Consider the following 56,597-nt stretch of genomic DNA (forward strand, 5'->3'; position numbering starts at 1 on the left):
GCTGTTGCAGGTGGACTTCATCACATTTATCCATGATTTTGACCCAAAATTGACAGCTTTTCAGGTCACCGGACATATCCATCCCGGAATAGTTCTGCAGTCTGCCGTAAAGAGCATCAGACTCCCCTGCTTTGCTGTGAGTCCTAATCAGCTCCTGCTGCCTGCTTTCAGTGAATTTACGGGACTTGACACCAAGAATCTCCCTAAAAACAGCAAGTTTTTTGCGTTTACAGATGCTGAAATTTATGAAGTGTAAGGACGTCTGTTTTTGCGGATCTGTTTTTAGTGAAAGCAGATCAACAGCAGAAATCTTCTGCAGAAGCTATTACTACTATTAAAAAAAGTAACAAAAATTTTCAAAATCGAAACGAGGTACCACATTTTATTTCCTTTTGGTCAGGTATTTGAATGGTAAACAGGAAGATCTACAATAATTATTGCAGGGAATAATTTCTCTGTATACGATCAGCCAATCACCAAAAATATTATATTATGTCAACACAGAATTTAAGCCATTTAGAGGCGATCAAGAAAATCAAAGAATTGTCGGAAAGTGCCAGAATATGTATGTTCTGTACAGAACTGGAAATGATTCCGGTGAATTCAAGACCTATGACTCTCCAGGAAACAGATGACAGCGGAAATTTGTGGTTCATCAGCAGCGGAACCAGCAATAAGAATTTTGAAATAAAAGAAGACCGTCGAGTTCAGCTGTTTTTTATGAATAACAGTGACTCACAATACCTGTCAGTATATGGAGAAGCTTCTGTTTATAAGGATAAGGCCACGATAGAAGATAAATGGTCACCAATGGCTAAGGCATGGTTTGACGGAAAAGATGATCCGAATGTTACCATTATCCGGGTAGAACCAAAAGAATCCTATTATTGGGATACCAAAGCAGGTAAGCTTGTAAGCCTTTTAAGCTTTGTAACAGCCGCTATCACGGGTAATAAAACCAATAATGCCGATGGTGTAGAAGGAAATGCCACCATTTAATACCCCTGATTGAACCAGGAAAAGGGCAGCCAATATCTTACCCATACGCAATTGTTTTTGCCACGAGTATACAGATTTTTATCATGGATGTATTATTCGTGGCAATTATAATGTTGGTATGACCAATGATCATGATAAGGTAAAGACCACAAGCGATAACCCCCAGTATATACCTTTAAAAAAAAACGGCCTGATTTCTCAAGCCGTTTTCAAAAAGAATGATCAGTATTATTTCTTCAAATCATCCAGAGATGCACCGAAATTGATGTGCAGCACATTCCCATTGGGAGTAACCAGAGCCGGTACCGATTGTACACCGGCCTTTTCTGCTTCTGAAATTTTGCTTCTGTCATTTCCTAAATGCACAATATCTATATTTTCACGACCGATAAGCTCGATCATATCATGCTCTGCATTGACACATACCGGACATCCGGCATGATAAAAAACTGGTTTTTTCATAAGATTAAAGATTTTTTAAAATATTTTCAAGTTGTTGAGTTTCGGTATCCGTAAGCGGTTTCAGGGGGCTTCTCAGATTTCCGCCCTCTTGACCCAAAATGTTTAGACCGGCTTTTACAGCTCTTGGGAGACCTTTACCCACAATAAACTTCAAAAGTTCAAACTGCCTGTAGAACACCTTTCTCGCTTTTTCCAGATCTCCTTCTTCTATCGCAGTATACAATTCTAGGGAAAGTTCAGGAATTAGGTTGGGAGCAGCCGTACACCACCCTCTTGCTCCTGCCGAAAATGCTGCCAGAGCCAGAGGATTGGATCCGTTATAGAAAGCTACATCCTCACCCAATTCTTTCCGCAAAAAATGCATCCTCTGGATATCACCTGTACTTTCTTTGATCATGGTGACATTCGGAATTTCAAGGAGCCTTTTCAGAAGAGCGGGAGACATATCTACCCCGCTGGTGGCAGGATTATTATACGCCATAATGGGAATAGATATTTTGCCGGCTACGGCATCATAATGGGCTACAATTTCGTCATCAGTAAGCTTCCAGTAGCTCATCGGGATAATCATGACAGCGTCTGCACCTGCCTGTTCTGCAAATTTTGCATGGTGAACAGTTCTCTCAGTGGTAAGATTAGATACACCGACCAGTGTGGGAATTCTCCCGTTTACCTGCTGTATCGTTGCCTCTGTGACGGCTTCCTTTTCTTCATCAGACAAATAAGGCATTACGCCGGTACTTCCCAAAGGGGCAATCCCATGGCTACCGGAAACGATAAGCTTTTCCACCAGATTTCTGAAAAGAGGAATATCAATATTTTCGTGATCATCAAAAGGAGTAATGGGATAAGCAATAATTCCCTTAAACGGAACATTCTTCATAAGTTGTTGTATTTAAATTTAAAAGGATAAAAAACAGCGTTTATAAGTCGCGGCCCTCTTCTTCTCTCAATGCCACACCCAGGTTCTGCAGCTGTGGAGCATTTTCACAGGCAATGTATTTTGCAGGTTCCGTATCGCTTAGATTCTGATGTCTATGCCACGCCCATGATGGAATGTATACGGCATCACCAGCCTCCCAATGCACTCTTACATCTTCTATTTCTGTCCAGCCTTTTCCTTCGATGACGTACAATACCGTTTCATAGGTGTGGCGATGCTTGTTGGTTTGCTGGTCCGGTAGTAGCCCTCCTATGGTCATGCTTACATTTTTGCTGGGAAGATCCACAAAGAAAACGGGGTGTTTTCTCTCGTTTGAAAACTGATTGTGCTCGCCTGCATTTTCTACATTTTTATGAATGAAATGAGTTGGCTCTACATACTTTGGTCTTGCAAAAGTTTCGTGAAAGTCTTTTGAACTGAATTGTTTCTTGTCCATAATTTAAAAAATTAAATGTTTTGTGCTTTATTGCATGACAAAATTATTCTATATTTGGACTGTTTAAATGATTCAGTTTTTACATAAATAGGTAGTCCAGATGATACGTCCTTGGAAAATAGAATTTGAAATTGATAAAAAACTTGCCAAAGCGGTGTATTTGCAGATCGCAGATACTCTTATTGCTGATATCCGTTCAGGAAGGTTACAGCCGGGTGATGCACTTCCCGGAAGCCGAAACCTCGCGACTATGTTGAAAATCAACAGAAATACAGTGGTGGAAGCCTACCAGGTTCTCATTAATGAGGAATGGGTGACCTCAAAAGAAAGAACAGGGATTTTTGTTTCAGAGCAGCTGCCTGTCCTGCAGAAAGGAGTATCTCATACGCTCTTGCAAACTCTCCAGGAAAAAGAAGTTCAGAAAGGGCTTATGATCAATTTCGATGATGGTCATCCGGACAGTAAAATTGCGCCGGTAACCGAACTGGCAAGGGTGTACAGGCAAATCTTTAACAGGAAAGCAAAGTGGCAGATGATGGGCTATGGCAATGAGCACGGGGATACTGAATTCCGCAGGATGATTTCCCAGATGCTGAATCATCAGCGGGGAATGCAGGTGAATGAGACCGAGGTCTCCATAACCAGGGGAAGCCAGATGGGAATGTTTCTGACTGCCCAGTGCCTTTTGGGACCAGGAGACCATATTATTGTAGAAAATCCGGGATATCAGCCCGCATGGCAGGCTTTTGAATATGCTGGAGCTGGGCTTTTGCCCGTGCCGGTAGATGAGGACGGGATCTGTACCGACTGCATAGAAAAAATTTTAGCAGAAAATAAAAGCGTTAAAGCGATCTATATAACTCCCCACAGACAATACCCAACCACAGTAACCCTGAGCTTGGCAAGGAGATCCAAACTGATAGAGCTCTCTAATCGATATCAGATCACCGTGATCGAAGATGACTACGACAACGAATTCCATTTCGGATACCGCCCTATCCTTCCGCTCTCCAGCTTTCCGGAACTTAATAAATACGTGTATATAGGAACTCTAAGTAAAGTAGTGGCACCTGCATTAAGAATTGGTTATCTCGCAACGAAAAATCAGGATCTCCTGCAAAAAATAGGAAGCCTTCGCAAGATTATCGACGTGCATGGGGATGTAATCATGGAACAGGCGGTGCTTCAGCTCATCAAAGAAGGAGCCGTCAAAAAACATATTAAGAAAGCAACCCTTCATTACAAACATAAAAGAGACTTTGTCTATGAGCTACTGAAAAAATACATGCAGGACGTCGCTGTCTTTACATTGCCCGAAGGCGGCCTGGCTTTTTGGATTGTACCCAAATCAACATTGGATTGGGATAAGGTAGCTGCTGTTTTGCTAGAAAAAAATATTAAGATTATTCATCCCAAGCACTATGGTCAGAACCATGTCAACGGCATCAGACTGAGCTATGGATCTCTTTCGGAAGATCAGTTGGAACAAAGTATTCCCGTTATTGCTGAAGTTTTCACCAAGTTCTCTTAATTTTTTCAGCCACAGTTTATGTTCCAGAACCAGGAACTTTAAGAAAATTGGCCCTGAATCCGTTAAAAAACTTCCGGTATTAGGTAGGTCCATATTCTTGAACCGAAGAATAGAGATCTGATCCATATGAATTTGGAATTCGGGAATCAAGGCCAATTGTAAGCAAATGAGTCTTCGTTTGTACTTTTGTACCCTTTTTGTCTAACTTCATTTAGTCTTGCATTTCATGGAAAAAGTACAAAAGCGGGAAATTTGTGTGATTTTATAGCAAGGCGAAGACTAGTCTACTTCAAAAATTGCCTGGATCTCGACTGACGAATTAACAGGAACTGATGATGCTCCGAAGGTAGCTCTTGCATGCTTCCCCTTTTCTCCAAATACTTCAACAGCAAGATCTGAAGCAATATTCATGAGATCGGCATGCTTTGTATAGTCATCTTTCGTATTGAAAATTCCGGTTAGCTGTACACATTGCTTTACTCTGTTCAAATCTCCCCCCACAGCTTCTTTCAAAACGGATAAAACATTCAGCATCGTGATTTTTGTAGCTTCCTTTACCTGCTGTTCATTCACATCTACTCCCAATTTTCCTGCATTCAGTATTTTTCCATTCTGTAAGGCAACCTGGTTGATGAACACAAGATTTCCGGAACGCACAAAAGGCTGATAATTTCCGGCTGGTTTTGGGACCTGGGGAAGGACAATATTCTTCTGTTGCAATGTTTCATTAATACTCACGGTCTTTTCAACACTGCCAACACTACTTTTTTTCTGACGGGTCCCTCTCAATGCCAAAGCTATTTTGGCAAAGTTTTTCCCCTGAAGTTCCGCAATACTGCGTTCTCCTTTTGTAGGTCTTTCAACATCTTTCAAAGAAGCCATGCTGGTAATACCCAGAACCGTATTTCCCTGCGGAATTGCTTTATTCAGCTCTTCCGTTCCTCTGATTCCGTTGGAAACCAGAACCATCCCGTGCACGGCCAGACTGTTCCAGAAAGCCTGAAGGGCAAGTTCCTTTCCTGCCCCGCTGCCTGCAGACATGAAAACAGTTGCCGGCATTCCTTCCAGGGCATGATCAGTCCATAGCTGAACGGTTTTGGATAAAAATTCGCTCATTCCGGTACTGATATTTCCAAAATACACTGGTGAGCCAAAAGCGATCCCGTCATATGCGGACAGTTCATCTGTTGTAGCTACCGGGAGATCTTTCAATTTTGGGTTTTGTGAGGCTTTAACGAGTTTAATATAAGAAACTGCATTCTTATCACTTTCAATTCCCTTGGAAATTTCTTTAGCAAGTTCATACGTCCCTCCATTATCCGAATGGATGAGGACCAGGATTTTAGCTTTATCTTGTGCCATAATGTTGATGGTATTACTTAATAAAATTAAGATAAAAAAAGAACATAATTTTCTCATTTTGAATAAAATATAAGTTTGATTTATTACTTTGTGTCAACTTTTTCATGTATTGAATCCTGACGCAGTAAAACTTTACAAAATTAGTATTGGCGTTTTTATTAAATTTGCCAAAAGATATATACCAAACGACAAATGAAATGTGGCTTAACTGAAAAATCTGACAGTAAATTTGTAGATACTATTGAAAAAGAAGCGTATGTATGGTGTGAAAAAGACTGGAAACATGACTCTTATGAACACATGCACAACCGTTCTCAGCTTACTTTTGTGGAAGACGGCTACCAGTATTTTCATATCGACCGGAAAATTTATCTTGTTCCCCAGCATCACGTCATCTGGATTCCTTCGGGGAAAGCCCACAAGATTACTTCTGAAGCCACTACCGTAAACCTCATGGTATTTTTGTTCAAATCTGTTTTTGATGAAGATTTTTATCAGCAGGTTCAGGTATTCGCCGTTCCCCCTGTTTTAAAAGAAATGCTGCTGTATGCGTCAAAGTGGAATCAGTCGCTCACAGAAAATGAAGAACAGGAAATTTTCTTTAAAGCAATTTTAAAGAGTCTTCCCAACTTCTGCCGGGAAAGCAACAGGCTTGAGATTCCAGTCCCGGCTGATACCCGGCTGATCCCTGTATGTAACGAAATTAATTCGAGTTTTAAATACAGCCTGAACATTGATTCTCTCGCAGAGAAAGCACAAATGTCAGTAAGGAGCCTTCAGAGGATCTTTAAAAATGAAACCGGAATTACACTTCAAAAGTATCTCCAGCTGACGAGAATTTTAAAAAGCATTGAACTGATCGATACGAAACAGTACACGTTGAGTGAGGTTGCGTATAAAGTGGGCTATCAGAGTTTATCTGCCTTTACCACTTCCTATTTTGCTGTCATGAAAGCAAAACCTGGCCTGAACAGACATCAGGGCGTTTCATCATGAGGCATATCTACGGGTTTGGATTCCGGGGACCCTTTCTCACGGAGCCATATCGAAAGGAGAACCAGTGAGGCAACCGCCAGAAATTCGCTTTGCCAGTTCTGAAAGGATTCAAACCAGAATCTGGACTCCGCAATGTATTGAAGTGCAGTTAGGGTAGGTTCTTTTTTCATCAGCTGTTCAGTATTGAAATCTTTCATGCTTCCGTAGAAATGCAGGATAAAACTCGCAACGAATAAAACTGCGAAAGCCAGCGATAAAGAATGTTTGTATATTTTCAGCCAAAAACCTCCCTTTTTCACTGGCCATGGAGCTTTGAGATGTGGTACAGGCTCCCTGTCCACATCTTCTTTTCCCTCTATAGATTTGGATTCGCTGGAGCCTTTTTGTCTCAGGGAAACCGTTAATAAAACATACAACATCATCTGGAGAAATTCACTCTCCCAGTTTTCAAACGTAGCCTGGATAAAATGTCCGCTTTCGACATACTCGCTTAGCTTTAATGCTTTTTGCCCATTTTCAATCAGTTCTTTATTCTCTGTTTTCCAGCCGGAAAAAAACTGACCGGTAAGCGATAGAAGCATCAAGGCAATCAATATAATGCTTAAACTATTCCGGTAAAAGAAACTCTTACGTGACATAGGTTTTATCTTTAAATTTAATGCTTTTGATAAGGAAATATTTTCTGAAGGTGCTTTGTTGTAGGGCCGGTCAGTATTTTTCCATTGACGTTGAACCTGGAGCCATGGCACGGGCAGTCCCAGCTCAGTTCTGCACTGTTCCATCGTACTTCGCACAAAGCATGCGGGCAGGTACTCTTTAAAAGGTGTAATGTACCGTCACTCTCTTTGTACAGGGCATAAGAAGAACCTTCATACTGAATTACTTTTGCCTCTCCCGCTTTGATTTCGGAAAACGATTCTATTTTTTCTACAGAAATTTTATCTTTGATGAAATCAAATGCAGCGGTCATACCTTCTTTTACAAAATCTGAGAATCCCGCCATTGGCTTTATCCTTGACGGATTGAAAAGATTTTCATACCTGCTGTTTCCATGGACGATCAGATCATGCAGAATCTGTGAAGATAAAGTTCCGAATATCATCCCGTTTCCTCTGAAACCTGTTGCTGCCCATATTTTCCCTTTACTGCCCGGAAGTTTTCCTATGTATGGAAGACCATCTACTGGTTCGTAATACTGACTGGACCAGCTGTAATAAACCGTTTCTACATTAAAGTATTGCCTGACGTAATTTTCAAGCTTCGAAAAGCATTCACCGGTATCCTGAGCATGTCCTGTTTTGTGGTCCTCACCTCCCGCAATCAGAAGGTTTTCGCCATTGATTTCCTGGATACGGTAATAGTGGTAGGGTTCGCTAAGGTCATACCCCAATTCCCATGGATACTTGCTGTCTTTCAGGCTGAATGCCATCGCATAGCTGCGGTAGGGGGCATTGGTGAAATGAAGAATATTTAATCCTGGTGGGATATGCGTCGCATAGACTACATTTTTTGCCCTTATTTCTCCTTTGGAAGTTTTCAAAACCACGTCATCTTCGTGTTCGGTGTGCTCTTCACAAAAGCAGTTTTCCACTATAGATCCACCCAGTTGCAGAAAGGCATCACATAGGCCTTTCACGTATTGTATCGGATGAAACTGCCCCTGACCGGGGATTATCACGGCTACTCTAAAGGGGATAGGAAAGGGAATATCATTGGTGTATCTCATTTCAATTCCTACTTCAGTAGCTCCTTCTACAATATCCTTTAACTGTTTCTCCTGCTTTTCATCCAAGGCAAAAAGGTAAGCGGCTTTTCGTGTAAAGCTGCAGGGTATGTTGTATTTCTGAATGAAAGTTTCAATAATGTGAATGGCCTCTTTACCGGATTCTGCATAGAGCTTTGCACCGTCTGCTCCAAAATCTTTACTCACCTGACCAAAAGGGGTATCAAAAAAAGTATTCAGGTGTGCAGTGGTCCCGCCGGTCGTTCCGAACCCGATGTTAGCAGATTCCAGAAGAATACATTTTTTACCGGATTCCTGTAGTTTCAGAGCAGTTGAGACACCGGTTATTCCACCGCCAACTACCGCTACATCAAATAGCTGCTGAAAATCGGTTTCTGTAGAAAATTTTCTGATTTCTTCCTGCCAGATGCTTTTTCTTGCTCCATCTCTGTACATAACTTGATTTTTTACGGTTGAACTGATCTGATCGCTAACGTATCACTTTCAGGAGAATTCATTGCATTTTTGCCGGTTCCGGCTGATTTCGAAGCTTTTCTTTTTTCAGACTCATCTTCATCCAGGTTACATCTGCATGAAGCGAAAGTAAATAAGCCTAAAACACCTAAAATAAATGCGGAAGTTTTCATATTTTTAATTTTATAGTTTCAATTTTTATCCATTGATAATCAATCCCCCATTGGGATGCAGGACCTGACCAGTTATCTGCGCCGCATCATCGCTGGCTAAGAATAAAAAACTGGTGGCAATCTCCTCCGGGGTCGCATTTCTGTCTAGCGGAGGTTGGTTGGGATTTTCTTCTTCTTCATCAAATGTTTTTTTGGTAAGCGGGGTTGCCACAGGCCCAGGAGCAACGGCATTGATCCGGATTCCTTTAGGTTTTGCCTGCAATGCCAGAGATCGCGTGAAGGAGACAATCGCTCCCTTCGTGGCAGAATAGTCGAGCAATTCGGGATGTCCCTGGTAGGCTGCCGCAGATGTCGTATTGATCACGGAGCTTCCTTCTTTCAGATAAGGAAAAACGATTTTCGTTAATAATATCATTCCGATAATATTAGAATCAAATGTTTTTCTGATCTGTTTCTCTTCCAGGTCTTCGATGTTGTCTGCTGGAAACTGTACCCCCGCATTATTGACCAGAATATCAATCCCTCCAAAGGCCGATATTACCTGGGCGGCAGTTTCTTCACCAAACTGGTAATCATTGATATCCCCCTGGAAAAGCATACATTTTCTTCCCAGACTTTCGATCTCTTTTTTAGTTTTCTCAGCATCGTCTTTACTGGTGTGGTAAATAATGGCAATATCGGCACCTTCCTGTGCAAAAAGCAATGCTACCGCTTTACCTATACCACTGTCTGCACCGGTAATCAGTACAGATCTGTTGTGTAGTTTTCCCATGACAGCTCTTATTTTTCAGTGACAGGTTTCTGCATTTCGGCCATATTGCGGGCGGCCATGCTGTCTGTACTAAGATTAGACATGGCCACTGAAAGTTTGTTTTTCAATCCCGAAATAATTTTATCATCCCCGTTCATTAAGGCTTTATACCCATCAATGGCCACTTCTTCCGGAGAAGCCAGACTTTCCCTGTCTTCTAGGATTTTGCTTCTGTTCATATCTGCTTTATTGAAAAAATCAGTATTTGTAGGGCCAGGTAAAAGTGCTGTCACACTAATTCCTGAGTCTTTCAGTTCTTCACGGATGGCCTCGGACCAGGACAGTATAAACGCTTTGGTGGCATGATATACCGAATGCCACGGACCGGGAACCTTGCTGGCCACAGAAGCCAGGTTGAGTATTTTCCCGGATCCTTTAGGCAGCCGGTCTTTGACGAACAACTTTGTTAATATGATGACTGAAATAATATTTAAATTAACAATATCCACCTCCCGATGAATATCGGTATCCTGAAACTTCCCATAGCCCCCCTGACCGGCATCATTAACGAGAATTTCCGGGCTTATTGCATTCATTTTCAATTCAGAATATAATGAATAGGCTTCTTCCTGCAGAAACAGATTTTTAGAAATAGGAATGACATTCACCCCATAATTCTTTAACTCATCGGCTTTTGATTTCAATGTTTCGTGATCCCTGGCAACAATCACAAGATCGTAACCGTTTTGGGCAAACTGTCTGGCAAGCTCATATCCTATTCCGCTGCTTGCTCCCGTGATAAGGACATACTGATTCTTACGTTCCATACATCTTATTTTAAAATTAACAGCCTGTTAATCTCACTTTTAAAACATCCCAAAATAAACTCCGTATAATACATCTGGGCATTCAGAGCCTGCGTTTTCTGATGCAGTTCCAGTTTTTTGGTGAGGATGATCTCCCCTTTGTAAGAGAAGGCGAAATACGCAAATATTTTATACGATGAATTCCTGATGGGTGTGCAGTATCCTGTAGTGGCAATGGACCAGTCTGATTCGAAAAGCCTGGCAACATTCAGGGCCATTGTTTGTGCTATATTTTCCGAAACACAGTCGCATTCTTCAGCTTCATGCCGGTTTACCTTCAACAGCCTTACTTTTTCATCAATCGTATAGGTGGTGATGCCGCCTTTATAAAAAAGTGAAGCATTGGGCATCTGTGAGAAAGCCAGCTGCAGACACCCTGAAGTCACACTTTCAGCCATAGAAATGGTTTCATCAGTGGTCATAAGAGATTGGCTTATATAGTCGAGAAGATTGGTTTGAAATTCCATAATTCTTATATTTTAAAATGATTGACAAGGCTTTAAAGCCCTGAAAGTTTCCATGGGTCAAGGACCACTTTTACACATCCGTCTTCTTTTTTATCGAAGATCTGATATCCCTTATCTACAGCATCCAGAGGCAGCCGGTGAGTAATAATATCATCAAGGGTGATGCGGTCTGTTTCCACATAATTCATGAGACGGTCTATGATAGGATGTACATTACACTGTCCTGCTTTTATGGTAATTCCCTTATCGAAAATCTGACCAAGCCTGAAGTTATCATAATTGACGGGATAAACACCGAGTACGGAAACAATTCCGCCTCTTCTTACCGCACTCATACAGGCTTCAAGAACCTTAATGGACCCTTTTTCAAAATTGAGAACTGCTTTGGCTTTGTCTATAAAGCTTCTTTCAGGCTCAAAGCCCACTGCTTCGATGCAAAGATCTGTTCCTCTGCCGTCTGTCATATCTCTGATCTGTTCAATAGTGCTTTCGGCGTCCTCCCATAAAATGGTCTCACAGCCGGTCAGTTTTTTGATCTTATCCAGCCTGTACTGGAGGGTATCAATAACGATCACCTTGGACGCATTGTGAAGGACAGCACTTTTAGCTGCCATTGATCCTACAGGGCCGGCACCAAAAACAGCAACGGTTTCTCCTCCCTTTAGTTCACCCCACATCACGCCGCTATAGCCTGTCGGGAAAATATCGGTTAGAAATAAAACCTGCTCATCAGTCAAATTTTCGGGCACTTTTCTTGGCCCGAAATGGGCATAAGGTACCCGTACATATTGAGCCTGGCCACCGCTGTATCCGCCATACAAATCCGTATATCCGAATAAGGCACCGCCCTTCTCTTTAAAAATTCCTCCTTCAGGTCCATAGAAATCAGGATTACTGTGCTCACAGGCTGTGGGAAGATCGTGCTGGCAGAAGAAACAGCTTCCACAGGCTATTGGAAAGGGGACTACAACCCGGTCTCCAGCCTTTAGGTGAGTAATATTCTTCCCGGTTTCTTCCACAATTCCCATAAATTCGTGGCCCATAATCATAGGCTTTGCCTGGGGAATCCCTCCGGAGTAGATATGCAGATCGCTTCCACATATTGCGGTGGAGGTTACTTTCAGAATAATGTCATGATCGTCCAGGATCTTAGGATCTTCGACGGTGTCACAGGTGATGTTACCTGGTGAGTGAAAAACTGCTGCTTTCATAATGGTATATATTAAGTGTGATGGTGTGAAGGGAATTTTTGATTATGACTGCGTGTTTCTCTCCATTTCCAGGTCCCAAACCCTGTGTTGTGCAATAGCGTTGATAAAAAGTTCATCCGGAGTGTTATCTTCCCACGTGATAATTGCAGGATCTTTATGCTGTCTGGCGGCCACATTTGAGAGCTGGTAAAGTGGTTCTGTACCTTCTCCAAAACAGATGGCTTTGCAGTGCTTATACGCTTCATTAATAAAATTCAGCACCTTAGGTTTGTTTTCAGGGTCCATGAGCTCTTTGGCCGAATTTTCTCCTGAACAAATGAATAGTGCATCAAAACAAACGCTTGCAGTGCTGGTTAAAGAATGCTTAGGCGTAAGATTTTCTTCTCCTGTTGTTTTTACAGGTGCAAGGCTCGGTGCTATCATTTCAACGGTTGCCCCGTCTCTTTCAAGTTTTGTTTTAAAATCACTGACGGCCGCACCTTCAACTCCATTGGCTATGATAAATCCTATTTTCCTGCTTTTCACGGTATTTTTAACCGTATTTTTCATACTTAATGCCTCCGAGCTTTTTGTATGAGGCTCTCTCTCTTCGCTCTGCAATTCTTCGATATTACTATCTGCCGGCAAGCTTTGGTTTGGCTGCTCGAGCTTTTTAACCTGAACGCCCAGCTTTTTGGCCACTTTTTCGGCTAGAGACCTATCAATATAAGCCAGCTGACCTACCATTCTTTCTCTCACTTCGGGAATGGTCACTTTGGACAATTCAAAAATCAAGGCATTCTGAAGGTGCTTTGCTTCCGGTTCCGATTGGCTGTTATAAAATAGTTTTGCCTGAGAATAATGATCAACAAAACTTTTGCTTCTTTCTCTGACTTTAGCTCCGGAAACTCTTTCCTCCTGCGACGTAAAACCACCTTCAGACATCATCGCCTGAAACGGACAGCCTCCTCCAATAGAATTGGGTTCATAGCTGCTTTTTCCTTTGACGATCTGCTGTCTCATGTGTCCGTCACGCTGATTGTTGTGAACCGTATTGATGGATCTGTTGATTGGGATTTCATGAAAATTGGGAGATCCCAATCTCGAAAGCTGGGTGTCTGTATATGAGAATAATCTTCCCTGTAGCAGCGGATCATTGCTAAAGTCTATTCCCGGAATAATATGGCCGGGGTGAAAAGCAATCTGCTCGGTTTCTGCAAAGAAATTATCAGGATTTCTGTTTAAGGTCAATGTTCCGAAAATCTCCACGGGAACTTCTTCTTCCGGAACCAGTTTTGTAGGATCCAGAAGGTCAAAATCAAACTTATGTTCGTCTTCTTCAGGAATTAACTGTACTCCGAAGTCCCATTCCGGGTAACTTCCGCTTTCAATAGCCTCCCAAAGATCTCTTTTATGAAAATCAGAATCGACTCCTGAAATCCTTTGAGCTTCATCCCAAGATACAGAATGCACCCCAAGTTTTGGTTTAAAATGAAACTTTACAAAGTGTACTTTTCCTTCTTCATTGATGAACTTAAATGAATGTACTCCAAATCCTTCCATCATTCTCAGGCTTCTCGGAATCGCCCTGTCGCTCATTAGCCACATGATCATGTGCATACTTTCCGGCATCAGTGAAATAAAATCCCAGAATGTGTCATGAGCGGAAGCGGCCTGTGGTATTTCATTATCAGGTTCAGGCTTCACTGCATGTACAAGGTCGGGAAACTTTATGGCATCCTGAATAAAAAAAACAGGCATATTATTGGCAACCAGATCATAATTGCCCTCTTCAGTATAAAACTTTATGGCAAAACCCCGGACATCTCTGGCAAGATCGGTACTTCCTTTACTTCCGGCTACGGTAGAAAATCTTACAAAAACAGGAGTTTCTTTTCCTATTTCTCCTAAGAATTTAGCTTTGGTATATGCTGCGAGACTCTTGGTAAGTGTAAAAACTCCATGGGCCCCAGATCCCCGGGCATGCACTACTCTTTCCGGAATTCTTTCATGGTCGAAATGGGTGATCTTTTCCCTTAAAATAAAATCTTCCAGTAATGAAGGTCCCCGTTCTCCAGCTTTTAAAGAATCCTGATTATTATTAATTTTGAGCCCCTGGTCGGTTGTCAGTTTTTCATTTTCATTAGAAGTGCTGTGCTGCTCCAGTTGCTCTGTTTTTCTGTTGGTCTTGTTGGTGTCGTTCGTTTTCATATTCATAAATTTTGTTGTAATTGTAGTGTTTAAAGCAGCAGGAGATGTACGGTGCCAATGGCTAATCCGTATTCCCGTTCTCCAGGATATGCAGAATCCTGTTGATGTATTCTTCCTCTTTCAGTACTTTATAATAGGCTGTTTTAGCATATAAACTAAAAGAAGGGTTTTCTATTCTTATTTCAGAAGCCATGTGAGACGTACTCATTGTACTTTGGCTGTGAAATTCCCGGATGTGGAGAATATATTCTTCAATATAAGTATCTATGGTTTTTTTCAGAACCTCACATTTTGCATTCTTTTTAATCTTTTCCAGAGAATTGATCAGAAAAGCGGTCACTCCATAAGAATTCATAATACCCGGAAACAAAGATTCATTTTCCAGGGCGTTCGTCTTATCATTCAGTCCAGAATGCTGAAAAGTTTCATTTTCAAATATCATATGTAAAGAGGTTATTAGTTGTTGGATGCTTTTAAATACTGCTCAAAATAATGGAGATCATCCTTATCTTTGATCGAAAGATAAAACATGATTTGTTCAGGTTCTTTCAGTCCGATGCTGTTGAAGCAATCGAAGTGAGCAATGAGTGCCTGGATATTTTCAATGTCTATATCTTTGAGAATAATGAACAACAAAAATATATTGTCCTTTATTTCTTTAGCATAGACAGCAGCCCCATCTTCGAAGCACTTTCCATTATTGGAGACCTTTATAAAGTCTTTGTGTTTCAGTGTTTTTATTATTTTCTGACAGTCCATATATATTTGAGTTCATGGTTAAAATAAGCTGTAGGCTTATTGTTTATTAACTTAGTCTCTGGTATACCTTCTTTTCCCGCTGCTTCGCATTGACTTAAACATTGGCGTGGCTAGAATGTGAAGTGATATTTGAGTTAAAAAAATCACCTTATCAATCATAATCCCCGGTTGTTTTTTAGACGACAATGGTCTGAATGTGATCATTTCAAATGGATGAAATAAAAAGCCTTTTTATTGAGATTCGAAGGGTAATACCGGAATCTTACCTATCAAATCTACGTAAGAATAATTCACTTTTTTATGACCTGAGTCATGTTGGTAGAAATAAATATTTGGATAATGCGCAATTTTTGGAATGAGGTATCTGCTTGTGCAATAGAATGTTTGGAGATGAATGGAGCTCCGGAAAACTGACCATCTGAATTGCAAATATAAGGTATTGTATCCCATCCCACCCGATCTGCAGATGAATACAATAGGTCTTCTGTACCTCGCGGTACAGAAGACTTTTACCTTTCTGTTTTCTTTTAATAATTTGACGGATATACCGAAAAACGTAAAGTAAAACTGAAAATTTTCTTAATATAAAATTTTACGGTTTTCGATTCTGACAATCTTTTCGCGTTCCATATGCTTTATGGTTCGTATTGCCGTTTCTACGCAAAGTCCGGTAAGACTTGCCATCTGTTGCCTCGTGAGAGGAATCATGAAAGAATAGGGAGTAAGATCTTCCTGGAAGCTTTTCAGATAATCCATTAACCCTCTGATTCTTATAGAAGGATTCTGGGATGAAATGTTCAGCATCATGACAAACTTATTATAAAGGTTTTGCGAAAGAGCATTATTCACCTCCATGCATAAGTCTGAAGAATTTTTTATTAAAGAAAAAAAGATCGATTTTGGAAGCCGCATCACACTGCAGCGTGTAATGGCTTCGGCATTCATAGGATAGGGTTTGTCAATAAAAAGAACAGATTCTCCACAGCTCTGCCCGTCAGACAGAAAGTTTTGGATAAATTCCTTCCCTTCCTCATTGTAATTGTTAAGTTTTACATCTCCCTCTATAATCTGATAGTAATAGTTTGGAGTATCACCCTCACAGAAAATACTTTCTGAAGGTTCATAGCGCCTTATTTCCGCCCCCGCTGACCGTAAAATGTTCTCGTCAATAACCATAATAATTTGTTTTTTGGTGTTGTTTTCTTCTTGTAAATCTTAGTAAAAATATCATTGGGGAACTACCATTAAAGGTATGCAAATACCGAACCTAACCCATTATACATAACGTTAAATAAAGTTAAATTAGTTAAATTATTTATTTAATTTTTATTATATGTATGTAAAATATTTAAAAATAAACATTGTTTTAATTTACTTTAACATCAACCACTTCATCTGCAGACTATAAGAAAACCCGTTTCCATCTAGAAACGGGTTTTAAATCTATGACGGGAAAGTTGATTCTTTTAAACTGATTATTTTTTGGAAGGCGCGTTACCTGACGCATTCATGCTGTCCAGGTATTTGGTAGTTGCAGGGTCTGTACGCATGGTATCTGCAGGCATAGGGGAAGAGGTAACTGCTGTATCCACTTTTACGGAATCTGTAATAATACTATCCGTAGTTATGGACGTTTCCGATTTTGTTTCTTTCTTACAGCTTAGGACTACAAATCCGATAAGCATCAGTGACATGATAAATTTCATAATAGTATATTTTGTGTGTTATCAAAAGTAGATAATTCTCAATACACTATTTATGATCGAAGTCATAACGCTTTATAATTGATCATTTCGCAAACTTTTTTGTTCCCGCTACACATAAGATTACTCCCACGGTAACTCCTAACATTCCGATGCTTACCTGCTCATGAAGGATATACGCAGCCAGCGCAAGACCAAAGAACGGCTGTAGCAGCTGAAGCTGTCCTACAGAAGTGATTCCTCCCTGGGCCAGACCTTTGTACCAGAATATAAATCCGATAAACATACTGAATAAGGAAATATAACCTAATCCAAACCATCCTTTGAAACTGATGCTTTCCACATGATCCGGAAAATATATAAAAAATAAAGGGAGCATTACCGGTAAAGCAATGATAAGGGCCCATGAAATAACCTGCCATCCACCCAGTGTTTTGGAAAGTTTAGCCCCTTCAGCATAGCCGAGTCCACATAAAATAACAGCAAGAAGCATAAGAATATCACCAATCGGCGAGGCTGAAATTCCCTGAGAGAAAGCAAAGCCCATCACCAAGAGACTTCCAATGATCGAAAAGAACCAGAATATCGGATGGGGTCGTTCTCCACCACGCCATACTCCAAAAACAGCTGTAGCCAGAGGAAGCATTCCCAGAAATACAATAGAATGCGCCGAGGTCAGATACTGCAGAGCCAGAGAAGAAAGCAGGGGAAATCCTATCACACAACCCACAGCGACCAGAATCAATGAAAAGAGCTGATGCTTTTCAGGACGCTTTTCTTTATAGATGAGCACCACCGAAAGGGCCAGTATCCCGGCTATTACCGCCCGGGCAATGGTTGCAAATATAGGATTCATTTCCATGACCGCCAGTTTGGTCGCGGGCATGGATCCACTGAACAGCAATACACCGATGAAACCATTGATCCACCCACTCATTGCCTGGTCTTTTGAAATTCTATCTGTCATCATTTTTAATAAGCTTTTGATTGATGCCTCAAAATTAGAGAGGATAAATATATAAACACAGTATCAGTTTTGTATATTTGCATGAGCACAGTTAAAAAAATGAGTAAAGAGTTTTTATATACCGAAATTGCCGATGGCATTGCCACACAAATCAGAAATGGAGTGTTAAAAGCCGGAGACAAACTCCCATCGGTCAGAATGTTATGCAGTGAACACCAGGTGAGCATGAATACCGCAAAACGCGTATTTCTGGAATTGGAATCCCAATCGTTGGTAGAGTCTAAACCGCAGTCCGGTTATTTTGTCAGCCAGCTGCTCTCTGTGAAACTTCCTTTGCCTGCGGTAAGCCGTCCTTCACTGATTGCCAACAACGATGAACCCGATGAGCTCATCAGTAAAGTCTATGAAAATATGGGACGGAAAGATCTTACTTTTTTTTCAATAGGAATCCCATCAGGAGACCTTCTGCCCCATGCAAAGCTTAAAAAAGAGATTGTGCATGCCATGCGGGAATTAAAAGATGGCGGAACAGAATATGAGGAACTTCAGGGCAACCTGAAACTGAGAAGAATGAATGGGCTTGTACAGTATGACGGTTTGTCTTTTATTTCATTCAGTAATTGTAAGACCAACCACCTGCTTTCGCAAGGATTTCCAGGAAGCCGCCAAAGGGACAGCATAATGGTCAACAATTCACAGTTTCCAGATTTTCCTGACCCCAGCAGTTCAAAGATGCAGCCTGTTTTCTATGAGACCCTACTATTCCGGGTGTCTGTTTCTGTCATTATCCTGTTGATAATCATCGTCATCGTTCAGCTGACGACGAATTTTCTCCGGCTAAAAAACAAAGCTCTGAAGCAAATTGTTCATAATAAGAATTCTGAACTTAAGGAAACCTTCCTTCACCTGGAAGTGGTAAAAAATGAACTTCAAAAAGAAACGGAGTACCAGAAAAAGCTGGTGGAAACCATCAGCCACGATATCACTACCCCCATCAGGTTTATTGCCATGCTATCTCAGAAGCTTTATGAATCGGATGATGTGGAAATTCAGAAAAAGTATTTTGACAGCATTTACAAGTCTTCAGAACAGTTGTATCAGTTCACCTTGAATTTAAAGGAATATACCGAACTCTATAAGGCTCAGAATATCGTTGAAGAAAAAGAATATGCCCTGAGCAAAATTCTGGAAACCAAAAAGAACTTATTCTGTGAAATTGCCAAAGAGAAAGGAACCACAATCATTACTGTAACAGAGAAGGAGGTGTACTGCAGGATAAATGAAAGCATTCTGACAGCCATCATCCATAATATTCTGGACAATGCGGTGAAAAATACCTCGGAAGGAGAAATTATGCTGAATATGAAAGAGAACCAACAAAAAACAGAAATCACCATAACAGATACAGGGATTGGAATGCCTGCAGAACAGATCGCCATTTATATGAACCTTTTCACCAATCCTAAACTGGAGACTCCCAGCTTTAAAGGAAAGGGACTTGGTCTGCATATGGTGATTCATCTGGTAAAAAAAATCAAAGCAGAGATCAGCTTCCATCACAACCATCCCAAAGGGACCGTTGTTAAACTCATACTCGATAAAACCAAATTAAATGAATAACAAAATATTAATTGCTGACGATCATTACGTTGTAAGGGCAGGCACCGCACTGGTACTGGAATCCGCATTTTCCGGATTGCAGATAGATTTTGCAGAAAACTACGATCAGGTAAAGAAAAGGCTGCTGTCAAAACTGTACAGTCTTCTTATCCTGGATATTGATATGCCTGGTACACAGTATAAAAAAATGATATCTGAGCTTAAAGGAATACAGCCTGATATCAAAATCCTGGTATTTTCAGGCTATGATAAAGACGTAGCTATCCAATACATCAGAGAAGGCGCTGAGGGTTACCTGAACAAACAGAGCAGTGAAGAAGAGATTAAAAACGCGGTAAAAGCTGTGATTGAAAAAGGATATTATTACCCCGCGGAACTGATCGGATTGATTATCCAGAATAAAAGAGATAACCCCGCAGAAAAACTTTCTGCAAGGGAATATGAGATCTTTAAACTGCTGGCAGACGGAAACGGCAATCTGGAAATATCCAACAGACTCAATATACAGATGTCAACGGTAAGTACCTATAAGAAAAGAATTTTTCAGAAACTGAATGTCAGTAATATTGCGGAACTGATCAAGGTGTATGAAATGATGCATTAGCGAGTCAAGAGAAGTTCAGGTCTCTTATTTATATCCAATGCCTATGATAGCGATTGAAATAATGATTTTTACATGTAAAAAATAATCAAGAAATTTAACATCACTTAATTTTTTATAACCCACTGCATTATAATTGCAAAAAAATCATGAATCGACCTGATAAAGCCAACCAGGGAAGCCAACGTTTCCGATCTATAAAACTTTGTATTTTCTTTTCAGGACTTTCCGTATTTGCGCAGCTTTATTTGTTTCAGCCGTTGCTGCCCATGGCGGCAGACCATTTCCAGGTCTCTGTAGGTGATACTTCTCTTCTTGTTTCTTCCTCCACGATCGGTATGGCTTTGGGATTACTTTTTTTTGCATTTAAAGCGGATAGCTATTCAAGGAAAAGCCTGATGGTTTTTTCTTTGGTATCGTCAGCTCTACTTACTATTATTTCTACCTGGATTCCGAGTCTCAGTCTTCTTGTGGGTATTGGGGTTATGAAAGGTTTTGTTGTTTCCGGGGTTTCAGCGGTTGCTCTTGCCTACCTTACCGAAGAAGTAAGCGCCCTGGCAGTACCGGCAGCAATCAGCATGTATCTCAGCGGCAATACCATAGGCGGAATGAGCGGAAGGATACTTGCCACTCTTATGGCAGGAGAGTTCGGCTGGCGGAATGCCATTCTCATCATTGGGATAGAGAGCTTACTGCTGGGGATCATCTTTTGGAAAATGTTTCCTGAGTCCAGGTTCTTCAACCCTCAGAAGACAGATTATCATCAAAAAATAAAGCAGATGAAGTTCTTTTTAACGAATCCTTACATGCTTCGGTTGTATTTTATTGCAGCTTTGCTGATGGGCTCTTTTGTAAGTGTATACAATTATCTGACTTTCAGGTTGGAATCTCCACCTTTCTCACTCAGCCATTTTATCATTGCTTTTATTTTCCTGATGTATATTTTTGGTGTTTTTGGAACAATGATCGTCGGACGCCTTGCCAAAAGATTTTCCAAGAACAATATCCTGAAAATTTCGATCCTTTTGATGCTGGCAGGAGCGTTATTTCTTTTATCTGAAAATACTTATATTCTTATTTTCGGGCTGGGTCTTTTCACCCTTGCTTTTTTTGCAGCGCATACAATGGCCAGCCAGATGACCGCTTTGTATGCAAGAAGAGGCAAATCATCAGCTACGTCTATTTACTGGCTATTTTATTATTTCGGTTCCAGCATTCTGGGAAGCGGTACCGGATATCTACTTCACGCCTACTCTTGGAATGTCTTCATTGCGGTTCTCTGCATTGCCGTAATTATGGGTCTTCTGCTGGCTACAGCCCAGACTCCGGCTAAAGAAATGACGAAAGCCTAATACCACACGGATACCACATGCATAATTTTGCAAACCGGAGTTCAAGCACCGTCAATACTGCTATTTTAACATAGCTTTAAGTAGTCATGTTAAAAGTTTAACCTAACATTCACGAAAACAACATCTAACAAAGCGATGCAAGGCATAATGTTTGCTATTTTATAAGTACACAATATCACCATTAAATTCAAAATAATATGAACGTAGCAGATCTTAAAATCAAAAACTTAGTCGAGTACAAAAATCAGATTTACACGATCACTGAGATATTTCAAAATATCGACCAGGCGTATTTTGTTAAAATTGAAAATGATATTCAGCGTATTTCGGTACCAGCAAATTCTATCAGACCTATTAAAATTACTGAAGAATGGCTTGAGATATTAGGTTTCTCAAGGACTTACAGCTCAGAACAGTGTATAAGATATGAAAGGCCGGAAACCTTCATCAAATATGATATTGATCTGAGCTCAAGAAAGATCCTTGAGGGTCTGAAAATATATGGCAACGCCATAAAGTGTAAATATATTCATGAATTCCAGAATATATTTTCATGTCTGTTTGGTAAGGAGCCTACTGCCCTGCATTATGGCTACCTGAAAACAGAATCATAGTTAAATAGTTCTTAGTTTATTTAGAAAACCACAGTTTAGTTTATAAGCTGTGGTTTTCTTTTGGAATCCACAGATGAGGGATAGTAAGACCAAAACTATGAAAAACAGTTGTACATATTCTTTAATTGACCTGGGAATCAGGGACATTGTAAAACCTTTAAGCTTCGCCGATTTAAATTAAAATAAAAAACCGGAGACAAAAAAGATCTCTAAAATTCCGAAATATTCACCATCCCTAATTCATTCGTTTCATGCATATTTGTATGATATCTTCTATAAGTTCTCTGCAGAAGATCCGAAAAAAAACATCCATACAAAAAACACGGACAATGATTTTAAAGATTATTAATTCCGCTCTGATCCTGATAGCTGTTTTTATGGGCTTCAAACAGGGTATTGCGATGATTACAGGAAAGCCTGAAATGCTAACCTTATTTGGAAAATGGGGCTTCAACAAAACCGGCCTGATTATTAACGGGGCTATAACCATACTGGCTTCGGTTATGATCCTTTTTCCAAAAACATTTGTATGGGGAAATTTTCTGATGGCAGCAGGGATCCTGCTGATCAGCTGTTTCCATCTTCTGAATAAAGACCTGAAGGGTTTTATGACCGAACTTCCGTTCCTGTGCCTGAATCTGCTTATCATTTATCTTCAGCATCCCTTAAAAAACTAAGATATGAAAACACGAAACCTGATGAGCATCACAGCCATCGGCCTCCTCTCCTGCTTTGCTTGCGGCCAGAATACCTCCAAGACACAGGAAAAACAACAATTTAAAACACAAAATATCATGGATTTATCTAAAATAACCGACCCGTCGGTACAAATGGCAATAGAGGCCTTACAGACAGGCAACAAAACCTGGTACGGATTCTTCACGGAAGATCCTGTAATGACCGATGATGGAAATCCTGTGGATTTTAAATCTTTTTTTGCCAATGCCCTGGGCAGCGAGTTGTTTATCAGTATCGACCGTGTAGAGAATGACGGCAAGGATATTTATGGCAATTTCAAAGCAGGTAAATGGGGAACATTTCCTGTATTTTTCAAATTTCATAAAAATAAGGATGGTCAATTTGACCGACTTGATATTGGCCAAAACCGGTAAATGAGCTATAAAGAATCGGGTGAAATCCGGTTTTATCAATAAAAAAGGGAGATGATCAACTCATCTCCCAGTATTATGATATTACAACTTCAATTCAGTGATATTTATGTCCAATGCTCAGCTTTTAAAGACTGTTTTACGAGCAAGCTTCAATGTATAGCTATTTTTGATTTTTGTCAAAGTATACTGCCCTTTCTTATAAACCACTGCTTTTTTGGAGGCTTTTCTTTCCAGGACCAGGCTTCCTTCGGATTCAGGAAGAAACAATTCTGCCTCTTTACCGTCTTCGCTGAGAATAATGGTAGCATTGGAAATATATGATTTTCTGGAGTCTACCTCTTTCAATTGTATTTTCTCTTCAAAAAGCCTTACACAGTCTTTCTTTAATACCGAGAAAGTATATCCTGCGGAACCTTTACATCCATGTTTATCTTTGTCAGAGCCTGCTCCTTTTGGGCTAAGCTGTGCCCAGGCTCCTGAAGTAAAAAGTACAGATGCGATAACGGTCATCAAAAATTTTGCGTTTTTCATATGTTTATGTATTAATAAATTTTCTGTTAAGATAATTCTTTCAGGATACTTTGCAGCCAGCTGATCTATCAGCGCATTTAGAAATCCTGAATACTCAGCAAAATTTAGAAAGATTTTGCAGTTAAGAAAAAATCAACCTACTACATGTATACCTCATTTTATTTTTTTGGAGGTAATCCCTCTCTGTTCCTTACAAAGAATCAAAGAAAATAAACAGTTCCTGTTCTGTGGGCACATTGAGTTTTTTTCGGAGACGATGTTTTTTCTGCTGTACAGATTTGTGCTGGATAAAGGTATATTCTGCTATTTCCTTCGAAGTAAAATTAAGTTTAATCATGGCACAGAATGCAAGCTCAGAAGCTCCTAACTTAGGGTTTATGTCCAGTAGCTTCGTGCAGAAGTCGGGATAGATTTCCTGAAATCTTGTTAAAAAAGTTGAATCATTCTTTTTTGCCAGTGTGACAAGCTCGTCAAAGGAGTCATTAATTCTGTTTTTCAATGAAATCGCCTCATATTTGAATTCATTTTGCCGCTGTCTTAAAGATCTGTTGTGTCTGTAGACCAGAAAAAAAATAACGATAATAGCGATCACGACGGCGCTGCCATAAAAATATAATTTTTTCTGAAGCCCATTGGATTCTTCGTCTTTTTCAGCAAGCATATGGTCTATCGAAATATTGATTGCTTCACTCTGAATATTCTCCAATGCTGTTTTTTCTTCTGTATATTTCTCCATCGCCTCCTTTTCTTTCTCAGGCTCATTCAGCATCCTGTAGGTCTTTGCAATCGATTCGTAAATTCCTGGAATATAATACAGTCTGTTGGTTTTGTTATAATTGTCCAATGCTTTATCGTAATAACTTAAAGCTTCTTTATAATCGCCCACCTCAAAGTAATAATCACCATGGATAAGATATAAAAAGCCCGTCTGCACATTTACCTTACCGGTATTGACGATCCTTTTACATGCCTTGTTCAGGTAGATTAATGTGGAATCCTTTCTTTTGGTATACCGCAAATGGTGTCTTGCCAGCAAAGCATTCAAAGAAACACCCTGCACATCAATTTTTTTTCCTTGCTGCAGGTAGTAATACGCAGAATCCGGTTGATTGTCCTTATACAAAAAATTGGCACGGTTGGCATACAGCTTATGCAAATAAAATTTCTTTTGGTCTTTATCGGATACGTTCTTCACGTAATACAGTCCTTTCGAATTTAGGCTCAGCGCACTTTTATACAGTCCGATCACTCCGTTCAGCTGGCCGTGTTCCTGATACATTCTAGCCTTCAGAACAGGACTGTTCACGGTCTTAAGCTCTTTTTCTGCCATCGAAAGATAAGACAATCCTCTTCTGTAATTACCAATTGTTGATGAAATATTGGAAATATTCAGGTAGCAAAGTATAATGCCTTCCTTGTATTTATTTTCTTTGGCAATATTGAGATAATCTTTGTTGAGGCGTACCAGGCTCTCATAATCTCCCTGGATGCGAAGTGATTCCGTCTTTTTGAGCAGTATGCTGTCAAAGCGGTTGGGTGAGAAACTGCGCTGACCATAAACCAATCCCACACTAAATATCATACAGATAAGCAGAGGTTTCAGAAAGCGGTTGTATGAATGATATACTCTGCTTGATAAATATTGCGGAGAGGACATGTTTTTCTTAATTTTTAAAAAGGCTCATCACAGTTACATTCTGAATCATAGTTGATTAAAAGATATCACTTGACAAATAATTATTTTATCATTTGTAATTTTTATTGCATTACAAATAATATTCCAATCGCAAAAATAAGATTCTTTTCTCTTAAAAAGCAATAGTACTTAATGAAATCATAAATGGTAACATCGCCAAAAATGACTTCTCTTCGCAGAAAGTTCACCTGCCCTACTGAATCCGCTATTTGATCTTTTTGAATTCAATATTGAACATATTGGCTCCGGAAAGCCTGAAACCGCAGACTGCATTATCTTTGCCATATATAAAATCAAGTCTTCCGAAAAAAGATTTAAAAGAATAAAGACTCGAAGAACTTAAAGGATACAGCTGCACGTCCCTATTGATCGAATGTCTTGCCACCAAACGGTTATTCTCAATGATCAGTTCATAGATGGTATTGAACTCTTCATTCTTATAGATACCGGTAAAGGTATGAAGATCTATCTTTTCTTCTTTCACAGGCTTCAATACTACTTTTTTGCAGAGGAATTTAAAATCCCCAACCGTATAGAGAAGTGCTCCTTCCTGAAATGTGAAATTTCCGGTTGGAATGGCCGGGACTTCAAACCGACGATCTCCAATACCTGGCAACGGGGTTTTGTCACTACTAAAATAGAGGTTTTTACCGTCCGTGGAGATTTCGATATAGTTCCCGGGATCTATCTCGTACATTCCTGCAAATTCCCTCAATTCCTTTGGGGTGTATGTCCTATTTCCTGAAACCGGCGGTAGGGTCTGATGCTTTCCCAGGAATACATCTACCAGTCTATAGGCAATAAGCAATCCGTCAAAGACACTCCTGTTACCTGCCAGCACAATGGACAGATGATAATCGGGAATATGCAGTATGTACGACCGATACCCCGCTGTACCACCCCCATGGAAAACAATATCAAGTCCTTTGTATTTCCCGGTCTGCAGGCCGAGTCCGTATTCTATTTTCTCCCCGTTGTTCAGTAATGTACTTTGCTGCATTTCATTGTAGATCTCCCTGTTTCCAACGATGGGATTCTGAAAGTTGGCTGCCCAAATACACAGATCGTTAAGGCTGGTGAAAATATTAGAAGAACCATTTTCCATCTGTCCGAGGGGATACTTGGAAAAGACAGAACCGCTTTCCTTATAAGATTCTGCTTTATTAGGGATTATGATCTCAGAATCATCGATCGCCATTGTATGGTTCATATGAAGAGGAGTGGTAATATAGGTCTTGACTATTTCTTTAAAATCTTTTTGGTACACCCGGTGCAGAATTTCTGCAAGCAGCATAAAACCGGTATTGTTGTATTTGTATTGATCACCAGGTGGAAAGTTGATGCTTCTGATAGCCAGAACAGTTTTTACCGCATCAGTGTTGGTCACCCGGAATTCATCGCCAAATCCCTGCAATCTTTTAATTACCGTAAAATCAGGTAATCCATGGGTATGATTTGCGAGTTGCCTGATGCTTATTTTGTAAGGCAAATGCTTCAGTTCCGGCAGATAGATGCTGATATCATCTTCTAAGGACAGCCTTCCCTCCTTCCTTGCTATAAGAATAAGCATCGCCGTAAACTGTTTAGAGACTGACGCGATATCAAAAGCAGTTGAATCACTTATGGGTATCTTATTTTCAAGATTGGCCAGTCCGTATGTTTTTTTATAAATGGTTTTTCCGTCCCCGACAATTCCGATGGCCATCCCCGGGGCATCTGATCTTGAATAAGAATTAACAACCGAGTCCGCTTTCCGGAGCTCCTCTTTTCCAATGAACTGTCCAGAACAGATTCCGAAGTTCAGAATGCTAAAAAAGAATAGGGTAAGTTTAATTGTAAGCTTCATTTGTTTGAATTTTTAATGATGAAGCAAATCTGAAACTTTACAACCGTTTAAACATCCGGATACCGGAAACCGGACGCTTTTTTTCGTAAAAATCAGTCCGACTTAAAACCGGACAAGACCTAAACTATTGATTTTCTGTAATCTGTAGGGGTTACACCGGTTTCTTTTTTAAATGCTGTATAGAATGAAGATTTTGAATTGAAACCCACTTCATATAATATTTCCAGTACAGTCAATTGAGGCTGACTTCTGAGAAGTATTTTTGCATCGTTGATTCTAAACTCATTGATAAAGTCAAAAAAATGTTTACCTGTTTGCTGATTAATAAGCTGTGACAATTGTTTTTCCGGAAGAAGAGTCTGCTCTGCCAGCTTCTGCAAGGTAAGTTTATCATCCAGATAGGGTTTCGTGGTTTCCATAAAGTGCATCAATGTTTTAAGTTCTTGTGGTTTTTCTTTGGGGCCGTCGGCCGGCAGCACAGGAACGAGATCTTTATCAATCCCGGCCAGGAGATTGGGACGGTACAATGCATTAAGGACAAACCAACAGATCACAAACAGAACAAACAGGGATGAGAATGTGTACAGATACATAAAAACAGCGTCATTTTGTTCTACAAAATCCCTTAGCAGTACAAAAAAGTTTCCGATCAAGAAAAGAATGGTGGTCTGTAACAGCCACTTATAAGTCAATTGATGATTGCTTGAATAGTTTTCCTGGTACAGCTTTCTGAAAGTCCGCAATACCCAAAACACCGCAATAATATAATAGTAATACTGAATAGTGGATACAATATCGAATATTTTGTCCAATGGTTCAGAACTCCCAGCCATACCGAATAGACCGAAAAAAACTAAAAATGGAATCCCATGCAACAGATGCTTTCTGCGAAGGGTAAAATTATAATAACAGGCTGCATTCACATAGAGATAATACAGGGGCATCTGAAGCAGGATACTCGCCAGCTTAAATCCGAGGATCACCCTGTGATCCGGAGCTGCAATAAAAAACCCCGAAAGATCGACGACGGAGATCAGAAGAAAAGCGGCAAATAAATAGTTAGGTAATTTCCTTTCGGATTTTGCGGTGATTAAGAAAATACTTAAAAGTAAAAACAAGAAAACAATAATTTTACCTACATCGTTGATTAATGCCATATGCTTTTATTATCAATATCACAAAAATACAAATAATATTGGGTGAATTGATTAAAATGATCTTCATCTGCTCTATTTTACCTTTCCGGTTTCGTTCGATACCTTGTGATATTTACGTAAATTTGTGCACGTGTAAATTTAAACCGGGCGCACCTTGATTATGGATACAGACCTCATCGTTTCACAACTCATAGAGCATTTTAAAGAAATAGTACCCTTACAGGACGCGGACATCGGATGTATCACTGCAAAACTGGAGATCATCCAGCTTAAGAAGAAAGACTATCTCCTCCGTTCAGGTGAAGTGTCCAGATCGATGCGTTTCATCGCCAAAGGGAGCCTTTACGCCTACCATATTGATGAGAAAGGGAAAGAAAACACTACCCAGCTGGGCATAGAAAACTGGTGGGTCAACGACCTGTACAGCTATCTGAGTGAAATGCCGTCAAGCATGTTTATCCAGGCCAATGAAGACACAACTATTCTTCAGATCAGCAAAACCAATCTGGAAGTGCTTTACAGAGAAGTGCCTGCCATTTCTGAATTCTGGCGCCTGAAAATACAAAGTGCCTACGTTACTTTACAGGAACGGACCTTTGAACACTCCAGGGTGGATGCCTATACAAAATACAGGAATTTTGTTTCCACCTACCGCAATATCGAACAACGCTTTCCACAGTATATGATCGCGTCCTACCTGGGAATCACAGTGGAATATCTAAGCTATTTACGGAAAAAGCACCTCTCAGACGTTTCTTAAGATTTCTTAAGTTTATTGCGTTCCGGCCTGAATAATTTTGCTCACAGAATTTTAATGAGTGAATTATGAAGGCTAAATTTATCGCTATGACCGCCCTTGCAGCAGTTTCATCCGGACTGTATGCACAAAAAGCTTCCTATACCCCCGACTTTGTAGCAGGGCACCGTTCCTATACCTATATGCACAATATCAACTATCAATTGAATGACCGGTTGAAATTGAACAATCTCACTTTATTTGACACGGAATACACCAGGGATAAAGAGAATATTTTCTTCATCAGAAATACCGTAGCCTACAGCATCACCCGGAAGCTAAGTGCAAATGCTGCTTTCGGGATGAAAAATCCGGGTGCGTTCTTCAGTGCGTACCTGCAATACAAAATCGGTAACCCCATCTATTCTCTTTCCTACTCTATCGGAACAACTTATCAGAAAGGCTTTTCCCTTGAGCAGTACGTTTCACTGGAATATACTCCTTATCTGACCAGAAATCTTAAAGGATATTTCAGTGTGCTGGCGATCGGAAATATTGATGACAGCGGTTATCCCCGGGGATTACAGCTCATCAGACTGGGGGTAAAACAAAACAAAATGATGTACGGTATAGCGTCTAATTTTGACCAGTTCAACAACGGAAAAAAGACCCTTAAAAACATTGGGGGATTTATAAAATATAACTTTTAAATAATAAGAAATGAAAAAGAACATTGATTTAGGACTGCTGATCAGCAGAATCGCCATTGGGTTTCCCATGTCGGTTTATGGAGTGAACAAGCTGATCCACGGAATTGAATTTATCGAAGACATGATGATCATGCATGGGCTGCCTTCTTTTTTTGCCTATGGTGTATTTGCCGGGGAAATTATAGCTCCCGTGATGCTGATGCTGGGGTTCAGGGCACGTCTCGCAGGTTTGATCTTTGCGGCCAATTGTTTTACTGCAACTATCCTTGCCCAAACGTCCAATCTGTTCAAGCTGAATGATTTTGGCGGCTGGGCACTGGAATTACTGGTGATTTATATGCTTGTAAGCGTCAGTTTCTTCTTTACCGGAGCAGGAAAATATGCTGTTTCTACGAGTACTCAATGGGATTAACCCAGAATAAGGTGACTGTATAAAACCTGTATCCCTTCTTGTAATGACCATGGATGTATGAATACAACAACTCATGCATTCGTGGCCATTAAAAGAAGTTTCCTCCGGCTAATCAGTAAATTTCGCCAGACAGCGGCTGCAGTTTTTCAATGGATCCTGGAATATTGCTTCGGTTTCAGTCCGATATGCTCTTGAAATACCTTTGAAAAGTGGCTCATATTGGAAAAGCCCATTCTATACCCCACTTCTGACACCGTATATTTTTTTTCTTTTAACAAAAAGGCAGCTTCTTTCATCCTGAACTCCTGATAGTACCTGAAGATACTGTTTCCGAAAATCTGTTTAAACAACCGCTTCAGTTTGGTAGGACTCATTCCTGCCTGTAAAGATAACGCAGAGATGACAGGCGGCACCGCCAGGTTCTTTAGAATTTCTTCTTTTATGGTATACACCGTTTCAATATCCTTGGCATTCAATGCATACAGGTTTTTCTCATTCCGCTTTTCCAGCTCCATCAGCAATCTGCAAATCAACTCTTCTGCTTTCACCCGCAAAAAAAACAGTTTAAACGTTTCAGCGGTATGTTCAGAAATGATCTCCTCTACAATCTCCAGTAAAGAAGGATATATGATCTGCTCAAAAAGGAAGGGCTGCGTATTCTGCAAAAGACTTTCCAACACCGGAGACTGATCTGAAAACCTGAAGAGTCCGCTGAGATAGCCAGCATCTATTTCTATATTTATTGTGGCGGTATTGCTGTGGATGGAAATGACCTCATCGGTATTGATCCTGCTGGTTCCTATTAAAACGGAAGGTAACCCGGATCTTTGTTTCTTCTCCTGTGAAGTTTCTATGTCAGGAAATACCTTCTGAAATTTAAAGAACAGCATCTTTCCGCCCTCATTAAAATCAAGGTTTGAGATACTGATATCTTCTTTCAGTTCATAATTACTGATCAGCATCCTGATGTATTCATTGAAAACATATCCTGTACAATATCCACTTCCAAACCGTGCAGGAATCTGAAGTTTTCTCTGCCTGATTTCTGTTCCCAACAAACCGGCCAGTTTCTTTAAAACATTGGGGACTGTTTGGTCAATTTCATCCATAAAAGTCTTTTACAGCTATTTTCATGTCTAATTTAACTATTTTATTTCTAAAATACATCTGAAATTTGTATCAAATTAAATAATTTAAAATCATGTTATTAGAAAATAAAAGTGTAGCCATTATCGGTGCTGGCCCGGTTGGTCTTACCATGGCCAGATTGCTTCAGCAGCAAAACATCAACGTTACAGTTTATGAAAGAGACCGGGACCCTTATGCCAGAATTTTTGGAGGGACCCTGGACCTTCACAAAGATTCCGGGCAGAAAGCTATGAAAAAAGCCGGATTGCTGCACACCTATTATAAAAATGCAATTCCCATGGGCATCATTATGACCGATCAAAAGCTTAATACTATTTTCACTAAGAATATAAGTCCTGAAAATCAACTTGATAATCCGGAGGTCAATAGAAACAATCTAAGAAAAATGCTTCTGGACAGCCTCGGTGAAGAGACGGTGGTCTGGGACCGCAGATGTACAGGTCTGGAGGTTCATGACGGCCGATGGGTCCTTCTTTTTGAAAACGGTGTAAAAGCTGCCGCTGATCTCGTTATAGCAGCCAATGGCGGAATGTCCGCAATACGGAAATATGTTACAGAAACACCTGTTGAAGATACCGGAACGCTGATCATTCAAGGAGATATTCCCCATCCGGAAGCAGCTTGTCCAGAGTTTTATAATTTGTGTAATGGCCACAGGCTTATGACTGCCTATCAGGGTAATCTGATCGTTATAAATCCTAATAATAATGGTGCCCTCACCTATGGGATCATCTTTGAGAACCCTTATGATAAAGAAATGGATATCACAGATACGGACAGTATCCGCGGATTTCTTCTGGAAAGGTTTTCTCAGTGGGATCGACGGTATCAGGACCTGTTTCAGTCTACAACTTCATTCTGGAGTCTGCCAACAAGAATATTACCTTTGAACACCCCCTGGAAAGATAACCGTCCTCTGCCGATAACACTTATTGGAGATGCCGCACACCTTATGCCGCCCTTTGCCGGGCAGGGCGTTAATACGGGACTTATGGATGCATTGATCTTATCTGAAAGTCTTACTGATGGAAAACATCAATCCCTACAGGCTGCTATAGCATATTATGAGCAACAGATGTTTGTGTATGCCAAAGAAGCACAGGTTTCATCGTCCCAAAATGAAATAGAAATGCGCCATTCTGATTTTACTTTCCAGCAGCTGATTCATTAGAGAGAACAGATACTTTACCAATTCTCTAAATAAAAATCTATTCGGTAGTGTGGTCTGTATCTTCAAGTTTCTTTCTGTAATTCTTCGGGGTTAATCCGGCTTTTATTCTAAAGAGGTATGAAAAATGGGAAAAGTTCCGGAACCCCAGTTCAAAAGCAATTTCTTTAATGGACTTATCCGAGCTGTGAAGGAGGTTTTTTGCCTCCAGAATAATTCTTTCTTTGATAAACTCCAGGGGAGAAATGGTGTACTGCTTTCTGCAGATGACCCCAAGGTAATTGGGAGTAATGCAGAGCTGTTCTGCATAAAAAGCGACATTCTTCTGGGTTTTATAATATTTGTCAACCAGCATATGAAATCGGAAGGCCAGATTATCAGGAGTACTCAGCGCTTTATGTCCATAGGCATGCTCCACCCAGAGATTGATGATCAGCGCCAGGAGACGTACCCTTGCATTAATCAGTTCGGGAAAAACAACATCTGCAGCAATCTCTTTTCTGATGGCATTAAACTCCAGACTGAATCTGTGATAGGTTTCATCATCCGGCAATATCATTTCATACTTGCTGTAAGAAGAAAAGGTAAATGTGAGTGTGGGTGAAAACGTCTTCAATATGGAATCATTGATAATAAGCCTTCTGCCAACTGTATCCGGTGAAAGATCCCATTTGTATTCTTTCTTGGGAAGATGTATGAATAACTGCTGTGCCCTCAGATCGTACTTGTTGAGCCCTGTACTACATTGACCCCCTTTGCATTGATCCAGTAAAATAATGGTAAAACAGTTGTCCGGGAAAAAATTCAATGAGGCAGCACTGATTTCATCCTGAAAAACAACATCTATTCCCCGGTTAAACACCTCTTTTACCGAATTTTTATTAATGAATTCTTTATCTATTATCATACCATGCTTTTTCAATGCAAGAGACTGCTAATTTATGAAAATACACATAAACCGCTGCTTCTTACAGGGTGCAAAGATACATTCTTCCCAGCCCTCCGGAATATCAAAAACCGTGACATCACTATCATCATTTCATCCAATCCGTCACCAAGAATGGTATGGGAGAATAAAGAAAAGGGCCACCAAAGATCCTGTACGGTCTATACTTAATAGATTTCTCATGAATTTTGCACTCCGATTTCCCTGCATTTTTATTTTTGGCTGGTCGGGAAAACAATAAGTATATTTGTATAATGCTCTTTTCTTCATACCTATGTTAACAGACAAATTCGGAAGACATATCAACTATCTCAGACTGGCTGTTTTAGACCGGTGCAACCTCCGATGTACGTATTGTATGCCGGAAAACGGCCTGCCATGGATCCGGCAGAATGACCTGATGACCGATGAAGAAATGGTCAGGATCTGTTCGGTATTCACAAGCCTTGGCGTCGATAAGATAAGAATCACAGGCGGTGAACCCTTTGTAAGAAAAAACTGCATGGGGCTTATGGAAAAAATCTCGCACCTGGATGGTCTTAAAGATCTAAGCCTTACGACGAACGGCATTCTGACCGCACCGTATATTCCTAAACTTAAAGAAATTGGAATACAATCTGTGAATCTCAGCCTTGATACCCTGGATGAAGAACGTTTTTTCAGAATAACCCGCCGCAGAAGTTTTGATAAGGTGATGAAAACACTGGATCGTTTACTGGCACATGGTATTAAAGTCAAAATAAATACCGTCGTCATGGAACATCAGAATACAGAGGATATTATTCCTCTGGTTGAGCTTACCAGGGAGCTTCCTGTAGATGTACGTTTTATTGAAGAAATGCCTTTTAACGGGACTCATGATGCGGAAACCGTACTGAAGTGGGACCACCCGAGAATTTATTCCTTTATCAGAAGTTATTTTCTGGATCTTGTGAAAACCGATGCGCCCAAAAGCTCTACTTCATATCATTATAAAATCCCGGGGTTTGCCGGTGGTATAGGAATCATCGCTGCCTTCACCCGTTCATTTTGCGGGGACTGCAACAGAATCCGCATTACTCCGTCCGGATTGTTGAGAACCTGTCTGTATAGCGGCGACGGGATTAATTTGAAAGATGAAATACGGGCCGGAAAAACAGATGAAGAGCTTAAAAACACTATTATCAACAGTATACATCATAAGCCAAAAGATGGATGGGAAGCTGAAAGACAAACCCTCACTCCCGCACAGGTTCATCAGTCTATGGCTACAATAGGAGGATAACTATGGACATGATTACCGTACAACAGGCAGAAGATATTATATTTTCCCAGGTTCAGAGCTTTGGAAAGGAGCTCATTTCATATGACGATGCCTTGGGACGGGCGCTCGCAGAAGATCTTATTGCAGACAGGGACCTTCCGCCGTTCGACAGACCCACCGTAGATGGAATCGCCATCAGCTATGCTTCCTATGAAAAGGGCAGCCGGTCTTTTGCAATAAAAGCAATACAATCTGCCGGAGAACCTCCCATTGCAATTGACTCAGAAGATGAATGTATTGAAATCATGACTGGCGCTGCGCTGGATCGCTCGGTGGATACGGTGATCCGGTATGAAGATATTTCAATCCATCATGGCACTGCAACGATTACTATAGATCTGAAAAAAGGACAAAATATTCATCTGAAGGGTAAAGACAAAAAAGAAGGTGAAGTATTGGTAAGGGCGCACCAGAATATTACTCCTGCTATCATAGGGATTGCTTCTTCTATTGGAAAAACTTCAATATCGGTAAAGAAACTTCCTAAAATTGCCATTATTTCTACGGGAGATGAAATGGTAAGTGCCGGTTCGGCTCCCAGTCCGTTTCAGTTAAGGCGTTCGAATGGAATAACAATACAGTCTGTTTTGAAAAAATACCGAATTGAGGCAGATACCCTGCACCTTAACGATGACTATGAAGAAATCAAAAAAGAACTATCCCATTGCCTTAGTGAATACGATATCCTGCTGATGACTGGCGGAGTTTCCATGGGAAAATTTGATTACCTTCCTAAGGTATGCGAAGAGCTGGGAATAGAAAAGCTCTTCCACAAAATAAAACAGAGACCTGGAAAACCTTTCTGGTTTGGCAAAAGTAAGGATCAGAAGCTTGTTTTTGCATTTCCAGGAAATCCGGTTTCCGTCATGATGTGTCTCCACCGGTATTTTATCCCATGGCTCGAAAAATCGCTTGTAGTTTCCGGGAATACACCTCTGGTTGCAGTCTTAGAGAATGATATTGATTTTCCTATTGCACTTCAGTATTTTGCACAGGTAAAGCTTACCATAAATCAGACGGGACAGCTTACCGCCGAAACGGTGAATACCAATGGTTCAGGAGATTTTTCTCATCTTGCGGATACCGATGCTTTTATTGAACTTCCCCTGGAAAAGGACGTTTTCAGAAAGGGAGAGGTTTTCAAAATATGGAAGTATGGTTTTTAAAACAGAAGCCTGAAATACAGGCAGTCCTGTACGCGTAAAAAAAGTAAATGCATTCAAGGCAAAAAAATTATATATGTCAGAATTCACCCACCTCAATAACAACAATGAGCCTGCTATTGTAGATATTGGCAGCAAAAAGATCACTAATAGAAAGGCAGTTGCCCAGGCAGTTATTTCCATACCTAAAAATGTATTGGACGCTTTGCAGAGAGACGATTTCAAGACAAAAAAAGGATCTGTCTTCCAGATTGCAATTATTGCCGGAATAATGGGGGCAAAGAAAACCAGCGAACTGATTCCTTTATGTCATCCGATCGGACTTGATAACTGTAATGTACACATAGAGCTGAACGACAGTAACGAAATTGTGATCGAATGCACAGCAAGCATTGAAGCTAAAACCGGTGTGGAAATGGAAGCACTTACCGGTGCTTCCGTGGCAGCGCTAACTATTTACGATATGTGCAAGGCATTGAGTCATGATATATTAATCAGAGAGATAAAATTAATAGAAAAAACCGGCGGAAAAAATGATTTCAAAAGACCCTGATATGACATCTTCAATAAATGGCCTCGTTCTGGCTGGTGGTAAAAGCAGAAGGATGGGACAAGCCAAGGATCTGCTGAACTGGCATGGAAAGGAACAGCGCTATTTTGCAGCAGATCTTCTTGCACCGTTTTGTAGTGACGTTTTTATTTCCTGCAGACAGGATCAGCTGGAAAACTTTGATCCGCAATATAACGTTATTACAGATACATTCCTGGATATGGGGCCTTTCGGGGGAATTCTTTCTGCGTTGCGTGCCCACAGGGATAAAGCATGGCTGGTCGTTGCCTGTGATCTTCCTCTTCTGGATCAGCGATCTTTGGAATATCTGGTACAATCCAGAGATCCGGAAAAAGCGGCCACTACCTATGAAAGTCCTTTTGACGGTCTTCCTGAACCGCTTATTACGATTTGGGAACCCCGGAGCTATCCTCTCCTGCTGCAGTATTGGGGTATAGGAAATACGTGCCCAAGAAAGGTCCTCATACACAGTGATACGTTGATCCTGAAGCCCCCTCATCCGGATGCCCTCATGAATGTAAATACCCCCGAAGAAGCATTGAAAGCACAGGAATTTTTAAAGAAATAAAAGAAACATCAGCAAATACTCACTACAAACAATGCATTATGAGTCCTTCTTTTGAACGTTATCAGTGTCAGATTGCCTTACCGGGATTCGGTATTGCCTCTCAGGAATTGCTTACCAATGCCAAAGTCCTGATTGTAGGTATGGGAGGTCTTGGCTGTCCCGTTGCCCAATACCTTACCTCTTCCGGTGTCGGAACTATTGGAATGGTGGATGATGATACTGTTTCGCTAAGCAATCTGCACCGTCAGATATTATATACTCCCGATGATATCGGCCTTTTTAAAGTGGATGTAGCTTCCCAAAAGCTACAGATACAGAACCCTTCAGTTAAGGTGATTCCGTATACATTGAGAGTTTCTTCTTCCAATGTTATGGAGCTGATCTCAAAATTCGATCTTATTATTGAGGGAACCGACAACCTTGAAACCAAATGTCTGCTGAATGATGCGTGTGTGCTGGCAAAAAAACCTTTGGTGTATGGCGCAATTTATCAGCATGAAGGACAGGTAAGCCTCTGGAATGTTCTTCAGAAAGACGGTTCATATTCCCCAAATTACCGTGATGTTTTCCCGAATGCGGAGCAATCCCAGATCCCGAACTGCAGGGATGGCGGAGTAATCCCTACCCTGGCAGGAATGGTAGGCTGTATGCAGGCCAACGAAGCCATAAAATACCTGACACGGTCTGAAGATATCTTGACAGGAAAACTCTGGATGATCAATCTGCTGAGTGGCAGAACACAGATTATTAAGCTTAAAAAAACGTCGTTTGAGATTACGGACCTTCCCCTGACTATTCAGCTGATCAGTTTGGATGAGTACAGGCAGAATCCGAAAGGCTTTGAAACCATAGATATACGCACCCGGGAGGAGCATCAGCAGTTCAATATCGGAGGACTTAATATTCCTCTGAATGAAATGGAGCATCATTTTCAGAAAATTTCTGGTATTTCAATCCCCATAGTCCTCTACTGTCAGTCAGGAAAACGCAGTACAGAGGCGGCAAGGATGATTAAAAAAGCCTTTCCGGAGAAGGAAATATTTTCTTTAAAAGACGGCATCGGGGCCCTAAAAAATTAAGATTTTCTCTGCTTTACGGTATCAATCTATAATATTCTGGTGAATTTGTGGTGAAAGTACCGTCTGCTCTCCGGCCAGCTCATGAATAGTCTCATCGATCATCACACACATGCTATTAAGCGCCAGATCGTTAGCTTCTGTTCCAAACGGTTCTTCAATTTCATCAGCAATGGCTTCAAAAGCCACAAAGGTATAGGCCACAAACACAACAATAAGCGGGGTGAACCACTCCAGGGAATCTACCAGGCCAAATGGCAACAAAAAACAGTAGATATAGACCGTCCTGTGCAGTAATACTCTATAGCTATAGGGAATCGGAGTAGAAATAATCCGCTCACATCCTCCTACAATATCGGATAGCTTATCGAAATTTTCATCAAACCGGGCCTGCTGAATAGAATCGATAGCGTTTTCATCTTTACCTCTTTGAACCCATTCCGCCATCAGCCTCATAATAACTGCCGGCTTGTATTTTGTGTTCATCACGGTTGTCAGGTGAGGTTCCTGAAGTCTGCTCTTCAGATCTTCATATGGATCCGTACTCCTTAGCTGGTGTTTCAATGCAAAAATAAAAGCGCTCAAAAATCCTATAAATTCAGGTACCAAAAGACGATCATCATCCTGCTTTTTCAGCGTCAGGGCCTGGCGTGTCAGGGATCTTGCCGTGTTGAGCAATGCGCCCCATAATTTACGCCCTTCCCAAAACCTTTCATAGCTGGCATTGTTCCTGAATCCTAAAAACAAAGCCAGTACAAATCCAAACAAAGTCAAGGGTGCTGGATTGAGAGGAATTTTAAGGGAAAAGATCATGCCGTGCAGATAAACGACCCCCAGAGACAGGATAAAAAGCAGAGAAAGTCGTGGTAACAGTCCTGGCAGGACAGAGCCATGCCACACAAAAAGCATTTTGAACCAATGTTCTTTTTTTCTTATAATCATATCCTTTCCGGGATTCCTTTATTTAAAATTAGTTTTTGAGGTGTCCGATCACCAGAGATTCCAGCTGATAAGCACTTCGGGCAGGTTTTTTCTCGCCTTCAGCAATAATCCGGAGCGGACCTTTTGATTCCGGCAATGGTTTTCCATCAACAGTATCGGCCACCATTACAATTTTGTCAGCAATGGAAGCATCCAGTTCTGCCAATGAGAACAGGACCTGGTATCCATCAGCGCACTTTGCGAGCACATATTGAAAGATGTTCGCCATGCAGCTCTTTTCCTGAAGGAACTCCGGCCATGGTAAGAATGTCCCTTACCAAAACTCCCCGATACTGATGTACATTTCCATCTTTATCCTTTAATGAGGCCTCTTTTCTGGGCATTTTTTCTAAATCGTTCAGCGAAAGCTCCAGCGGTGCGGAAACCTCACCATTCACTTTGAGCTTAAATCCGGACTGACACCACACCCAGCCTGAAACAAATAATAACGCCAAAGGCAGTATTCTCTTCATACGACAATGCTTTAGGATCAATCGTTACGGTCTTTGAACAGCACCACGGTAAAGCATTTCATCTACTTTTTTATAGACTTCGGGATCGTGCTTTCTTATTTTGATTTTAACGTATTTGGAGGCCGGCATATTGCTCTCTTTCACCACGTTGTTCACCGACACCAAGACATTGGTTTCCGGGAAATACGTGACTGTATTCTTTTCAGGAATCTTGTAGGAAACAATGATAAAAAGAGGGGCTACCCTTTCGATACCATCATCATAATTGTAAAGATCTACCCTATCTCCCGCTTTGAATCCTGCTTTATCGATATCCTTCTGATTCATAAAAATCACACGCCGTTCATTTTTAATTCCGCGATAGCGGTCATCCAATCCGTATATGGTGGTGTTAAACTGGTCATGCGTACGGGTGGTTGCCATCATATACTCATCGTCAGCCAGGATATTGTCCGGTATTTCCGTTAAAGTGAAGGGAGCCCGTCCCCCCAGATCTTTGGCAAATTTCTGCTCGTCTCTTGCTGCATTGGGCAAATAGAAGCCTCCTTTTTTTCTTGCACGAGTATTGTAATCTTCAAATCCAGGAATGCATTGCTCAATATCATCCCGTACTGCGTCATAACTGTCATGATACCGCTGCCAGTTGACTACAGAGCGGCTTCCGAGCGTAGCCATAGCCATACGGCAGACAATCTGCGTCTCATTGATCAGATTATCGGAGACAGCATCCAGCATGCCTCTTGAGCTTTGAACAACGCCCATTGAATTTTCTGTCGTAATAAACTGCAGTTCATTATTGACAATATCTTTATCACTTCTACCGTAAGTTGGCAGGACCAACGCTTCTTTTCCATGAACAAGATGACCCCTGTTCAGTTTTGTAGATACACTCACCAGCAGGTTCAGCTTCCTCATCGCATGGGCTGTATATGTGGTATCAGGAGTAGCGGAAATAAAGTTTCCTCCCATACAGAACATGACTTTTATTTTTTCTTCATGAATCGCCTTTATGGCCCGTACCACATCATACCCATGTTTTCGGGGCATAGTAAAGCCATAAAATTTTTCAAGGCGGTCAAGCTGTTCATCGGTAGGTTTTTCATCGATCATCATCGTTCTGTTTCCCTGTACATTACTGTGGCCGCGGACAGGGCAAACGCCGGCTCCCGGGATGCCGATACTTCCTTTCAGCAAGAGAATATTGAGAATCTCACGGATCATATCCACTCCGTTAGGCTGTTGGGTAAGCCCCATTCCCCAGCTGATAATGATTCTCTTTTTAAAGGCTATCATTTCTGCAGCTTTATAAAGATCTTCTTTAGAAACTCCTGAAAGCACAGCCAGCTCATCCAGCTTATAATGGTCGAACTGCTTCAGGAAATCTTCATAGCCTACCGTCTTTTCACGGATAAAGGTCTCATCAAAAATCTGACCCGGATTATTTTTTTCAAATTCTAGTAATAATAATTCAAGAGCCTTCAGCAACGCCATATCACCGTTGATCTTTACCGGCAGATAAAGGTCGGCCAGCTGAACCCCTCCTCTCAGAACATCTTTTACGCTTTGTGGATTGATGAAGCCCATCAATCCTGCTTCCGGCAGCGGATTGACAGCAATAATTTTAGCGCCGTTATTTTTTCCTTTTGCCAGGGCACTCATCATTCGTGGTGCATTGGTTCCCGGATTCTGTCCGATAATGATAATCAATTCCGCATCATAAAAATCTTCGAGCGTAACGGTCCCTTTCCCGATTCCAATCGTGGGGCGCAATGCAGAACCGGAGGTCTCATGGCACATATTGGAACAGTCGGGCATATTATTGGTTCCGAATTCTTTGGCAAAAAGCTGATACACAAAAGAGGCCTCATTACTGGTACGTCCGGAAGTATAAAAAGCCGCTTCATCAGGAGATTCCAGGGCATTGAGGTGTTCTGCAATTTTTTTGAAGGCATGATCCCAACTGATAGGTTCATAATGGGTCGCACCGGGTGCCAGATACATCGGATCTGTAAGTCTTCCCATTTTTCCGATCTGATAATCATCTAATTGGGCAAGATCATATACAGAATTCTGTTTAAAGAATTCCGGTGTTACTCTTTTCGTAGTCGCCTCTTCGGCAAGGGCTTTGGCTCCATTTTCACAGTATTCTCCAAGAGCAGAACGTTCATCATCAGGATCGGGCCATGCACAGCTTGGGCAGTCGAAACCATCCATCTGATTCATTTTAAAGAGGGCGCTTGTTCCCCGGACCAATGTCTTTTCTTCAATCAGATCACCAAAAGCCGCCATTACGGCAGGTATACCTGCAGCTTCTTTTTCTACATGGGTAAGCTTAAGGTCCAGTAACGTGTAAGGATTTTCAGCATTGGGCTCTCTGCTGATTTCTTCTTCTACTTTCTTTTTGTTATTGTCTTCCATAGCCTTGATTTTTTTATGGTAATCAACAGGTGAGATTGGGATTCGGATAGTTATCACTCTGATCTTCCATGGTATTGTCTATGCATACAAAGTCTTTTTCCACCAGAAGTTTTACCAATCCGGTCTGGCCTTCAAAACCTACGGTATCTGTTGATACCAAGGCATTGACCATTGCTTCAGGTATTCTCATCACCATTCTGTTTTCAATAAATGCAGCGGACAGGACGTCATCATTTACCCTTTCAATCATATAGATGAATGGTCTGTCTACAAATTGGGTAACGCTGGAAACAATTCCTTTTTCATTAAGTTCTGAAACTTCTGACTGCGTTAAACGGAACCTGATCGAATTGTCTTTTATTCTAATTTTCATCGCTTGTTATCGTATTGTTAATGGTCATCTGCATAAGAGATTGGCGAACAGCCCGATGGCCGATCCATAACCGTTATTTTATTTCTGTATTATTTCGTGACACTTACTTTTATGGTATATATTCACCCGGTTATCGCGAAGGAATCCCAACAGGGTCATATCAAATTCTTTTGCCAGGTCAATGGCAAGGCTGGAAGGAGCGCCAATGGCAGCGACAAACGAAATACCGGCCATTGCAGCTTTCTGTATCAGTTCAAAGCTGGCCCTCCCACTTAATACTAAAATTTTATCATCCAGGGGAAGCTGTTCTGTAGCCAAAGCATGGCCAATAAGTTTATCCAGTGCATTATGCCGTCCCACATCTTCCCGTAAAGCCAGTAAATTTCCTTCCTGATCAAAAAGACCTGAAGCATGAATACCTCCCGTTGTTCTGAAATTGTTTTGAAAAGACTGTAGTTGGTCTGATAACCGGTACAGGGTATCAAAGGTTACGGTATACTTTTCCTTTCTGCTATTCTGAAAAGCACTTACCGTTCGTATTGATTCTATGGACCCTTTACCACAAACCCCACAGCTTGATGTTGTATAAAAGTTACGGTCTGCCTTCATCAGCTGGGGAGAACAGTCTTCAGCGAGGTTCACAATCATTATGTTTTTACGGTTTCTGGAGCATTCTGCTTCGTGATGTTCCGCTTTTACAATCTGATGATAGCCCGAGATAATTCCTTCTGTAAATAAAAATCCGATGGCCAGTTCTGCGTCATGGCCGGGAGTCCTCATGGTGACGGATATGTTTTTACTTTCTCTACGGTTTTCAAAACTATAGGAAATCCGTATCTCCAGAGGTTCTTCTACAGAAACATCATCAGTACAGGGGAAAAAGTCATGACCTTTTACCTTGATAATTTCGATCTGCTGTACAGATTTATGGTCTGATAAACTGGTTTTCATATCTTGTAAGGAACTGGTATAGTAAATGTACGAAAATTAATGGCTCATATTATGGATGGGCCGAAACCCATTCTTCTCCATCGTCAAAAATCTCTTTTTTCCAAATGGGAACGGTCTCTTTGATCGTGTCAATCATATATTTGCAGGCATCAAAAACAGCCTCCCGGTGGCCTGCACTTACAACAATAATAATAGCGGCATCGCCTGGAAATAATATTCCGGTACGGTGATGAACGACAATGTTCTTGACCGAAAATAAATCAATTGCCTTATCGGCTATTTTCCTTATCTCCTTCATCGCCATAGGCTGATAGCATTCGTACTCCAGCCGGACTACGGATTTCTCTTTGGTCACATTACGTACAGTCCCTATAAATGTGGACACCCCACCGCTTCCAAAATCCTGAGCTGCACTAAGGCATGCTGTGATATCTAGCGTATTTTCTGTTATGTTTATGTCAATCATTTGGTGTGAATATTCGCTGCAAAAGCAGTGTATTATTACAAAAGCATTATTAACCCAAGAAATTTATCCGCCACTTACAGGTGGGATAATCGCTATTTCATTGATACTGCTTATCAGCTGGTCGTCCTCCGCATACTCTTCATCCACAGCGACAAAATAGGCTTTCAGTCTTTTAAGTTCCGGAAATTCTTCTTCCAGTATATTTTTTAAGTGTTGTACAGTCAGAGCGTCTTTTATTTCTATTTCTTTTTCTGACGCTCCAAAAATATCTTTCGCTATTCCGAATGCTAATATCTTGATCTTCATTTCTTTGATTTAACTTGATTTACCAATATTTTATTAAAACATTTACGCCCGCTACCAATACCAGTATGGCAGTCATTCTTTTTATGATCAAAGGGTTCCATTTCAACGACAATCTGGAGCCGGCCTGACCTCCGATAAACACCGCTAGGCCCAAGCCCACAATCCTGAAATAGTCCATATCAACGGATAATTTTGATAGCTGTCCGCTAATTCCTGATAAAGAATTAACCAGGATAAAGACGCTGGAGGTTGCCGCGATTTTTCGTGGGGTATCCCATTTCAGCAAATTGAGCATGGGAGAAAGAAAAATTCCTCCGCCTATTCCTACCAACCCCGATAAAAATCCAATTCCCCCTCCTAAAAAACTATTTCTAACGAGCGAGGTAGTCGTACCCTCGGCTCCGGCATTTTCATATTGAGTTCCTGTTTTTATCCATAACAATAAGGCCGCAATCATTAAAGTAATCCCTAAGATCAGAAAAAATGTTTCCTGGCTTATCTTCAAAACAGCCCCCCAATAAGCCATCGGGACACTTACCATGGTGATGGGAATCACTTTCTTCCAATCTACCTGCTTATTTTTAATATAAATATAAACTCCGCCTATGACAACAATAACGTTGCATACCAATGCTGTAAGGCGTATTTCCTGATAGGGAAGACTGTACATGGCCAATACAGCAAGATAGCTGGATCCTCCTCCAAATCCTACGGAGGAATAGACAAAAGCGATGACCAGAAAGAACAAAAAGATTTCCCAATGCCCCATATTATTTCTCAGATTAATATCATTACAATAATACTCATTTTAGAGCTTGTTTGTTACGGTCCGTCCAAAAGTCTATACTTTAATTTGTGATAAAAATATCCCAGATTGTGTATCCTGAAAATAAAATGATGTACCCTTCAACAGAAACCTCCAAATCCTCAGAATTGAAGGTTCTGTGAAGTAATTTAAAAAAACGGTCTATCATGGTCCGGGACCATGAATCAAATACCATCGTACAGTTTCGCGAGAGCGTCCTTTTTTATCATGAGGGTATCTCCGTCTTTAATTTTTTGTTTCTTATGCAGCAATTTGCCCTGATACTCAATGGCATCTGCCTCCATGAGTCTGTCGAACCGGCTTGCCGAAAGATGTAAACACATTCTGATCACTGAAGATATCCTGATCCCAAAATCAAAAGGATATTGGATGGTAAAGGAAATGATGTCTCCATCAGAATTCATAATCTCTTCTATTAAAGGATACCCAATCTCATAGGCTACACTGTCCGGATCTGCTTCAACATGATTTTTACGTTTTATTTCATGACAAAAGGCATACTTCCAGGCTGTTTCCCGATCGTTTTCCAACATTCTTCCGAATAAATCTTTAGGAATTGATTCCGCCCTGGTTCTGGAAAACAGGGTCATATTAAATGTATTTTTACATTTTACACACCTGTAAATTAACCAGATATCAATATTTTTTTTCTGTGCGTTCAGCCTGAATTTATCACTGCTGTAAAATCTGCTGCTGTCACAATGGTTGCATTTCTTTTTGATGAGAGGAGTATTTTTTGCTTTAACCTCCCAAATATATTCTTGACTCATTACTTATTTCTGTGCTTAGTATTCTTTGTGAGTTTTTCATATTGATCACCTATTGAAATCCTGAAACAGCGGAATCTTCAGAAACCGGAATAGCAGAATGCATTTGCTGTAACAAGCAATGCGATGATTAATATGATTAAATGAAAACCTGCTCAGGCAGAATTGCCCGAACTAAAGAATGATCAGCCTGTGGTTGTAAGACTGATACTAAGCTGTAATAAGTTTCAGAGTGTTCCTCAAAACAATATATTTACTTGGTTATGATAAAAGTAATCAATTTTGAGGAAATATAAGGCGATCATTTCAAAATATGTTCCTGCTTTCAGAAATACAGCCGGATGACTGACAATGTGTACTGCTGGTCGTGAACTATACAACAAACAAAAATTGAACTGTACAACAAACCGAACTGTTCTCTTTTCAGCGAAATTTGCTGTATTAAAATCATCAAAATGATACAGATTAACACAATTTACATCAATGGCGAATTTGTTTCGCCTCATGGCGGAGAAACTTTTGATCTTATCGATCCGGTTACCAATACTAAAACCGGAGAAGTAATGCTAGGAGATGAGACCGACACGCAAAGAGCAATAGATGCGGCAAAAAAGGCTTTTACAACATTTTCAAAAACAACCAAAGAACAACGTATTGGCTTCCTTTGGAAACTACACCGTGCTGTAAGCCAACGGGAAGATGAGCTGATTTCCGTTATGGTAAGTGAATACGGCGGCACTCTGCAATTCTGCAGAATGAGTGTGCAACATGCCCTGTCAGCTTTTACGAATACCATCACCACTCTTGAATCTTTTGACTTTGAAAAAACGGCGGGGAATTCAAAAGTGCGGCTGGAACCCTTGGGTGTTGCAGGAATTATCACTCCATGGAACGCCAGCAACAGCTTTATCTGTAATAAACTGGCAACAGCCATCGCAGCAGGCTGTACTGCTGTTATCAAACCAAGTGAAATGAGCGCCAGGCAAACCCAGCTTATCACAGAATGCTTTCATGAAGCTGGTTTGCCACAAGGAGTGTTTAATATAGTAAACGGTTTAGGAGATAGGGTAGGAACAGCGATTACCCATCATCCTGATATTGCTAAAATATCTTTCACCGGATCCACAGTAACGGGAAAGGCCATTGCCAAAGGGGCGGTAGACACAATGAAACGGGTAACCCTGGAACTTGGCGGGAAATCACCTAATATCATCCTGGATGATGCAGATTTGTCACAGGTTATTCCTATGGCTGTTTTGGGTGTTTGTATGAATAATGGTCAGGCATGCATCGCTCCTACCCGCCTTCTTGTCCCGTTCAGCAGGCTGGATGAGGTGAATGAACTGGCCAAAAGAGCCGCCGCCCAGATAAAGGTGGGAAATCCGGGTGAAGAGGATACGGATCTTGGCCCACTGGTCAGTGTCAGACAATATGAACGGGTTCAGGACTATATCAGGATCGGGCTTGAAGAAGGCGCTACCCTTCTTACCGGTGGTGAAGGAAAGCCGACTGGACTTGAAAGCGGTAATTTTGTACAGCCCACCATTTTTACAAACGTACGCAATGAAATGCGCATTGCACAGGAAGAAATTTTCGGTCCCGTACTGTCTATTATCCCTTATACAAATGAAGAAGAAGCAGTTACCATAGCTAACCATACGATGTATGGACTGGCGGCTTACATCAGTTCTTCCGATCGGAACCGGGCAGAAAAACTGGCTGCTCAGATTGATGCCGGAAGGGTTTGCATCAATGGATTTTCACATGACCCCTTTGCACCTTTCGGCGGATTTAAACAGAGCGGTATCGGCAGGGAATATGGAGTATATGGGCTGGAAGCCTATCTGGAGCCTAAAGCGATCCTGGGATAATTATATTGTATTCTCACAACGGCATCCGGAGATCATTTTTAAGCTTGGGTGGTGAGGATTTTTCATTTTTCAAACAGATGCTGCAGAAAAGTTTGTATGTTTGGAAAAAAGACTAAAAGCCTTTTTTAAACGATGAGCGAAAATACTACCCTTCTTCCGATTAACTTTTCCTGTCACTTTTCAGAGTTCAGAGAGGGAGAACAGTTTGCGCAGTTTCATAGCCTGGGGCTGATTATCTCAGGCGAAATGGAGCTGAACGACGGTACCACAAAAACTGTTTTTAAGGAAGGTGACCTTTATTCTTCACGGAAAAACCGGTTATTGAAGTTTGCAAAATATCCTCCCAAAAATGGAGAGATCAAAACGGTAAGTCTGTATTTTGACGATCAGCTATTACATGATTTCAGTCTTGAATATGGATATAAGGCAGAGAAAAAAGAGAATACACCTGCCTTTATAAAGCCTGATCACAAAGCCCTCCGGGCTTTTATGAATTCTCTTTTGGTGTACGAAGAACTTCCTGCTTCCCCGGAATTGCTGCAGCTAAAGAAAAAAGAAGCATTATTGCTGATGCTGAATGATGACCCCACCCTTAAAGATATTTTATTTGATTTTTCGGAACCTCATAAGATTGACATTGAAGCGTTCATGAATAGAAATTTCCATTTTAATGTCAACCTTGACCGTTTTGCCTATCTCACCGGAAGAAGTTTATCATCATTCAAAAGAGATTTTCAGAAAACCTTTGGTCTGCCACCAAGACAATGGCTGCAGCTCCGGAGATTAAGAGAAGCCCATTTTCTTCTCACTCAAAAGGGCAAATCAGTTTCTGATATTTATCTTGATCTGGGATTTGAAAATCTGTCGCATTTCTCTTTTGCTTTTAAAAAACAATTCGGGTATCCTCCCAGTACAATACAGGTAAAATAGACCGTAGTTTACTACCCGGAAAAATGGCATGGCTGTATGAATTGAAATATTTGTCTACCTCATTAATTGGCAGCGGGATCTACCAGCTCTGTACTGAGACCTAAAAACTTCAATATGTTTTTTTTGTCAAAAAGTAGAGTTGCATAATGGCTTCCTTTTTTGAATGTCATTTTTGAGCCCCCTGAAAATTCACTGTCATCACCAAGCTTTCCTATTTTTGCTCCATACTTAGCGAATTGGGTGTTGGCATCCTGTAATGTAGATTGGTTCATGGTAAGACCAAAAGGCAGTCCTCCCACGATCACTGATTGATCTTCAGGAATGTCAAAAAACATTTCGTTTACAGCATTGTTTTTCCCGAGGCTGCAATACAGTTCAAGACCTGACGGGGTGAGCCATTTAGCATATTTTTCATCATTGGCATCTTCATAGAAAACAGTCTTTACCTGAAGGGCTTTGGAAATTTTATCGGGGGTCTGCGGAAAAATAAATTCAGAATGGGTATTCAGTAAGGAATTGAGATTCGCTTTTTTCTGAGAAAATACAGTGACACTCACGAATTGAAAAAGAAGGGTGAACGCTAAGGTGAACGATTTTATCTTCATAAGGGTTATTATTTTTTAGTTTTTAAAGATATTAAAATTTGACCATTGAAGGGTAAATACCTCATTGAATTGTGATGCAATAGTGATCTCCTACTCTACGCAAAGTGATAAAGAAAAATGACATCGCCGGTATACGCCGGTTTTATCTGATCTTTAATGAGCAGCTTCGCCTCCACTACTACTTTCACCGTTCCTCTGAGGTCTTTTACAGATTTTACGGTGGCCTGCAGCTGTACTTCACTGTTGACGGGAACAGCCTGTTCAAACTTAAAATTCTCAATCCCGTAATTAATTTCCATTTTTACATTTCTTACTTCAGCAATCTGCTTCCATAGATAGGGAATCAGGGATAATGTAAGATAACCATGAGCGATAGTGGATTTGAAAGGGCTTTCTTTTTGTGCTCTTTCCTGATCGGTATGAATCCACTGATGATCCAGAGTCGCAAGGGCAAATCTGTCAATCTGTTCCTGATCTATTGTGTGCCAGGAAGAAACTCCCATCATCCTGCCTTCAAGCGCTTTGTATTCTTCAAAACTGTTGATAATTATCATATCTCATATTTTTTACCCTCTTTCATGAGGGTATTGTTGGTGTATAAATTGATTACAGCTGATTGCCATCAGATCTGCTTTGGTTTTACCATTCAAATATCAGACCGCATCTGCCCGGAGGTGAATAAAGTAGAACCGGATACAAAATCTAAGGAAAAATTTAAGTTTTACATGATATTTATTCTCCCAATCCTCAAAAAAAACCTCTCACAAAAAGCAAGAGGTTTCATTTCTTTAAACAATAGGTCCGGAAACTTAAAAAGTGTATGGACTCTAAAAAAGTAAAAATCTGAGAATGGGTTGGTATAGAATACCATTTCCACCTATCTTCAGATGAGATTTTTATTACGCTAACTTTACGTTAACAGCATTTAAACCTTTTTCTCCTTTCTGAACCTCAAAAACTACTTTATCATTTTCGCGGATCACTCTTGTGATTAATCCTGAAGAGTGTACAAATACGTCTTTACTTCCGTCTGCCGGAGAAATAAACCCGAAGCCTTTTGCTTCATTAAAAAATTTTACTGTGCCTTCTTGCATGGTAATTATATTAAAAATTAAATGTATTATGATCTGTAATCTTTTACAGATTTTATTTTTGAAATGAACTGACAGGCATTGTAAAACCTATCACATTCTGAATTTTTTTCATGTCAATCCGCTCATCAACATCACAAAAGGATACCACATTCTCCTCTGTCCCTGTTGCTGTAGTCTCTGCTGTCACTTCTATGGGAGCATTCAGGAGAGTTTCCGCAAGCTTCCGGATACCTAATGGCATCGTTCCGGAAAAAAGTAAGGTCTGTCTTTTATTGGGAACCAGCTTTACAACATTTTTTACGTCATTGATCAATCCCATGTCAAGCATCTTGTCCGCATCATCCAGCACCAACATTTCAATTTTTGACAGGTCCATCGGTCTTTGGCTGACCAGATCAAGGAGTCTTCCGGGAGTAGCTATCAGAATATCCACTCTTTTTCTCAGGGCAGCGAGCTGGCTGCCTCTAGAAACGTCTCCATACACAGAAAGCTGGGATAATGGCAGATATTTACTGTAGATTTTAAAGTTTTCCTCAATTTGTATCGCCAGTTCGCGGGTAGGGGTAAGGATTAAGGTTCGTACTTCTTTATGGTCCGGAGTATATTTTTTTAGCAACTGCAGAATGGGCATGGCAAAGGCTGCTGTTTTTCCGCTACCTGCCTGAGCACATCCACGGATGTCTTTTCCTGCTAAAATATGGGGAATGGCGTTATATTGTATTTCTGTAGGCCTGGAGTATCCCGCTTCTGTTGCCGCGCGGATAATTGGATTAATTAAATTTAGATTTTTAAAACTCATTATACATTCCGGCCTTCCGGTATTTTGTCATAACCCTGTTGATCAGAATTTGAATTGGTATTATATAAGGGTAGACAAAATAAGAATATTTCTCCTGCTTACCATCTTGCTTGCTTCGGCCATCAACATACCATCAAATAGTATTGGACAACCTGCAATAACGTATCGCTCCTATTGATGATACGACGTTTATAATCTTTTGATTTCCTAAGATTATAAATCGGTAGCTGAAAAAGCAAAACTGAAAGAAAAAATTGTGATTTTAAACTATGACAGAATAGCAAAGGCAGTGACCTGTTTTATCAATATGCTGCAAACTTACGATAAAAAAAACGAACAAAGCAATATTTAAATAACTGATTATCAAAAAATTATTTGTACATTTAGCAAGTTAAACCCAATTGTTTGCAGACGCGGATGATTCTAAGCTCCAAAACATGCAAACTACCCTTCCCCTACCACAACTTCAAATTTCAGAATTGAATGTTTCTCATATTAGAATTGCCTATTTTATTATGGTACATCATAAAGTTGAAGTATTTAAAGCTATGTTTGAGAAGATCTATACCAGAGATCAGGTCTATCTCATCCATATTGACAGAAAAGCAAAAGCAGAGACAACGGAAGAAATACAGCTGCATTCTGCTCAATTCCCCAACGTTTATATTTTGGACAGCATGAATGTTGTGTCGGGTGGTTTCAGTATGATCCAAGCCGAGCTCAACGCTATGGAATTTCTTCTGAACGTAAATAAGGAGTGGGATTATTTTATCAACCTGAGTGGTGAAGATTACCCTCTTAAATCACAAAATATCATCCGTAAGTTTCTTACAGCTAATAAAGGCCGAAATTATTTCTTTTATTATGACCAGAAATTTTACAGGCCCGATACCCTGCAAAGAATACAAAATCATTTTACAGAACTGGCCTATATGATCTCCTCACTGGTTTATAAGAGAGAATTTATGAAAGGCGTCATACCATTTATAGGTGGAAAATGGTTTATTTTCACAAGAGAAACCTGTGCATTCCTAACCAATAATAAAAGGGTAATGGATTTTGAGGATTATTATCTACATACTTTTTTACCTGCAGAATCCTTTTTTCAAACAGTCCTCATGAACACATCTTTTCATGATATTATTGTGAATGATGATAAAAGAGCTGTATTTGAGAAATCACTTTTCCAGAATAAGCAGGACACTCTGAATTATATTGAGGATCTAAAATCCGGAAATAAACTGTTCATACGTAAAATCAACAACAAAACGGATGAGAGTATTTTGAGGTATATTGAAGAAAGCTTTCTTTATCCTTTACCAGAAATTGACGAAGTAGAAAGAGAACTCAGAAGAGATGATCGTTACAATAACTGAATTCTTACATACTTTTTAAAATTTATCTCAGCATTATTTGGAAAAAACAATCAATCTGGAAAACAATCCCATGCTATCGTTTGGTTTCAGCAAAGATAAAATTAAAATTGTTAATTTAGCTTATTAGCAGAACTATTTCATGCTTAAAAATATTCTTTACAGCTTCAATTTCAAGCCGATTCAGTATCAAAGTGCTTTTTCACTTTCTATATGATATAGAAAATCACATCAGTAAAAACCTCCCAAAAAAGGAGGCTTACAATAATAATTATATATGAAAGAACTCCTGCTATAAAACCCCTAGCTCGTAGGGGTCGGAAAAATAAAATCAAATTAAAAATAAATAACTATGGATTATTGTGTTTTTTTTGACTATTTATTCTTTGAAATATTTATTTTCCATGTGTAGAAGGTACCCTTTTCTAAGAATAAAAACTAATATTCTGTAAGTTATTGTCAGTAATTCACTATTTATAAAATAAAATGAGGATAAACAGTGATTGGATAATGGTCAACCCGTTATTTTATAAATAATTTTATTTCAGGTTTCATTATTTTTTATTCGTCAAATTGAAGCAATTCGGAGAGTAAAATCAGTAAGGAAGAAGATCTCTGATTTAATCAGACTTAAATTACTGACAATCATACGGTTTACCCCTCACAGCCACCCATTATCTTTATCCTGACATCTACTTCCCAGTGATTTTAAGGACATCCTTCTTTTTAGTAGCCTTCTGCATGCTTACAAGTACATTTCTTGCCCAACGCACTTTTGCATGATTGGGAATCAGGATAATCAATTATAAAAAGAAAGATTTAAAGAGTAAATGACTAAAAATAAGGAGAGATTACTTCTCTTTTGGCGAACAAGTAAGAGTAAGCAAGTTTGTTAAAATGTTGCGAAATAAGAATACAAATATTTACACATGTTCGTCTAATAGTAAATCCGTCTTTCTTTAATATGTACCAAATTATCTCTTTCCATTTTTTTTATCGTACGGATTACGGTTTCCACCCGTAATCCTGTCATGTTTGCAATCTGCTGTCTGGTCAGTGGGATGATATTCTTTATCTTCTGCTTTCCCCAGTGGTATTCCTTATAATAGTCCATCAGCGCTTTGATCTTGGCTTGTGGATCTATGGCTGAATTATTAAAAAGCATAATATACTTGTAGAAAAGCCTATCAGACAAGTGTTCAAATAATCTAAACATAACCTCCTGATTTTGGGATAGCAGCTCAAGAAAGTTTGCTTTTGCTAATTTATACACTTTTGTATTGCTGTTTGCAACAGCATTCATAGGATACTTTTTGTTACCAAAAAGCAACGACTCTCCTATACTTTGACCTTCAGAAAGAATATTCAAAGTAAATTCCTTACCGTCTTCGTGATAATTATTGAGTTCTACTGTTCCGCTTATGATCTGGAAATAATAATAAGGTGTATCTCCATTTTTATAAATAATCTCCTTCGCGGAATACTCCTCACACACTGCTCCAAAATTGAGCAAAAGATTTTCATCAATTATCATAACTTCAATTTTATGCGTTTATGGTTACAATGTTGATCTTAATAAAAATTGGAGTCAAACGATATACAAAATCCAGACCACAACTGATGGGCATATTAAAAAAATAAAGACTGCAAAGGTATTAACAAGCCTTTAACCTATAACTCATTTTGATGATATCAATCACTATTAAATCAAAAAAATGGAAGTAATCTCTTTTTTATTATTATATAATATTTAAATGATATGGCTATTCTCCGAAAGTAATCAGTCTCCAATTTCTTATTCCCATTTTGTGTCAGGATGGATTTATATCATTTCCAAGGAATGGTTATTAATCTAAAGTGAAGTATCATTCTTAGGAATAATATACTTTATATTTCACCAGCATTATACCGGATGCATAATCCTGTATCTCAACCAGTTTAAGCTTATGTGCATGCTCTATATTTTGAAAGAGAGGTTTACCCTTACCTAATATAACGGGATGTATGGCCAGTCTTAATTCATCAATCAGATTAAGATTAAAAAATGTAGTGGCTATTTTGGCACCCCCGTAGAGCCAGATGTTTTTGCCGGGCTGCTGCTTAAGCTCCCGGACTTTTTCTTCAATATCTGAACTGATAAAAATAGCCTCTGTACCATCCTCTTTCATCGTTTTTGAAAACACATATTTTGTTTTGCTATGCATCAGATGATAGGCATCTTTTATTTTTTTTCCAGCATTTTTCTCAGGCTGTATATTGCCCCATTTTTCATAGGCTACACGCCCGTAAAAAATAAGATCTTTATCGCTCAGGATTTCGGTAAGAATGTCTCCATAGTCAACGGTTTCATCCTTTACAATCCAATCCAGCTCCCCATTGGGTCCCTCGATAAGTCCATCAAAGGATATGGCAAGGTTTAATATAACATTTCTCATTTTATGGTTCGTTTATATGAGCCCTTTCCCGCGTTTCACCTGTTCCTCATCCTGTTCACTGATGTACAAAACAATTTTGAAATGATCTTCAGAAACATTAACTACATAATGAATGACAAAACTCATTTCTTCTTCAACAGATAAAAATTTCGCGCTCCAGGTTACCCGGGCGTTTACAAAAGATTCATTCCATTGAACAGCAACGATATCTTTCACTCTGAGTGATTGCATGCCTGCTTTTTTATTTGCAGCAAATACTCCGTTCAGCCATTCTATGAATTTCTCATCATTCCTGAATACGGCTGTTTCTTTTTCGCCCACCATAAACTGATCGGCATAGCATTGAGCTAATCTATCCGCGTTGCCGATCATGGATAGTTCTGCATAATGTTCAAAAAAATCTTTCATTGTTGTAAGATTAGAATAATCCGGTACATTCCCTGTTGGGAAAAGTCAGAGTAATGTTAACTTGCATTTACCAATGCAGGCATTCCATTGGTATGAAAGCTAACCAGTGCATGCCTTAGAATGTCAATATTCCTTTATCAATTATTATTTGTAATAATTTAAAAAACAAAAATAGCGCCATTTGTCAGAATGGGCCACCACATAACTCACCACATAACCTATTGTATACCTGCGGCATATATTTTATTTTAGAAAAAATTTACTCCTTTATTAATTGTTTATTCACAAAGGGGCAAATATCTGTGAAAATCCATATCATCTGTGGTTCAATATGATAACAGCCGGGATAGGAGTCAATAAGAATAGTTTTTTGGTTCAGATAAAACTAATTTTGTATTTTTAAATCATTGATATCTTTTCTATACATTGAATAAGCCCTACAACATATCATCTTTTCTACAATATATTGGCATCAATACTGCCAATACGGGTGCCATACAGGTCATCAATTATGATCAACATCAAAATATACGATTACAGTCCGAACCTGTACAACTGGATTTTTATCTGATAGCCATTAAAAACAATATTGAAGTAGATCCACCTGTAGAAGGGATGTCGAGTTCGTATTTGTTTTTGGATAAACCCGGTAACATCATGGAATGGGATCTGGCTAATCCATTTTCAGGATATGGAATTTTCATTGACACCAGCCTAGTATACAAGTTTGTAAAATATTATTCATTCACGGGATATGATCATCATGAAGCATTATTTCTTACAGACCGGGAGAGCAAACTTCTTGATGATTTATTTTCCAAGGCTTATGAAGAATACCATCGCAACAATTTTTCGCAAGATGTACTCGTTTCCTATGCCATGCTGATATTGGCGTATACCCGAACTTTTTACGAGAGGCAGTTTGAATCCCGAAGTATAATATACAATAAAGTAGTTGCCGATTTTCACCGGCAATTAGACCAATATTTTGGTACAGGAAACAACTCCAGTCAATTTCCTACTGTTGCTCATTTTGCCGGTAAGGCTAATCTTTCTGTCAATTATTTCGGAGACCTCATCAAACATTTCACAGGACAGTCACCGATAGAGCATATTCATCAGCACATCATTCAGATTGCCAAAAAAGAACTGCTTGAAACGAAGCTTTCGATCAATG

The 56,597-nt window shown here is 40.0% G+C and carries 63 protein-coding genes (2 of these 63 cut by a window edge); 23 read left to right on the top strand and 40 right to left on the bottom strand.

The window, feature by feature from the left end:
• Both pdeM and DRF67_RS15990 read left to right on the top strand, forming a co-directional pair.
• Positions 1–256: the 3' portion of a ligase-associated DNA damage response endonuclease PdeM gene (pdeM, locus tag DRF67_RS15985; RefSeq protein ID WP_115929298.1), read on the top strand. The gene continues 389 nt to the left of window position 1, outside the view; 256 of the gene's 645 nt are visible here — the last part of the coding sequence; its start codon lies beyond the left edge, outside the window; the stop codon is at positions 254–256.
• 236 nt (positions 257–492) lie between these two features.
• Positions 493–999: a pyridoxamine 5'-phosphate oxidase family protein gene (locus DRF67_RS15990; protein ID WP_115929299.1), complete on the top strand. Its 507-nt coding sequence runs from the start codon at positions 493–495 to the stop codon at positions 997–999.
• A gap of 228 nt (positions 1,000–1,227) precedes the next feature.
• On the opposite strand, the gene DRF67_RS15995 is transcribed toward DRF67_RS15990, so the two are convergent.
• From DRF67_RS15995 to DRF67_RS16005, 3 genes are read right to left on the bottom strand one after another with little or no spacing between them, the layout of a single operon-like run.
• Positions 1,228–1,461, bottom strand: coding sequence for a thioredoxin domain-containing protein (locus tag DRF67_RS15995; protein ID WP_115929300.1), 234 nt, complete (start codon positions 1,459–1,461; stop codon positions 1,228–1,230).
• Between the two features lie 4 nt (positions 1,462–1,465).
• The gene (locus tag DRF67_RS16000; protein WP_115929301.1) at positions 1,466–2,344 is read right to left on the bottom strand and encodes a dihydrodipicolinate synthase family protein; all 879 of its coding nucleotides are present in this window, start codon (positions 2,342–2,344) and stop codon (positions 1,466–1,468) included.
• A gap of 40 nt (positions 2,345–2,384) precedes the next feature.
• Positions 2,385–2,840, bottom strand: a complete 456-nt coding sequence (locus DRF67_RS16005; RefSeq protein ID WP_115929302.1) for a cupin domain-containing protein — start codon at positions 2,838–2,840, stop codon at positions 2,385–2,387.
• Between the two features lie 100 nt (positions 2,841–2,940).
• Here DRF67_RS16005 and pdxR point away from each other — a divergent pair, with 100 nt between their 5' ends.
• Positions 2,941–4,371: a MocR-like pyridoxine biosynthesis transcription factor PdxR gene (pdxR, locus tag DRF67_RS16010; protein WP_115929303.1), complete on the top strand. Its 1,431-nt coding sequence runs from the start codon at positions 2,941–2,943 to the stop codon at positions 4,369–4,371.
• A gap of 279 nt (positions 4,372–4,650) precedes the next feature.
• On the opposite strand, the gene DRF67_RS16015 is transcribed toward pdxR, so the two are convergent.
• On the bottom strand, positions 4,651–5,790 hold the full coding sequence (locus tag DRF67_RS16015) for an Atu1372/SO_1960 family protein (protein ID WP_115929304.1): 1,140 nt from the start codon (positions 5,788–5,790) through the stop codon (positions 4,651–4,653).
• Positions 5,791–5,925: 135 nt separating this feature from the next.
• Here DRF67_RS16015 and DRF67_RS16020 point away from each other — a divergent pair, with 135 nt between their 5' ends.
• Positions 5,926–6,729, top strand: a complete 804-nt coding sequence (locus tag DRF67_RS16020; RefSeq protein WP_115929305.1) for a helix-turn-helix domain-containing protein — start codon at positions 5,926–5,928, stop codon at positions 6,727–6,729.
• On the opposite strand, the gene DRF67_RS16025 is transcribed toward DRF67_RS16020, so the two are convergent.
• From DRF67_RS16025 to DRF67_RS16085, 13 genes are all read right to left on the bottom strand, one after another.
• Entirely contained in the window at positions 6,711–7,367 is a 657-nt protein-coding gene (locus tag DRF67_RS16025; protein ID WP_115929306.1) for a DUF6766 family protein, read from the bottom strand. The genes DRF67_RS16020 and DRF67_RS16025 overlap by 19 nt on opposite strands.
• A 17-nt stretch (positions 7,368–7,384) precedes the next feature.
• Positions 7,385–8,908: an FAD-dependent oxidoreductase gene (locus DRF67_RS16030; protein ID WP_115929307.1), complete on the bottom strand. Its 1,524-nt coding sequence runs from the start codon at positions 8,906–8,908 to the stop codon at positions 7,385–7,387.
• An 11-nt stretch (positions 8,909–8,919) separates the two neighbouring features.
• Positions 8,920–9,099, bottom strand: coding sequence for a hypothetical protein (locus tag DRF67_RS16035; RefSeq protein ID WP_115929308.1), 180 nt, complete (start codon positions 9,097–9,099; stop codon positions 8,920–8,922).
• A gap of 25 nt (positions 9,100–9,124) precedes the next feature.
• Complete coding sequence (locus DRF67_RS16040) at positions 9,125–9,871, bottom strand: SDR family oxidoreductase (RefSeq protein WP_115929309.1); 747 nt, start codon at positions 9,869–9,871, stop codon at positions 9,125–9,127.
• An 8-nt stretch (positions 9,872–9,879) separates the two neighbouring features.
• Positions 9,880–10,677, bottom strand: a complete 798-nt coding sequence (locus tag DRF67_RS16045; RefSeq protein ID WP_115929310.1) for an SDR family NAD(P)-dependent oxidoreductase — start codon at positions 10,675–10,677, stop codon at positions 9,880–9,882.
• A gap of 5 nt (positions 10,678–10,682) precedes the next feature.
• Positions 10,683–11,183, bottom strand: coding sequence for a CinA family protein (locus DRF67_RS16050; RefSeq protein ID WP_115929311.1), 501 nt, complete (start codon positions 11,181–11,183; stop codon positions 10,683–10,685).
• A 32-nt stretch (positions 11,184–11,215) separates the two neighbouring features.
• Positions 11,216–12,394, bottom strand: coding sequence for a zinc-dependent alcohol dehydrogenase (locus tag DRF67_RS16055; RefSeq protein ID WP_115929312.1), 1,179 nt, complete (start codon positions 12,392–12,394; stop codon positions 11,216–11,218).
• A 42-nt stretch (positions 12,395–12,436) separates the two neighbouring features.
• Positions 12,437–14,590, bottom strand: coding sequence for a catalase (locus tag DRF67_RS16060; protein WP_115929313.1), 2,154 nt, complete (start codon positions 14,588–14,590; stop codon positions 12,437–12,439).
• Positions 14,591–14,645: 55 nt separating this feature from the next.
• Positions 14,646–15,026 (bottom strand): hypothetical protein, encoded by a 381-nt coding sequence (locus DRF67_RS16065; RefSeq protein WP_115929314.1) that lies wholly within the window; start codon positions 15,024–15,026, stop codon positions 14,646–14,648.
• A gap of 14 nt (positions 15,027–15,040) precedes the next feature.
• The gene (locus DRF67_RS16070; RefSeq protein ID WP_115929315.1) at positions 15,041–15,343 is read right to left on the bottom strand and encodes a hypothetical protein; all 303 of its coding nucleotides are present in this window, start codon (positions 15,341–15,343) and stop codon (positions 15,041–15,043) included.
• Between the two features lie 579 nt (positions 15,344–15,922).
• A complete protein-coding gene (locus tag DRF67_RS16075) occupies positions 15,923–16,519 on the bottom strand; it encodes a Crp/Fnr family transcriptional regulator (protein ID WP_115929316.1) in 597 nt (198 codons plus the stop codon).
• Between the two features lie 299 nt (positions 16,520–16,818).
• Positions 16,819–17,049: a hypothetical protein gene (locus DRF67_RS16080; protein ID WP_115929317.1), complete on the bottom strand. Its 231-nt coding sequence runs from the start codon at positions 17,047–17,049 to the stop codon at positions 16,819–16,821.
• Between the two features lie 82 nt (positions 17,050–17,131).
• Complete coding sequence (locus DRF67_RS16085) at positions 17,132–18,016, bottom strand: DMT family transporter (protein ID WP_115929318.1); 885 nt, start codon at positions 18,014–18,016, stop codon at positions 17,132–17,134.
• Between the two features lie 96 nt (positions 18,017–18,112).
• Between DRF67_RS16085 and DRF67_RS21600 the strand changes: the two genes are divergently transcribed.
• From DRF67_RS21600 to DRF67_RS16115, 6 genes are all read left to right on the top strand, one after another.
• Positions 18,113–19,633, top strand: coding sequence for an ATP-binding protein (locus tag DRF67_RS21600; protein ID WP_165851814.1), 1,521 nt, complete (start codon positions 18,113–18,115; stop codon positions 19,631–19,633).
• The gene (locus DRF67_RS16095; RefSeq protein ID WP_115929319.1) at positions 19,626–20,237 is read left to right on the top strand and encodes a response regulator transcription factor; all 612 of its coding nucleotides are present in this window, start codon (positions 19,626–19,628) and stop codon (positions 20,235–20,237) included. The genes DRF67_RS21600 and DRF67_RS16095 overlap by 8 nt, the downstream gene beginning before the upstream one ends.
• 146 nt (positions 20,238–20,383) lie before the next feature.
• Positions 20,384–21,586 (top strand): MFS transporter, encoded by a 1,203-nt coding sequence (locus DRF67_RS16100; RefSeq protein ID WP_115929320.1) that lies wholly within the window; start codon positions 20,384–20,386, stop codon positions 21,584–21,586.
• Positions 21,587–21,783: 197 nt separating this feature from the next.
• Positions 21,784–22,200: a hypothetical protein gene (locus DRF67_RS16105; RefSeq protein WP_115929321.1), complete on the top strand. Its 417-nt coding sequence runs from the start codon at positions 21,784–21,786 to the stop codon at positions 22,198–22,200.
• 329 nt (positions 22,201–22,529) lie between these two features.
• Positions 22,530–22,877: a DoxX family protein gene (locus DRF67_RS16110; protein ID WP_115929365.1), complete on the top strand. Its 348-nt coding sequence runs from the start codon at positions 22,530–22,532 to the stop codon at positions 22,875–22,877.
• Positions 22,878–22,880: 3 nt separating this feature from the next.
• Entirely contained in the window at positions 22,881–23,312 is a 432-nt protein-coding gene (locus tag DRF67_RS16115) for a hypothetical protein (protein WP_115929322.1), read from the top strand.
• Between the two features lie 117 nt (positions 23,313–23,429).
• Here DRF67_RS16115 and DRF67_RS16120 read toward each other — a convergent pair whose 3' ends face one another.
• The 4 genes from DRF67_RS16120 to DRF67_RS16135 all read right to left on the bottom strand — a co-directional run bounded on the left by DRF67_RS16120 (position 23,430) and on the right by DRF67_RS16135 (position 28,542).
• Positions 23,430–23,843: a hypothetical protein gene (locus DRF67_RS16120; RefSeq protein ID WP_228435828.1), complete on the bottom strand. Its 414-nt coding sequence runs from the start codon at positions 23,841–23,843 to the stop codon at positions 23,430–23,432.
• 190 nt (positions 23,844–24,033) lie between these two features.
• Positions 24,034–25,425 carry a hypothetical protein gene (locus DRF67_RS16125; protein WP_123912766.1) on the bottom strand — a complete coding sequence of 464 codons (1,392 nt, stop codon included), beginning with the start codon at positions 25,423–25,425 and terminating at the stop codon, positions 24,034–24,036.
• Positions 25,426–25,744: 319 nt separating this feature from the next.
• Positions 25,745–27,385 carry a serine hydrolase domain-containing protein gene (locus DRF67_RS16130; protein WP_115929324.1) on the bottom strand — a complete coding sequence of 547 codons (1,641 nt, stop codon included), beginning with the start codon at positions 27,383–27,385 and terminating at the stop codon, positions 25,745–25,747.
• A gap of 119 nt (positions 27,386–27,504) precedes the next feature.
• Positions 27,505–28,542, bottom strand: coding sequence for a helix-turn-helix domain-containing protein (locus tag DRF67_RS16135; protein WP_115929325.1), 1,038 nt, complete (start codon positions 28,540–28,542; stop codon positions 27,505–27,507).
• Positions 28,543–28,702: 160 nt separating this feature from the next.
• Between DRF67_RS16135 and DRF67_RS16140 the strand changes: the two genes are divergently transcribed.
• The 3 genes from DRF67_RS16140 to DRF67_RS16150 all read left to right on the top strand — a co-directional run bounded on the left by DRF67_RS16140 (position 28,703) and on the right by DRF67_RS16150 (position 30,400).
• Positions 28,703–29,302, top strand: coding sequence for a Crp/Fnr family transcriptional regulator (locus DRF67_RS16140; protein WP_115929326.1), 600 nt, complete (start codon positions 28,703–28,705; stop codon positions 29,300–29,302).
• 65 nt (positions 29,303–29,367) lie between these two features.
• Positions 29,368–29,988, top strand: a complete 621-nt coding sequence (locus DRF67_RS16145) for a hypothetical protein (protein WP_115929327.1) — start codon at positions 29,368–29,370, stop codon at positions 29,986–29,988.
• 10 nt (positions 29,989–29,998) lie between these two features.
• Complete coding sequence (locus DRF67_RS16150; protein ID WP_115929328.1) at positions 29,999–30,400, top strand: DoxX family protein; 402 nt, start codon at positions 29,999–30,001, stop codon at positions 30,398–30,400.
• 146 nt (positions 30,401–30,546) lie between these two features.
• On the opposite strand, the gene DRF67_RS16155 is transcribed toward DRF67_RS16150, so the two are convergent.
• Entirely contained in the window at positions 30,547–31,509 is a 963-nt protein-coding gene (locus DRF67_RS16155; protein WP_115929329.1) for a helix-turn-helix domain-containing protein, read from the bottom strand.
• A gap of 92 nt (positions 31,510–31,601) precedes the next feature.
• Here DRF67_RS16155 and DRF67_RS16160 point away from each other — a divergent pair, with 92 nt between their 5' ends.
• The gene (locus DRF67_RS16160; RefSeq protein ID WP_115929330.1) at positions 31,602–32,720 is read left to right on the top strand and encodes an FAD-dependent oxidoreductase; all 1,119 of its coding nucleotides are present in this window, start codon (positions 31,602–31,604) and stop codon (positions 32,718–32,720) included.
• Between the two features lie 37 nt (positions 32,721–32,757).
• Here the strand turns inward: DRF67_RS16160 and DRF67_RS16165 are convergent, their stop codons facing one another.
• A complete protein-coding gene (locus tag DRF67_RS16165; RefSeq protein WP_115929367.1) occupies positions 32,758–33,624 on the bottom strand; it encodes a helix-turn-helix domain-containing protein in 867 nt (288 codons plus the stop codon).
• Positions 33,625–33,937: 313 nt separating this feature from the next.
• Here DRF67_RS16165 and moaA point away from each other — a divergent pair, with 313 nt between their 5' ends.
• From moaA to DRF67_RS16195, 5 genes are all read left to right on the top strand, one after another.
• Positions 33,938–34,927, top strand: coding sequence for a GTP 3',8-cyclase MoaA (gene moaA, locus DRF67_RS16175; protein WP_115929332.1), 990 nt, complete (start codon positions 33,938–33,940; stop codon positions 34,925–34,927).
• A gap of 2 nt (positions 34,928–34,929) precedes the next feature.
• Entirely contained in the window at positions 34,930–36,132 is a 1,203-nt protein-coding gene (locus DRF67_RS16180; RefSeq protein ID WP_115929333.1) for a molybdopterin molybdotransferase MoeA, read from the top strand.
• 73 nt (positions 36,133–36,205) lie between these two features.
• The gene (gene moaC / locus DRF67_RS16185) at positions 36,206–36,682 is read left to right on the top strand and encodes a cyclic pyranopterin monophosphate synthase MoaC (protein ID WP_115929334.1); all 477 of its coding nucleotides are present in this window, start codon (positions 36,206–36,208) and stop codon (positions 36,680–36,682) included.
• Between the two features lies 1 nt (position 36,683).
• Positions 36,684–37,268: an NTP transferase domain-containing protein gene (locus DRF67_RS16190; protein WP_228435829.1), complete on the top strand. Its 585-nt coding sequence runs from the start codon at positions 36,684–36,686 to the stop codon at positions 37,266–37,268.
• 38 nt (positions 37,269–37,306) lie between these two features.
• Positions 37,307–38,347 carry a HesA/MoeB/ThiF family protein gene (locus tag DRF67_RS16195; RefSeq protein ID WP_115929336.1) on the top strand — a complete coding sequence of 347 codons (1,041 nt, stop codon included), beginning with the start codon at positions 37,307–37,309 and terminating at the stop codon, positions 38,345–38,347.
• Positions 38,348–38,368: 21 nt separating this feature from the next.
• Here the strand turns inward: DRF67_RS16195 and DRF67_RS16200 are convergent, their stop codons facing one another.
• From DRF67_RS16200 to DRF67_RS16240, 10 genes are all read right to left on the bottom strand, one after another.
• On the bottom strand, positions 38,369–39,286 hold the full coding sequence (locus tag DRF67_RS16200) for a bestrophin family protein (RefSeq protein WP_115929337.1): 918 nt from the start codon (positions 39,284–39,286) through the stop codon (positions 38,369–38,371).
• Positions 39,287–39,314: 28 nt separating this feature from the next.
• Positions 39,315–39,554, bottom strand: a complete 240-nt coding sequence (locus DRF67_RS21825; RefSeq protein ID WP_228435830.1) for a molybdopterin-binding protein — start codon at positions 39,552–39,554, stop codon at positions 39,315–39,317.
• Positions 39,514–39,798, bottom strand: a complete 285-nt coding sequence (locus DRF67_RS21830) for a molybdopterin-binding protein (protein WP_228435831.1) — start codon at positions 39,796–39,798, stop codon at positions 39,514–39,516. The genes DRF67_RS21825 and DRF67_RS21830 overlap by 41 nt, the downstream gene beginning before the upstream one ends.
• Before the next feature lie 24 nt (positions 39,799–39,822).
• The gene (locus DRF67_RS16210) at positions 39,823–42,216 is read right to left on the bottom strand and encodes an FdhF/YdeP family oxidoreductase (RefSeq protein WP_115929338.1); all 2,394 of its coding nucleotides are present in this window, start codon (positions 42,214–42,216) and stop codon (positions 39,823–39,825) included.
• Between the two features lie 22 nt (positions 42,217–42,238).
• Positions 42,239–42,589 carry a DUF7009 family protein gene (locus DRF67_RS16215; RefSeq protein WP_115929339.1) on the bottom strand — a complete coding sequence of 117 codons (351 nt, stop codon included), beginning with the start codon at positions 42,587–42,589 and terminating at the stop codon, positions 42,239–42,241.
• A 78-nt stretch (positions 42,590–42,667) separates the two neighbouring features.
• Positions 42,668–43,540, bottom strand: a complete 873-nt coding sequence (gene fdhD / locus DRF67_RS16220) for a formate dehydrogenase accessory sulfurtransferase FdhD (protein WP_115929340.1) — start codon at positions 43,538–43,540, stop codon at positions 42,668–42,670.
• A gap of 49 nt (positions 43,541–43,589) precedes the next feature.
• Complete coding sequence (locus tag DRF67_RS16225) at positions 43,590–44,006, bottom strand: molybdenum cofactor biosynthesis protein MoaE (protein ID WP_115929341.1); 417 nt, start codon at positions 44,004–44,006, stop codon at positions 43,590–43,592.
• A 63-nt stretch (positions 44,007–44,069) separates the two neighbouring features.
• A complete protein-coding gene (gene moaD / locus DRF67_RS16230; RefSeq protein ID WP_115929342.1) occupies positions 44,070–44,312 on the bottom strand; it encodes a molybdopterin converting factor subunit 1 in 243 nt (80 codons plus the stop codon).
• 19 nt (positions 44,313–44,331) lie between these two features.
• The gene (locus DRF67_RS16235; protein WP_115929343.1) at positions 44,332–45,081 is read right to left on the bottom strand and encodes a sulfite exporter TauE/SafE family protein; all 750 of its coding nucleotides are present in this window, start codon (positions 45,079–45,081) and stop codon (positions 44,332–44,334) included.
• A 221-nt stretch (positions 45,082–45,302) separates the two neighbouring features.
• The gene (locus DRF67_RS16240; RefSeq protein ID WP_115929344.1) at positions 45,303–45,908 is read right to left on the bottom strand and encodes a DUF1062 domain-containing protein; all 606 of its coding nucleotides are present in this window, start codon (positions 45,906–45,908) and stop codon (positions 45,303–45,305) included.
• A 452-nt stretch (positions 45,909–46,360) separates the two neighbouring features.
• Between DRF67_RS16240 and DRF67_RS16245 the strand changes: the two genes are divergently transcribed.
• Both DRF67_RS16245 and DRF67_RS16250 read left to right on the top strand, forming a co-directional pair.
• Complete coding sequence (locus DRF67_RS16245) at positions 46,361–47,776, top strand: aldehyde dehydrogenase family protein (RefSeq protein ID WP_115929345.1); 1,416 nt, start codon at positions 46,361–46,363, stop codon at positions 47,774–47,776.
• Between the two features lie 132 nt (positions 47,777–47,908).
• A complete protein-coding gene (locus DRF67_RS16250; protein ID WP_115929346.1) occupies positions 47,909–48,706 on the top strand; it encodes a helix-turn-helix domain-containing protein in 798 nt (265 codons plus the stop codon).
• A 62-nt stretch (positions 48,707–48,768) separates the two neighbouring features.
• On the opposite strand, the gene DRF67_RS16255 is transcribed toward DRF67_RS16250, so the two are convergent.
• From DRF67_RS16255 to DRF67_RS16275, 4 genes are all read right to left on the bottom strand, one after another.
• The gene (locus DRF67_RS16255; RefSeq protein ID WP_115929347.1) at positions 48,769–49,311 is read right to left on the bottom strand and encodes a hypothetical protein; all 543 of its coding nucleotides are present in this window, start codon (positions 49,309–49,311) and stop codon (positions 48,769–48,771) included.
• 95 nt (positions 49,312–49,406) lie between these two features.
• Positions 49,407–49,865 (bottom strand): MaoC family dehydratase, encoded by a 459-nt coding sequence (locus DRF67_RS16260; protein WP_115929348.1) that lies wholly within the window; start codon positions 49,863–49,865, stop codon positions 49,407–49,409.
• Positions 49,866–50,210: 345 nt separating this feature from the next.
• Positions 50,211–50,405 (bottom strand): cold-shock protein, encoded by a 195-nt coding sequence (locus tag DRF67_RS16270; protein WP_115929350.1) that lies wholly within the window; start codon positions 50,403–50,405, stop codon positions 50,211–50,213.
• 52 nt (positions 50,406–50,457) lie between these two features.
• Positions 50,458–51,204: a DEAD/DEAH box helicase gene (locus tag DRF67_RS16275; RefSeq protein WP_228435832.1), complete on the bottom strand. Its 747-nt coding sequence runs from the start codon at positions 51,202–51,204 to the stop codon at positions 50,458–50,460.
• Between the two features lie 437 nt (positions 51,205–51,641).
• On the opposite strand from DRF67_RS16275, the gene DRF67_RS16280 reads away from it, so the two are divergent.
• On the top strand, positions 51,642–52,580 hold the full coding sequence (locus tag DRF67_RS16280) for a beta-1,6-N-acetylglucosaminyltransferase (protein WP_115929352.1): 939 nt from the start codon (positions 51,642–51,644) through the stop codon (positions 52,578–52,580).
• 934 nt (positions 52,581–53,514) lie between these two features.
• On the opposite strand, the gene DRF67_RS16285 is transcribed toward DRF67_RS16280, so the two are convergent.
• The 3 genes from DRF67_RS16285 to DRF67_RS16295 form a co-directional block, all read right to left on the bottom strand.
• Positions 53,515–54,111 (bottom strand): Crp/Fnr family transcriptional regulator, encoded by a 597-nt coding sequence (locus tag DRF67_RS16285; RefSeq protein ID WP_115929353.1) that lies wholly within the window; start codon positions 54,109–54,111, stop codon positions 53,515–53,517.
• 337 nt (positions 54,112–54,448) lie between these two features.
• Entirely contained in the window at positions 54,449–55,012 is a 564-nt protein-coding gene (locus DRF67_RS16290; RefSeq protein WP_115929354.1) for a dihydrofolate reductase family protein, read from the bottom strand.
• A gap of 12 nt (positions 55,013–55,024) precedes the next feature.
• Positions 55,025–55,420: a hypothetical protein gene (locus DRF67_RS16295; RefSeq protein ID WP_115929355.1), complete on the bottom strand. Its 396-nt coding sequence runs from the start codon at positions 55,418–55,420 to the stop codon at positions 55,025–55,027.
• Positions 55,421–55,846: 426 nt separating this feature from the next.
• Here DRF67_RS16295 and DRF67_RS16300 point away from each other — a divergent pair, with 426 nt between their 5' ends.
• On the top strand, positions 55,847–56,597 hold the 5' portion of the coding sequence (locus tag DRF67_RS16300) for a helix-turn-helix domain-containing protein (RefSeq protein ID WP_228435833.1). Its footprint extends 98 nt past the window's final position; only the first 751 of its 849 coding nucleotides appear in the window; it begins with the start codon at positions 55,847–55,849; its stop codon lies beyond the right edge, outside the window.

The sequence above is a fragment of the Chryseobacterium pennipullorum genome, from assembly GCF_003384725.1.
Classification (GTDB): domain Bacteria; phylum Bacteroidota; class Bacteroidia; order Flavobacteriales; family Weeksellaceae; genus Chryseobacterium; species Chryseobacterium pennipullorum.

Bases quoted from the DNA above. Each gene is read 5' to 3' on its own strand.
- DRF67_RS16155 (WP_115929329.1), bottom strand. From the start codon at position 31,509: ATGGATGAAATTGACCAAACAGTCCCCAATGTTTTAAAGAAACTGGCC.
- pdxR (WP_115929303.1), top strand. From the start codon at position 2,941: ATGATACGTCCTTGGAAAATAGAATTTGAAATTGATAAAAAACTTGCC.
- DRF67_RS16115 (WP_115929322.1), top strand. From the start codon at position 22,881: ATGAAAACACGAAACCTGATGAGCATCACAGCCATCGGCCTCCTCTCC.
- DRF67_RS16140 (WP_115929326.1), top strand. From the start codon at position 28,703: ATGGATACAGACCTCATCGTTTCACAACTCATAGAGCATTTTAAAGAA.
- moaC (WP_115929334.1), top strand. From the start codon at position 36,206: ATGTCAGAATTCACCCACCTCAATAACAACAATGAGCCTGCTATTGTA.
- DRF67_RS16275 (WP_228435832.1), bottom strand. From the start codon at position 51,204: ATGAGTTTTAAAAATCTAAATTTAATTAATCCAATTATCCGCGCGGCA.
- DRF67_RS16130 (WP_115929324.1), bottom strand. From the start codon at position 27,385: ATGAAGCTTACAATTAAACTTACCCTATTCTTTTTTAGCATTCTGAAC.
- DRF67_RS16110 (WP_115929365.1), top strand. From the start codon at position 22,530: ATGATTTTAAAGATTATTAATTCCGCTCTGATCCTGATAGCTGTTTTT.
- DRF67_RS15995 (WP_115929300.1), bottom strand. From the start codon at position 1,461: ATGAAAAAACCAGTTTTTTATCATGCCGGATGTCCGGTATGTGTCAAT.
- DRF67_RS16250 (WP_115929346.1), top strand. From the start codon at position 47,909: ATGAGCGAAAATACTACCCTTCTTCCGATTAACTTTTCCTGTCACTTT.
- DRF67_RS16125 (WP_123912766.1), bottom strand. From the start codon at position 25,425: ATGATATTTAGTGTGGGATTGGTTTATGGTCAGCGCAGTTTCTCACCC.
- DRF67_RS16005 (WP_115929302.1), bottom strand. From the start codon at position 2,840: ATGGACAAGAAACAATTCAGTTCAAAAGACTTTCACGAAACTTTTGCA.
- DRF67_RS16215 (WP_115929339.1), bottom strand. From the start codon at position 42,589: ATGAAAATTAGAATAAAAGACAATTCGATCAGGTTCCGTTTAACGCAG.
- DRF67_RS21600 (WP_165851814.1), top strand. From the start codon at position 18,113: ATGAGTAAAGAGTTTTTATATACCGAAATTGCCGATGGCATTGCCACA.
- DRF67_RS16075 (WP_115929316.1), bottom strand. From the start codon at position 16,519: ATGGTTATTGACGAGAACATTTTACGGTCAGCGGGGGCGGAAATAAGG.
- moaA (WP_115929332.1), top strand. From the start codon at position 33,938: ATGTTAACAGACAAATTCGGAAGACATATCAACTATCTCAGACTGGCT.
- DRF67_RS16040 (WP_115929309.1), bottom strand. From the start codon at position 9,871: ATGGGAAAACTACACAACAGATCTGTACTGATTACCGGTGCAGACAGT.
- DRF67_RS16085 (WP_115929318.1), bottom strand. From the start codon at position 18,016: ATGATGACAGATAGAATTTCAAAAGACCAGGCAATGAGTGGGTGGATC.
- DRF67_RS16095 (WP_115929319.1), top strand. From the start codon at position 19,626: ATGAATAACAAAATATTAATTGCTGACGATCATTACGTTGTAAGGGCA.
- DRF67_RS16050 (WP_115929311.1), bottom strand. From the start codon at position 11,183: ATGGAATTTCAAACCAATCTTCTCGACTATATAAGCCAATCTCTTATG.
- DRF67_RS16235 (WP_115929343.1), bottom strand. From the start codon at position 45,081: ATGGGGCATTGGGAAATCTTTTTGTTCTTTCTGGTCATCGCTTTTGTC.
- DRF67_RS16180 (WP_115929333.1), top strand. From the start codon at position 34,930: ATGGACATGATTACCGTACAACAGGCAGAAGATATTATATTTTCCCAG.
- DRF67_RS16150 (WP_115929328.1), top strand. From the start codon at position 29,999: ATGAAAAAGAACATTGATTTAGGACTGCTGATCAGCAGAATCGCCATT.
- DRF67_RS16145 (WP_115929327.1), top strand. From the start codon at position 29,368: ATGAAGGCTAAATTTATCGCTATGACCGCCCTTGCAGCAGTTTCATCC.
- DRF67_RS16120 (WP_228435828.1), bottom strand. From the start codon at position 23,843: ATGAAAAACGCAAAATTTTTGATGACCGTTATCGCATCTGTACTTTTT.
- DRF67_RS16200 (WP_115929337.1), bottom strand. From the start codon at position 39,286: ATGATTATAAGAAAAAAAGAACATTGGTTCAAAATGCTTTTTGTGTGG.
- DRF67_RS15990 (WP_115929299.1), top strand. From the start codon at position 493: ATGTCAACACAGAATTTAAGCCATTTAGAGGCGATCAAGAAAATCAAA.
- DRF67_RS16270 (WP_115929350.1), bottom strand. From the start codon at position 50,405: ATGCAAGAAGGCACAGTAAAATTTTTTAATGAAGCAAAAGGCTTCGGG.
- DRF67_RS16065 (WP_115929314.1), bottom strand. From the start codon at position 15,026: ATGATATTTGAAAATGAAACTTTTCAGCATTCTGGACTGAATGATAAG.
- DRF67_RS21830 (WP_228435831.1), bottom strand. From the start codon at position 39,798: ATGAAGAGAATACTGCCTTTGGCGTTATTATTTGTTTCAGGCTGGGTG.
- DRF67_RS16165 (WP_115929367.1), bottom strand. From the start codon at position 33,624: ATGATAATAGATAAAGAATTCATTAATAAAAATTCGGTAAAAGAGGTG.
- DRF67_RS16210 (WP_115929338.1), bottom strand. From the start codon at position 42,216: ATGGAAGACAATAACAAAAAGAAAGTAGAAGAAGAAATCAGCAGAGAG.
- DRF67_RS16225 (WP_115929341.1), bottom strand. From the start codon at position 44,006: ATGATTGACATAAACATAACAGAAAATACGCTAGATATCACAGCATGC.
- DRF67_RS16135 (WP_115929325.1), bottom strand. From the start codon at position 28,542: ATGGCATTAATCAACGATGTAGGTAAAATTATTGTTTTCTTGTTTTTA.
- DRF67_RS16160 (WP_115929330.1), top strand. From the start codon at position 31,602: ATGTTATTAGAAAATAAAAGTGTAGCCATTATCGGTGCTGGCCCGGTT.
- DRF67_RS16025 (WP_115929306.1), bottom strand. From the start codon at position 7,367: ATGTCACGTAAGAGTTTCTTTTACCGGAATAGTTTAAGCATTATATTG.
- DRF67_RS16240 (WP_115929344.1), bottom strand. From the start codon at position 45,908: ATGAGTCAAGAATATATTTGGGAGGTTAAAGCAAAAAATACTCCTCTC.
- DRF67_RS16285 (WP_115929353.1), bottom strand. From the start codon at position 54,111: ATGATAATTGATGAAAATCTTTTGCTCAATTTTGGAGCAGTGTGTGAG.
- moaD (WP_115929342.1), bottom strand. From the start codon at position 44,312: ATGAAGATCAAGATATTAGCATTCGGAATAGCGAAAGATATTTTTGGA.
- DRF67_RS16100 (WP_115929320.1), top strand. From the start codon at position 20,384: ATGAATCGACCTGATAAAGCCAACCAGGGAAGCCAACGTTTCCGATCT.
- DRF67_RS16060 (WP_115929313.1), bottom strand. From the start codon at position 14,590: ATGAATATGAAAACGAACGACACCAACAAGACCAACAGAAAAACAGAG.
- DRF67_RS16105 (WP_115929321.1), top strand. From the start codon at position 21,784: ATGAACGTAGCAGATCTTAAAATCAAAAACTTAGTCGAGTACAAAAAT.
- DRF67_RS16280 (WP_115929352.1), top strand. From the start codon at position 51,642: ATGCAAACTACCCTTCCCCTACCACAACTTCAAATTTCAGAATTGAAT.
- DRF67_RS21825 (WP_228435830.1), bottom strand. From the start codon at position 39,554: ATGGCGAACATCTTTCAATATGTGCTCGCAAAGTGCGCTGATGGATAC.
- DRF67_RS16290 (WP_115929354.1), bottom strand. From the start codon at position 55,012: ATGAGAAATGTTATATTAAACCTTGCCATATCCTTTGATGGACTTATC.
- DRF67_RS16035 (WP_115929308.1), bottom strand. From the start codon at position 9,099: ATGAAAACTTCCGCATTTATTTTAGGTGTTTTAGGCTTATTTACTTTC.
- DRF67_RS16080 (WP_115929317.1), bottom strand. From the start codon at position 17,049: ATGAAATTTATCATGTCACTGATGCTTATCGGATTTGTAGTCCTAAGC.
- DRF67_RS16070 (WP_115929315.1), bottom strand. From the start codon at position 15,343: ATGGACTGTCAGAAAATAATAAAAACACTGAAACACAAAGACTTTATA.
- DRF67_RS16195 (WP_115929336.1), top strand. From the start codon at position 37,307: ATGAGTCCTTCTTTTGAACGTTATCAGTGTCAGATTGCCTTACCGGGA.
- DRF67_RS16255 (WP_115929347.1), bottom strand. From the start codon at position 49,311: ATGAAGATAAAATCGTTCACCTTAGCGTTCACCCTTCTTTTTCAATTC.
- DRF67_RS16055 (WP_115929312.1), bottom strand. From the start codon at position 12,394: ATGAAAGCAGCAGTTTTTCACTCACCAGGTAACATCACCTGTGACACC.
- DRF67_RS16260 (WP_115929348.1), bottom strand. From the start codon at position 49,865: ATGATAATTATCAACAGTTTTGAAGAATACAAAGCGCTTGAAGGCAGG.
- DRF67_RS16020 (WP_115929305.1), top strand. From the start codon at position 5,926: ATGAAATGTGGCTTAACTGAAAAATCTGACAGTAAATTTGTAGATACT.
- DRF67_RS16245 (WP_115929345.1), top strand. From the start codon at position 46,361: ATGATACAGATTAACACAATTTACATCAATGGCGAATTTGTTTCGCCT.
- DRF67_RS16190 (WP_228435829.1), top strand. From the start codon at position 36,684: ATGACATCTTCAATAAATGGCCTCGTTCTGGCTGGTGGTAAAAGCAGA.
- DRF67_RS16000 (WP_115929301.1), bottom strand. From the start codon at position 2,344: ATGAAGAATGTTCCGTTTAAGGGAATTATTGCTTATCCCATTACTCCT.
- DRF67_RS16295 (WP_115929355.1), bottom strand. From the start codon at position 55,420: ATGAAAGATTTTTTTGAACATTATGCAGAACTATCCATGATCGGCAAC.
- fdhD (WP_115929340.1), bottom strand. From the start codon at position 43,540: ATGAAAACCAGTTTATCAGACCATAAATCTGTACAGCAGATCGAAATT.
- DRF67_RS16030 (WP_115929307.1), bottom strand. From the start codon at position 8,908: ATGTACAGAGATGGAGCAAGAAAAAGCATCTGGCAGGAAGAAATCAGA.
- DRF67_RS16045 (WP_115929310.1), bottom strand. From the start codon at position 10,677: ATGGAACGTAAGAATCAGTATGTCCTTATCACGGGAGCAAGCAGCGGA.
- DRF67_RS16015 (WP_115929304.1), bottom strand. From the start codon at position 5,790: ATGAGAAAATTATGTTCTTTTTTTATCTTAATTTTATTAAGTAATACC.